Origin of the sequence: Microbacterium sp. ZXX196, assembly GCF_009709595.1 — a bacterium.
Lineage (GTDB): Bacteria > Actinomycetota > Actinomycetes > Actinomycetales > Microbacteriaceae > Microbacterium > Microbacterium excoecariae.
The window spans coordinates 1-46,345 of the sequence record NZ_WMEE01000015.1 but is presented as its reverse complement, the minus strand read 5'-3'; the positions used below and the strand labels follow the sequence as shown (position 1 = coordinate 46,345).

Annotated in this window: 42 protein-coding genes, 1 tRNA gene and 1 pseudogene; 33 read left to right on the top strand and 11 right to left on the bottom strand. The window is 67.6% G+C overall.

The features are described 5' to 3' along the window. Positions 1–438: integrase core domain-containing protein (locus GJQ66_RS11030; protein ID WP_155049419.1), on the top strand; the 438-nt coding region annotated here is incomplete at its 5' end. Between the two features lie 232 nt (positions 439–670). On the opposite strand, the gene GJQ66_RS11025 is transcribed toward GJQ66_RS11030, so the two are convergent. Further along, positions 671–2,083, bottom strand: coding sequence for a plasmid pRiA4b ORF-3 family protein (locus GJQ66_RS11025; protein WP_155049418.1), 1,413 nt, complete (start codon positions 2,081–2,083; stop codon positions 671–673). A 343-nt stretch (positions 2,084–2,426) separates the two neighbouring features. Here GJQ66_RS11025 and GJQ66_RS11020 point away from each other — a divergent pair, with 343 nt between their 5' ends. The 14 genes from GJQ66_RS11020 to GJQ66_RS14790 all read left to right on the top strand — a co-directional run bounded on the left by GJQ66_RS11020 (position 2,427) and on the right by GJQ66_RS14790 (position 21,595). Then, positions 2,427–3,068, top strand: coding sequence for a Fic family protein (locus GJQ66_RS11020; protein WP_155049417.1), 642 nt, complete (start codon positions 2,427–2,429; stop codon positions 3,066–3,068). A gap of 382 nt (positions 3,069–3,450) precedes the next feature. Further along, positions 3,451–3,642 (top strand): helix-turn-helix domain-containing protein, encoded by a 192-nt coding sequence (locus tag GJQ66_RS11015; protein WP_031289729.1) that lies wholly within the window; start codon positions 3,451–3,453, stop codon positions 3,640–3,642. A gap of 61 nt (positions 3,643–3,703) precedes the next feature. Continuing rightward, a complete protein-coding gene (locus GJQ66_RS11010; protein ID WP_368732900.1) occupies positions 3,704–4,879 on the top strand; it encodes a tyrosine-type recombinase/integrase in 1,176 nt (391 codons plus the stop codon). Positions 4,880–5,440: 561 nt separating this feature from the next. Continuing rightward, positions 5,441–8,881, top strand: coding sequence for a MobF family relaxase (gene mobF / locus GJQ66_RS11005; protein WP_155049415.1), 3,441 nt, complete (start codon positions 5,441–5,443; stop codon positions 8,879–8,881). A gap of 123 nt (positions 8,882–9,004) precedes the next feature. After that, positions 9,005–9,190 (top strand): helix-turn-helix domain-containing protein, encoded by a 186-nt coding sequence (locus GJQ66_RS11000; RefSeq protein WP_368732899.1) that lies wholly within the window; start codon positions 9,005–9,007, stop codon positions 9,188–9,190. Positions 9,191–9,272: 82 nt separating this feature from the next. Then, complete coding sequence (locus GJQ66_RS10995; RefSeq protein WP_155049414.1) at positions 9,273–9,869, top strand: hypothetical protein; 597 nt, start codon at positions 9,273–9,275, stop codon at positions 9,867–9,869. Next, positions 9,866–10,936 carry a hypothetical protein gene (locus GJQ66_RS10990; protein WP_155049413.1) on the top strand — a complete coding sequence of 357 codons (1,071 nt, stop codon included), beginning with the start codon at positions 9,866–9,868 and terminating at the stop codon, positions 10,934–10,936. Before GJQ66_RS10995 ends, GJQ66_RS10990 begins: the two co-directional genes overlap by 4 nt. Positions 10,937–10,955: 19 nt before the next feature. Then, a complete protein-coding gene (locus GJQ66_RS10985) occupies positions 10,956–14,042 on the top strand; it encodes a helicase-related protein (RefSeq protein ID WP_155049412.1) in 3,087 nt (1,028 codons plus the stop codon). Next, entirely contained in the window at positions 14,039–17,458 is a 3,420-nt protein-coding gene (locus tag GJQ66_RS10980) for a type ISP restriction/modification enzyme (RefSeq protein WP_155049411.1), read from the top strand. Before GJQ66_RS10985 ends, GJQ66_RS10980 begins: the two co-directional genes overlap by 4 nt. A gap of 147 nt (positions 17,459–17,605) precedes the next feature. Next, positions 17,606–19,624 (top strand): GNAT family N-acetyltransferase, encoded by a 2,019-nt coding sequence (locus GJQ66_RS10975; RefSeq protein WP_155049410.1) that lies wholly within the window; start codon positions 17,606–17,608, stop codon positions 19,622–19,624. Then, positions 19,621–20,109: an ASCH domain-containing protein gene (locus tag GJQ66_RS10970; protein ID WP_155049409.1), complete on the top strand. Its 489-nt coding sequence runs from the start codon at positions 19,621–19,623 to the stop codon at positions 20,107–20,109. The genes GJQ66_RS10975 and GJQ66_RS10970 overlap by 4 nt, the downstream gene beginning before the upstream one ends. A 73-nt stretch (positions 20,110–20,182) precedes the next feature. Further along, positions 20,183–20,716 carry a type IV toxin-antitoxin system AbiEi family antitoxin domain-containing protein gene (locus GJQ66_RS10965; RefSeq protein WP_368732898.1) on the top strand — a complete coding sequence of 178 codons (534 nt, stop codon included), beginning with the start codon at positions 20,183–20,185 and terminating at the stop codon, positions 20,714–20,716. Further along, on the top strand, positions 20,713–21,360 hold the full coding sequence (locus GJQ66_RS10960) for a hypothetical protein (protein ID WP_230379535.1): 648 nt from the start codon (positions 20,713–20,715) through the stop codon (positions 21,358–21,360). Before GJQ66_RS10965 ends, GJQ66_RS10960 begins: the two co-directional genes overlap by 4 nt. 31 nt (positions 21,361–21,391) lie before the next feature. Then, complete coding sequence (locus GJQ66_RS14790) at positions 21,392–21,595, top strand: hypothetical protein (protein WP_230379534.1); 204 nt, start codon at positions 21,392–21,394, stop codon at positions 21,593–21,595. Between the two features lie 151 nt (positions 21,596–21,746). Here GJQ66_RS14790 and GJQ66_RS10955 read toward each other — a convergent pair whose 3' ends face one another. From GJQ66_RS10955 to GJQ66_RS10935, 5 genes are all read right to left on the bottom strand, one after another. Then, positions 21,747–23,027 (bottom strand): hypothetical protein, encoded by a 1,281-nt coding sequence (locus GJQ66_RS10955; RefSeq protein WP_368732897.1) that lies wholly within the window; start codon positions 23,025–23,027, stop codon positions 21,747–21,749. Between the two features lie 49 nt (positions 23,028–23,076). Beyond that, entirely contained in the window at positions 23,077–23,658 is a 582-nt protein-coding gene (locus GJQ66_RS10950) for a hypothetical protein (protein ID WP_155049407.1), read from the bottom strand. 45 nt (positions 23,659–23,703) lie between these two features. Further along, entirely contained in the window at positions 23,704–24,063 is a 360-nt protein-coding gene (locus GJQ66_RS10945; protein WP_155049406.1) for a hypothetical protein, read from the bottom strand. A 294-nt stretch (positions 24,064–24,357) separates the two neighbouring features. Then, positions 24,358–24,621, bottom strand: a complete 264-nt coding sequence (locus GJQ66_RS10940; RefSeq protein WP_155049405.1) for a hypothetical protein — start codon at positions 24,619–24,621, stop codon at positions 24,358–24,360. Between the two features lie 3 nt (positions 24,622–24,624). Continuing rightward, positions 24,625–25,566: a GlxA family transcriptional regulator gene (locus GJQ66_RS10935; RefSeq protein WP_155049404.1), complete on the bottom strand. Its 942-nt coding sequence runs from the start codon at positions 25,564–25,566 to the stop codon at positions 24,625–24,627. Between the two features lie 108 nt (positions 25,567–25,674). On the opposite strand from GJQ66_RS10935, the gene GJQ66_RS10930 reads away from it, so the two are divergent. Next, positions 25,675–25,986: a putative quinol monooxygenase gene (locus tag GJQ66_RS10930; protein WP_155049403.1), complete on the top strand. Its 312-nt coding sequence runs from the start codon at positions 25,675–25,677 to the stop codon at positions 25,984–25,986. A 399-nt stretch (positions 25,987–26,385) separates the two neighbouring features. Beyond that, positions 26,386–27,318, top strand: coding sequence for a diacylglycerol kinase family protein (locus GJQ66_RS10925; RefSeq protein ID WP_155049402.1), 933 nt, complete (start codon positions 26,386–26,388; stop codon positions 27,316–27,318). Positions 27,319–27,370: 52 nt separating this feature from the next. On the opposite strand, the pseudogene GJQ66_RS14785 reads toward GJQ66_RS10925, so the two are convergent. Together GJQ66_RS14785 and GJQ66_RS10915 are read right to left on the bottom strand one after the other, a co-directional pair. After that, a pseudogene (locus GJQ66_RS14785) lies at positions 27,371–27,604 on the bottom strand (CoA transferase); the annotation flags it as partial. Positions 27,605–27,865: 261 nt separating this feature from the next. Next, the gene (locus GJQ66_RS10915) at positions 27,866–28,501 is read right to left on the bottom strand and encodes an MBL fold metallo-hydrolase (RefSeq protein WP_155049401.1); all 636 of its coding nucleotides are present in this window, start codon (positions 28,499–28,501) and stop codon (positions 27,866–27,868) included. Between the two features lie 175 nt (positions 28,502–28,676). On the opposite strand from GJQ66_RS10915, the gene GJQ66_RS10910 reads away from it, so the two are divergent. The 8 genes from GJQ66_RS10910 (at position 28,677) to GJQ66_RS10875 (ending at position 36,505) form a co-directional block, all read left to right on the top strand. Continuing rightward, positions 28,677–28,749, top strand: a tRNA-Glu gene (locus GJQ66_RS10910). Between the two features lie 207 nt (positions 28,750–28,956). Further along, a complete protein-coding gene (locus GJQ66_RS10905) occupies positions 28,957–29,964 on the top strand; it encodes a TerC family protein (RefSeq protein WP_368732896.1) in 1,008 nt (335 codons plus the stop codon). A gap of 202 nt (positions 29,965–30,166) precedes the next feature. Next, complete coding sequence (leuC, locus tag GJQ66_RS10900; protein WP_155049422.1) at positions 30,167–31,633, top strand: 3-isopropylmalate dehydratase large subunit; 1,467 nt, start codon at positions 30,167–30,169, stop codon at positions 31,631–31,633. 1 nt (position 31,634) lies between these two features. Further along, on the top strand, positions 31,635–32,231 hold the full coding sequence (leuD, locus tag GJQ66_RS10895) for a 3-isopropylmalate dehydratase small subunit (RefSeq protein WP_155049399.1): 597 nt from the start codon (positions 31,635–31,637) through the stop codon (positions 32,229–32,231). A gap of 63 nt (positions 32,232–32,294) precedes the next feature. Then, complete coding sequence (murA, locus tag GJQ66_RS10890) at positions 32,295–33,656, top strand: UDP-N-acetylglucosamine 1-carboxyvinyltransferase (protein WP_155049398.1); 1,362 nt, start codon at positions 32,295–32,297, stop codon at positions 33,654–33,656. Between the two features lie 2 nt (positions 33,657–33,658). Continuing rightward, positions 33,659–34,408, top strand: a complete 750-nt coding sequence (locus GJQ66_RS14780) for a lysophospholipid acyltransferase family protein (RefSeq protein ID WP_368732895.1) — start codon at positions 33,659–33,661, stop codon at positions 34,406–34,408. After that, positions 34,405–35,511, top strand: a complete 1,107-nt coding sequence (locus tag GJQ66_RS10880; protein ID WP_368732894.1) for an NAD(P)H-dependent glycerol-3-phosphate dehydrogenase — start codon at positions 34,405–34,407, stop codon at positions 35,509–35,511. Before GJQ66_RS14780 ends, GJQ66_RS10880 begins: the two co-directional genes overlap by 4 nt. Further along, positions 35,417–36,505: a D-alanine--D-alanine ligase family protein gene (locus GJQ66_RS10875; protein WP_155049396.1), complete on the top strand. Its 1,089-nt coding sequence runs from the start codon at positions 35,417–35,419 to the stop codon at positions 36,503–36,505. Before GJQ66_RS10880 ends, GJQ66_RS10875 begins: the two co-directional genes overlap by 95 nt. A 4-nt stretch (positions 36,506–36,509) precedes the next feature. Here the strand turns inward: GJQ66_RS10875 and GJQ66_RS10870 are convergent, their stop codons facing one another. Further along, entirely contained in the window at positions 36,510–37,007 is a 498-nt protein-coding gene (locus tag GJQ66_RS10870) for a DUF3515 family protein (RefSeq protein ID WP_368732893.1), read from the bottom strand. Positions 37,008–37,038: 31 nt separating this feature from the next. Here GJQ66_RS10870 and thiL point away from each other — a divergent pair, with 31 nt between their 5' ends. Then, positions 37,039–38,022 (top strand): thiamine-phosphate kinase, encoded by a 984-nt coding sequence (gene thiL / locus GJQ66_RS10865; RefSeq protein WP_155049395.1) that lies wholly within the window; start codon positions 37,039–37,041, stop codon positions 38,020–38,022. Here the strand turns inward: thiL and GJQ66_RS10860 are convergent. Continuing rightward, entirely contained in the window at positions 37,992–38,585 is a 594-nt protein-coding gene (locus GJQ66_RS10860) for an RsmD family RNA methyltransferase (protein WP_368732892.1), read from the bottom strand. The two genes, thiL and GJQ66_RS10860, sit on opposite strands and share 31 nt — an antisense overlap. Positions 38,586–38,642: 57 nt before the next feature. On the opposite strand from GJQ66_RS10860, the gene GJQ66_RS10855 reads away from it, so the two are divergent. From GJQ66_RS10855 to mutM, 6 genes are all read left to right on the top strand, one after another. Beyond that, positions 38,643–40,820 (top strand): ATP-dependent DNA helicase RecG, encoded by a 2,178-nt coding sequence (locus GJQ66_RS10855; RefSeq protein ID WP_155049394.1) that lies wholly within the window; start codon positions 38,643–38,645, stop codon positions 40,818–40,820. Positions 40,821–40,853: 33 nt separating this feature from the next. After that, complete coding sequence (gene coaD, locus GJQ66_RS10850) at positions 40,854–41,354, top strand: pantetheine-phosphate adenylyltransferase (protein WP_155049393.1); 501 nt, start codon at positions 40,854–40,856, stop codon at positions 41,352–41,354. A gap of 112 nt (positions 41,355–41,466) precedes the next feature. Further along, on the top strand, positions 41,467–41,955 hold the full coding sequence (locus GJQ66_RS10845; protein WP_155049420.1) for a DUF177 domain-containing protein: 489 nt from the start codon (positions 41,467–41,469) through the stop codon (positions 41,953–41,955). Positions 41,956–41,957: 2 nt separating this feature from the next. After that, positions 41,958–42,167: a 50S ribosomal protein L32 gene (gene rpmF, locus GJQ66_RS10840; RefSeq protein WP_155049392.1), complete on the top strand. Its 210-nt coding sequence runs from the start codon at positions 41,958–41,960 to the stop codon at positions 42,165–42,167. Positions 42,168–42,174: 7 nt separating this feature from the next. Continuing rightward, the gene (gene rnc / locus GJQ66_RS10835; RefSeq protein ID WP_155049391.1) at positions 42,175–42,879 is read left to right on the top strand and encodes a ribonuclease III; all 705 of its coding nucleotides are present in this window, start codon (positions 42,175–42,177) and stop codon (positions 42,877–42,879) included. Beyond that, a complete protein-coding gene (gene mutM, locus GJQ66_RS10830) occupies positions 42,872–43,789 on the top strand; it encodes a bifunctional DNA-formamidopyrimidine glycosylase/DNA-(apurinic or apyrimidinic site) lyase (RefSeq protein WP_368732891.1) in 918 nt (305 codons plus the stop codon). The genes rnc and mutM overlap by 8 nt, the downstream gene beginning before the upstream one ends. A 9-nt stretch (positions 43,790–43,798) precedes the next feature. On the opposite strand, the gene cofD is transcribed toward mutM, so the two are convergent. Further along, entirely contained in the window at positions 43,799–44,767 is a 969-nt protein-coding gene (gene cofD, locus GJQ66_RS10825; RefSeq protein WP_155049390.1) for a 2-phospho-L-lactate transferase, read from the bottom strand. A gap of 266 nt (positions 44,768–45,033) precedes the next feature. Between cofD and GJQ66_RS10820 the strand changes: the two genes are divergently transcribed. Then, positions 45,034–46,345 (top strand): chromosome segregation SMC family protein (locus tag GJQ66_RS10820; RefSeq protein ID WP_155049389.1); only part of this gene is annotated, 1,312 nt, incomplete at its 3' end.

Below are 46,345 nucleotides of genomic sequence, written 5' to 3'. Positions count from 1 at the left end.
GACGAGCACACTCGGGAGTGCATCGGCGGGCTCACCGAACGGTCGATCACCGCTGACCGGCTCACCGCCCACCTCGAAGACCTCGTCGCCGTGCGCGGCGCCCCGGCCGTGCTCAGATCGGACAACGGGCCCGAGTTCATCAGCGAGGCGATGGCCGACTGGGCCGGCACCCGCACCGGCCTGTCCTACATCCCGCCGGGATCGCCGTGGCGCAACGGGTACGTCGAGTTGTTCAACACCAGGATCCGCGACGAGTGCCTGGGCATCAACAGCTTCTACTCGCTGCTGCACGCGCAGGTCGTGATCGGAGACTGGAAGGACGAGTACAACCACCACCGCCGGCACTCCTCGCTCGGCTACCTACCCCCAGCCGAGTACGCTCGACAGTGCAACCATCAAATGGAAACCGACGACTCACAGAACGTCCGGACCGAATGAAGGGGGCGGCTCAAGTCTGCCGGAGAGGTTCTCCGACACCGTCGCTGTCGTTGCTGACTTCGTCGACCCGGTGCTCGACGGGCTCGACGCCAAGGCCCTGTGGAGCCCCGTCGAACGGAACTGGCACACGGCATCCGGCGCACCGTCTGAGTCGACCGAATCGGCTACAGGTAGGGCGGAACTGTGACGGTTTCGGCCGGACCTCGCGGCACCTGATCTGGTGACCAGACGGTCAAGCCCGTATGACGGTCCGGGCGATGGCTGCGACGGCCGTGTTCAGGCTCTTGGGTCGCCGGTTCACGCGCATCGCCCCGGTGAGCAGGTTGAGTGCGTCGAGCGTGGGGCTGTCGGGGGATGGGGCGCGGTAGGGGTCTTCGCGGTCGCGCCAGCCGAGTTCGAACAAGAGTTCACTGATGCGTGACTCCCAGAGTTCAGCGGGTGTCTCATTCGCGGCGACGACGAGCGCCATCCATCCGGCGTGTCGCTCGGCGGGGGTCGTTCCGAGTGGGAGCCGGCCGGTGATGTGGCGCAGGATCGCCTGCGGATCGCCCCGCCGTGCCGCGATTGCCCGAGTCGGAGCGATGCGTCCTTTGCGCACCGACACCAGCCCCAGCGCTCGCGCGGTGGCGCGGAGTTCCCAGACGGGCCAGGTGAGGTCTTCGCGGTTGGCCTTGCCGATCCACCATTCGGTGATGCCCGTGCGATGTGCTATCTGCTCGACGACGGCGGGTTTCAGATAGCCGGCGCCGGTGAGCGTCACGCCGTCCCCGACGACGTCGAGGAGCACTCGGAACGGCTCGGTGAGATCAGCGGCCTCGTCTGCGCCGACGTCGGTCGCACCGGAGGCAGCCGGCTTAGCGAGCGCGTTGCGCAGGCCGCGTGCGCCACGGTTCTGCGCCAGCTCAAGCAGCGACTCGAGTTCCTCGACGACCGGGATCGGCTCCGCGGTGACGGAGGTGATCAGCTCGTTCGTCTCATCGATGTCGCAGGCGTCGGGATGCCAGCCGTGGGGCAGCCACGCGCGTCCTTCCGCCGCGTTCTCGAACACCTCGGGGCGGAGGGCATCGTCGTAGTCGCTGCGCACCCAGTCGGCGAGTTCGGCGTAACCCCAGACGCCACCGCAGTCCTCGGGCGGGCAGGCGAGCTTCCCGCCGACGCACACCGGGGTCGGCGGAGGGCTGTCGAGCACCTTCTCGACGCGCAGGAGGTGCTTCCAGTCATCTCCGAAGTCGTAGTCGTACCAGAGCCGGTCGCCCTCGGCAGACAGGACCTCGTCGAGACGCACGTCGTCTTCGAGCATCCCCTCGTCGCCCTCGTCGAGGTCGAACTGGGTGAGGAACTCGGGAGCGTTGCGGTCGTTGCTCGTGCGGAAGCGGTGCAGGTGGCTGTCGGTCCATCCCATCGCCGCCTGGATCACGTCGTGCAGCCGCGGGAGGAGGATGTCGCCGGGCACCTCGATACGTCGCCACACCGGCGGTTTCGTGCGCTGCAGGTCGATACGGATGCGGAAACCCCTCACCACCGAGGGGACGGGGAGCAGTTGCGGCTCGGGTCGGCGCCAGAGATCGTCCAGATGATCGTCGTCGGGGCGCAGCGCGGCGATGAACTTTTGAAGATCCGGTGCATCGAACTTCTCGGATGCCATCTTCCTCCTTCCGACTCGGGCGCATCACGTCGGGATACGCCATCGCGATCAATTCTCGCGGAGCACGTCGGTTTCCGCCCAACTGCTGGTCAGGGAAGTGCCTGGGGGTGGGGCGTGCACCGCGGCCCCACCAGGAGGGAGTCGGCACGATAGAATGAACTCGATCCTGTTCTCCCGGAGGTGAGCATATGAAGCGCAAGGACGTCACTCGTGAGGCGCTTCATCGTGCCGCTCTGCGTTCCACGCGGGCGTCGGCAGCGTTGGAGAACAGGTCGGTGCCGGTCGGTGTCACTCGCTCTGAACGGGTCGAGCGCTTCCTCGCCGCGCGCAAGCAGCGCGTTTGATGGGTGTCGATCCCGGCTACGGCGAAACGCCGGTGGACCCGGAAGAAGCAGACGCCCTCACCCCACAGGCTCGTGAGATCCTCGGCGATGCGCCGAAGAAGATCGACCTCTACGAGGCCGAGCAGACGATCAACGATGAGGTCAGCATCGCGTTGCTCGATGACATCGCGGACGGGCGACTTGTGCTCACCGATATCCTGACGGACTCGTTCCTCCGTGACCTGCACCAGAAGCTCTACGGAGACCTATGGACGTGGGCAGGCCGGTACCGAACGCGCGATCTCAACATCGGCGTCGAACCCGAGCACATCGCCGTCGAGCTCCGCGGATCGCTCGACAACATCCGGTACCGGTGGGAGCACACCGACGACTGGACAGCACGCGAACTCGGCATCGCCGTGCATGCCGAGACCGTCCGCATCCACGGCTTCGTCGACGGGAACGGGCGAACGACCCGCCTGCTCGCCGACCTGGTGTTCCTCGCCGCGCAAGACGCGGAGGCGATCGCAGAGACGTATGACTGGGACATCGACAAGCGCCAATACATCGCCTTGCTGCGTCAGTACGACCTCACCAGGAACCCCAAACCGCTCGCCGCATTCGTGCCCGTCCGGCGGCTCGATGACGGTGAGAACCGGTGACCAGATTGGTGACCAGAAACCCTCCCGAGAGGCGCGAATCAGCACGAATCACTGCGTAGCTGTCGGTAGTCCGCGGTAGACTCAATCCCATGAGATCCCTGAAATTACGGGGAGCTCCACCGATTCGGGGGTTCGTCCGGGCGGGCCAGGCGACTCTCAGTTGTTCTTGGTTCGAGTCCAGGTACCCCAGCGCAAACTCCTCAGATTCCGCGGGAATCGGAGGAGTTTCATGGTTCCTGGTCCCTCGAGAACCGGCCGCGGGGTCCTAAACGGGGTCCAAAACCCCTTTCGGAGGGTGCTCGCCGAGGCCCGGCACGGGTTGTTCCGTATCGCCCGCGCACTGGCCGCAACGGCTGTGGTGTGGCGTGCGCACCTACTGGGTATGGATACCCGAGACGAGCCCCTGATTATGACCGGCGAGCAGGTCGCCGAGCTGCTGCAGGTCTCGCCGCGCACGATCGAGGAATGGCGGCAGACGCACAGCGGCCCACCCTTCCGTCGCGTCGGACGCCACGTGCGCTATCTGCGCTCCGAGGTGCTCGCCTGGTTCCAGGAGTTGGTGCGCCATGGCTAGGCCGAGACTGGAACCAGGCGAGATCGGTGCGATCCAGATTCGCACCCTCGCATCTGGCCGGGTGCAGGCCACCGCGAAGATGCGCGACGAGGTCGGCGAGCTACGCCGCCTGAAAGCGACTGGCGACACCGAGGATGAGGCGCGAACCGGCCTCACGAAGCAGGCCGAAGACATCCGCTACCGCACCGTCGGCCCCGTGCTCGCCCTGGACGCCACGATCGCCCAGGCGTGCGAGGTGTTTGTCTACGAGAAGGAGCAGTCGCAGACCGTGGAGGACACCACGATGGAGTCCTACCGCTCGACGATCAGGCACGTCGTGAACCCCGCCTGCGGCAACCTTCCGCTGAAGGATCTCAGTGTGCTGCGCTGCAACCGCATCCTCCAGTCGATCCGCGAACAGAAGTCGCTCTCCGCCGCGAGGCGCGCGAGGAGTGTGCTCTCACAGGTGTGCCAGACCGGCATCGAGCACGAGGTGCTCATGGCGAACCCGATCCGCGACGCGAGACGGCTGCCGCTGCCGGAGAAGAAAGAATCGGTGCTGAACCCCGCGCAGGTGATGGTGGTGCAGAACCTCATCCACGGCTGGCGCAAAGACGGGGGCGGCTACGGCCCGCGCCCGAACGTCGCGGTGCTGGAGCACGTGATGTGGATCATGATCGGCACCAGTGCCCGCATCGGCGAAGTGCTCGGCCTGCGCCGCTGCGATGTGGATGTGACCTCTCGCCCCGCGACGGTGCTGATCGCCGGCACCATCAAGCAGAGCAAAGCGAACGGGCTGTATCGGAAGAACACCCCGAAACGGTCGCGGCAGAAGCGCCGCGTTGCGCTTCCGAGCTTCTCCGCCGCGGCGATCCGCCGCCAGCTTGCGACAGCGGATCGTGACCCGGAGGCGTTCCTGTTCTCGACCAAGACGGGCCGACCGCTCAGCGTCAGCAACTACGAGCGACTGCTGCGCACCTTCGTCGACGACAACGCGGACGCTCTGCAGCGGGCGGGCATCGATCCGACCGAGTTCTCGACGCACATCTTCCGTCGCACCACCGCGACGGTCATCGATGCGGCGGCAGGCATCACCCTCGCCTCTCGCCTGCTCGGCCACGCGAACGAGCAGGTCACCCGCAGCAACTACGTCGTCACCGCCGAGATGGTTGACCCGGTCACCGCCGACATCATGGACGACGCGTTCACGGCGATGCTCGGCACCGCGGGCAGCAGCCTCGAAAGCGATCTGCTGTGAAGGCTGGGAGTGCGCCCGGATGTGCTGGCCGATCGCTTGCCGTACCGGTCAGAGTGAGCTACGGTACTTGCACCGCGGTCACGTCCGCGCGGGATAGCGATCAGTTTTTCTGCTCGCCGCAACGTCGAAAACCACGGTGGTGTCGATTCGGCACCACCGCAAAAGGCCCCGGCGTGGGCGTGCCGAATCGGCACCCCCACGGTTCCGGCAAATTGCCGCCACTGTGGTTCCTGCGCTGGAAGTATCCGCTGCTGGACTCCCAATAGTTGGGAGGCCGCGGAACCCCTGACGGTGGTGGAAATTTTCCCGGACCGTGAAGCTCCTCTCTTGGAGCTGACCCTCTGCTTCGTCTCATCCTGACCAACGCTCAGCGTCGTCAACCGCAGAAGCTGCTGCGATGCCAGTGTGATCCTCACCACGCTCTGTCGCTCTCCGAAGCTCACGCCGCTGAGGCATCACCTCTCAACGCTCCTGCTGCCCGACAACTGATTCATGGACGTATGCCACCGATGGTGGGGCGTGCGCACCTCCCTCATGAGACGACTCGTGAGGAGGCCCGAGATGAAGGGCGGCGTGATCCTGTTCCGCGGCACCGGTGCCGCAGCGCGCCGCTACCTGGAGTCGGACAGGTCAACGGCCGACGAGTACTACCTGGAGGGCGGGACCGCGCTCGCCGAGTTGGCCGTGAGCGGTCACGACGGCGAAGTCATCGAGACGAGGACGCTCGATCCGGAAGGCTATTCGGCCTGGGTCGACTGGATAGACCCGATCACGGGCACCACGATGGGAACGCCCCGAGTCGCAAGCGACAGATCGAAGGAGTCGCCACGCTTCGCCGAGATGGTGATCAACGCATCGAAGTCGCTCTCAATCGCCGCCGCCCTGCACCCGGAAGTCTCCGACGCGCTCGATGCGGCGCAGCAGGACGCGGCATCCGAGATTCGCCGCTGGCTCGCCGAGCACTCTGTCACGCGGGTCGGCTCGAGGAACGCCCGCGAGATCGTGCCGGTGCAGCAGTTGCAGACCGTCACCGTCGCGCACAAGACCAGCCGAGCCGGCGACCCGCACCGGCACATTCACTTCCAGATCGGCACCCGCGTCTACGCCGCAGGCAAGTGGCGGGCTCTCGACACCGCGGCGCTATTCAAGCAGCAGGGTACGATTCGCGCGCTCGGCACCGCGATCATCGCCGCGCACCCGCAGCTTGCCTCCGTGCTCGACCAGCACGGCCTCACCCTCGACTCGGCGACCGGTGAGGTGGCAGAGCTGGAGCCGTTCAACGTGGTCATGTCGAAGCGGGGCGCTCAGGTCGAACGTAACCTTGCCCGCTTCGAAGCCGAGTGGGAAACAGGCCATCCGGGTGAGGAACCCGGCCCCGTCGTGCGGGCGAGATTGAAGGCGAAGGCGTGGGAACACGAGCGGCCGGGAAAGAAACCCGCAGTGCTCGGCAGCGAAGCCGGCTGGCGCGCCGAGCTCGAAGACGCCGGCTACACCCAGAACCTGCCCCGCGCACGGTGCACTGCACCCGTCGCGCTGGACGAGCTGCACATCGAGGAGATCGCATCGCGTGCGCTCGACCGCTGCGCCGCAGGAGCGTCGGCCTGGACGGTGCACACGGTGCGCGAGCACGTCACGAGGATCACGACCGAGTATGGCGTGCAGGCTGCTCCGCGCGAGCTGCGAGACTTCGTGCAACTCGCGACGCAGCTCGCTGCGGAGAATTGCTTCTCCGTGCTCCCGCCCGACACACCGACACCGGAACACGTCGCGCATCTCACATCGCTACGAGTGGTTGCTGCAGAGACGGAGCTGCGCGACCTGCTCACCGCACGCGCGGAACAATCCCGCCATCGCATGCCCGATGTGCACGACCTCGCTGTGCGGGCGGGGCTTGATGACGATCAGGAGCTCGCAGCCTCTACCGTCGCATCCGCCAACCCGCTCGTCGTGATCGAAGGCGCGGCCGGGTCGGGCAAGACCACGATGCTTAAGACTGCCATCGCTGCCGCGACGGCGGAGGGCCGCTCGACGCGAGTCGTGACGCCGACGAAGAAGGCCGCCGACGTGGCAGCCCAAGAACTCGGCATCCCTACCGACTCCGTTGCGGCGCTCGTCTACGCGCACGGAGTCCGGTGGAACAGCGACGGCGTATGGACGCGCCTACGGCCCGGTGACACTGACCCCGAAACCGGCAGAACCTACCGGGGGCCAGTGACGGAGGCACGGCTCGCGAAGGGTGAGCGAGTCGTCGTCGACGAAGCAGGCATGCTCGATCAAGACAGCGCCCTCGCACTGCTGCGCATCGCCGACGAAGCTGACGCGACCATCGCGCTCATCGGCGACCGTGCGCAACTCCCTGCGGTCGGGCGCGGTGGTGTGCTCGACTTCGCCGCCCGCCTCACTCCCGCAGTCGTGGACATGACCAGCCTGCACCGCTTCACTGATGACGCTTATGCGGTTCTCACTCTCGACCTGCGGCGCGGCCACAACCCCGCCGCGATCTTCGACCAGCTCAACGCGATCGGGCTCATCGAGCTGCACGAGAGCGACGACGGCATGCAGGAGGCCATCGCGAAGTTTGCGTGCCCGGAGGACGCGATCACCGCCGCCACGAACGATGAAGCGCGGGCGTTGAACGAACGCATCCGTGCCGAGCGCGTCGAACGCGGTGAGGTCGACGACGTGCGAACAGTGTTCGGTAACGACGAACTCCCCATCGGCGCCGGAGATGTGATCCAGACCCGTCGCAACGAGTCCACGCTCGTCGTCGCCAGCCGGCAGACCTGGACCGTGCAGCACGTGGGCGACGACGGCGCGCTGAGCGTCGTGGAGACCGTCAACGGCCGGAGGTACCAGCGCACCATGACACTGCCCGCAGAGTACGTGACCAAGGATGCGCACCTGGCTTATGCCGTCACCGCCTATGGCGTCCAAGGGACGACCGTGAACGCTTCGCACACGGTGCTCACCGACGCGCTCGATGCCGCTGGCATCTACGTCGGCATGACGCGCGGCCGCGAGACGAACACCTTGCACGTCGTCGCCACTGACTGCGACGACGCGAAGCAGCAGTTCGTCGACGCACTCGTCCGAGACCGCGCCGACCGCGGCCTGGGAGACGCAACCGAACGTGCCCGTGAGGCCGTTGCGAACCTCGTCGAGGACGGACCTATGTCCATCGTGAACGCAGAGCGCGACCGGATCGTCGAGCAGATCGCGCAGGCTGATGCGGAACGAGGGCACTGGGTGTCGGCAGCCGCCAGATTGCGGGACCAGTCCGAGCGGCACCAGGCCGAGTACCAGCCGCTGCGTGAGCTGGCGGAGGCCGCCGATGCGAAGGTTGCCGCGCTTCTCGCGGACGTTACGGAATCGCTGGCCCAGGAAGCCGCTACGGACGGTTCAGAGTTCCTGGCCGCGCAGCGGGCCGCCTACACCGCGCACCGTGCCAAGGCGAACGCACTCCGTTTCCGCAGGCGCGCTGCTACACGAACCGCGAAGGACGCAGACACTCGCCGCGAGGCGGTAGAGCGGAATGTGCACAGCAGGTGGCAGAGCATTCCGCACAGTGAGAGTGGCCTTCCCGCGTGGGCCGAAGCAGTCGCCCGGCGTCAAGCCGACCACGCACCCGCGATCATCGAAGCACGCGCGGAAGCCGCGCAGGCCCATCAGCTCGTCGGCGCGATCGCCGAGAGGCAGTCGCGTGAGCACACGGCGCTGTACGAGCGGGTACTCGGCCGCCGCCGCCCAAGCGCGCTCGCCGCGCGGATCAAGAATCTGCGCGAACGGGTGACACGTGATCGACGTTACCTGGCCCAGCTCGATGCGCTCCCACCAGATGAAGCGGTCAGACTTATCCACGAGCGCGCTGCTCAGGCAGAGGCTCAGCGCCTCGCCGCCGAGGAAGCCCGTGGAGCAGCGGAAGCGCTCGCGAAGCGGCTCAGCGCCCCAGGGCATGAACGGGACCGAGGTCGCTCTCCACACCGTGACGGGCCGTCGTTGTAGTCCGCATCGCGGGTATCGGAACGAGTCGAACGAGAGCAAACCGGGAGAAACCGGCTAAAACAGCGGTTTCGCCGATAAGCTCTGGGCTATGACCCCGCTCGAACTTGTCAAGACGGTGCCCTCGTGAGTGAGCCCTGGCTGTCTGCCGACGACATCGCCGCTCACCTGGGCGTCACCAAGGAGACGGTCTACGTCTGGATCGCCGACAAGGGGATGCCAGCACACAAAGTGGGTCGTCTCTGGAAGTTCCAGGTCAGCGAAGTCGATGAATGGGTGCGTTCGGGCGGAGCCTCTTCAGAGGTCAGCTAACGAATGTCGGAGCTCGGGCATAGCCTGAAAAACTTTCGCGCGACAGACCGAGCAGCGAAGCAACGAAGGGAGGAGAGCACGAATGAGCAGCTTCATTCTTGGACCGGTGAGCGTCGAGGTGCTCGATGGTGAGCACTCGATTGCGGTCGTCCCGCCGAGCCAGTGGCACGGCGATAGGCAGGCGCGTCCCGCGCACGCCGTGCTCGCCAATCTCAAGGCCGACGACGGTCTCCGCGCCCAGGTCTCGCTGGTCCGCTGGGATGATGACAGCGACGAGATCTCGCTCGGCTTCGCCGAGCTGCTCGCTGGCCCGTCGGACTACGAGCGGTTGGAGGATGCAGGGACGATCTCGCCGAAGCTCGTCGACGACAAGCTGGTCGCGCGGATTCGTGCGCTGCGCTACGGGAAGGCTGGGCGAGCCACCGGCGCGGCGGTCGAGTGGGCGCAGATCAGCGAGTGGGCTGGCGGCGACGCGCAGGCGTTGCTCGCCGACCTCGGTGCGACGCGCACGGGCGCGTATGGCGTGCTGCTGCCGAGCGCGACGCGCTTCAAGACCGAGCCGGCCATCGAGGTGCCGATCGCCGACCCGGCGGCGTTGTTCGCCGTCTACGCGCTCACGCGCGTCGTGCCGATCATGACTGGCTACGGCAAGGAATCGGTGGAAGGCCCGAACGCATGAGCGGCGTCGACGTCTCCATCGCGCTGCCCGAGGACGAGACGCCTGGCGAACTCATCAAGGGCTACTTCACCCTCATGCGCGCATTCGGGTGGGATCTCTACGTCACAAGCCACTTCACCCTGCGAGATTCGTTGGGGTCGCAGTGGTTCGCGGCCCGGATCAGCGAGCTGAAGGACTCGGACCCGAAGAACTGGCGACCCAACCACCGCTTCGAGCCGCAGGACCCCGGTGTGATCCTCCGCGACTACATCCACGAGCAGGACTCGCCGTATCTGAGCGTGTTCGGCGGACAGTTCCAGAAGCAGACCGCCGCGAAGAAGATCCTCGCCACGAGGAATACGTGGTTCCACTTCGGCGACGATCCGACGACTGCCCAGCTCGAAGAGGCGGCGAAGGTCGTGCGCGGATTCGTGCAGTCCAGCGACATGCACATCGCGGGACGTATCGACGCGCTGATCGAGCGCCTGAGTGACCTGCGAACCGGACGCTATCCCGCGGATGCCGTACCGAGCTCGCCTGCGCCGGTTCCGGCCGTCGTAGAGCCCGCGCCGCTCGATGCGCCAGAGGACTTGCCGCGCCCGAGCATCGGCGGCACCTGGGTCGGCCCTATCCCGGAGCTGCGCTACCGCATGACTCGCGCGGGCGACGTCGTGCACCCCGAAACGATGGAGTCGGTAGGTCCCAGGGTCACTGGTGACTTCGCTGACAAGGTGCGCGCCTGGACTGCGGTCGAACCGCGTGGCCGCGAGCTGTGGATCGACACCGACGGAGCCGTTGGCGGTTTCATCGGCGCAACGCCGCGACTGCTCGGCTATCTCGGCCCCGACCCGGCTGGCGACATCGCCCGTGGGTTCTTCACCCCGCACTTCTATGCCGTCGACGGGGACGAGGTCGCCGACCTCGACTCGGGAGAACACCGAAAGACGCCGTTCGCCCAGGGGCTCGCGGACGGCGCGATGCTTCGGGTGACGACGTATGGCGATGTTCTGGCTGTCGGGGATGCCGACGGCGTAGAGCGCGTGGCGACGGTGACGGCCGTCGAGTGGTTTCCGGGACACCTGGGCTGAGAACGAAAGAGACACAAACATGGCGACCCCCGACAGCTTCATCGTCGACAACACCAGCGACGACTGGAAGGCGCTCCAGTACGTTCGTGAGTGGTGCGACCTGAGCGAGGCGATCGATATCGCCACCGGACACTTCGAGATCGGCGCGTTCCTCGCCCTCGACGGCGCCTGGCAGAGAGTCGACCGTATCCGGCTGCTCATCGGCGGCGAGACCAGCCGCACCACTGCCGATGCGATCGCTGCCGCGCTCGACACGTCGATCAAAGTCGAGCGGCAGGCTGGCGACGCGTTCCTCACCGGTGTTGAAGGTGTGGTTGACGGCATCCGCTCGGGCAAGATCGAGATCCGCGTCTACAAGCCCAAGAAGTTCCACGCGAAGGCTTACATCACCCACGGTCGGCACCGAGTTATCGGCTCGGCAGCACTTGTCGGCTCATCGAACTTTACGCGCCCAGGGCTCACACAGAACGTCGAGCTTAACGTGCGCTTCCAGGGCCCCGAAGTCGTCGAGCTGCAGGAGTGGTATGAGGAACACTGGCAGACGGCTGCCCCAGTCAACCCGGAGTTGCTCGCCGTGCTCGACAACAACGTTCGCGAGTTCACCCCTTTCGAGGTGTACGCGAAAGCTCTGCACGCTCTGACCGCGGACGCCGACCCGACCGACAAGACGTGGGAGGAGTCGGAGTCGGTGATCTACCCGATGCTCGCCCCGTACCAGCGTGAGGCATTCCACTCCCTCGTGGAGATGTCGAAACTGTGGAACGGCGGGTTTCTTACCGACGGCGTCGGCCTCGGCAAGACGTTCGTCGGCCTCATGCTCACCGAGTATTACGCTGTGCGCCAGCGCAAGAACGTGCTCATCATGGCGACCAAGACCGGCCAGGATGCCGTGTGGAACCCCGAGATCAAAGACAAACTGCCCGATCTGTACGGCGGTCAATTCTCGAACGTGATCGTCAAGGCCCACACCGATCTCACGTCCAAGGCGGGCGCCGCGGAGATCGAGCACCTCGCGAAGCGCGCGGATGTCGTGATCATCGACGAAGCTCACAACTTCCGGAACCATGGCAAGTCCCCAACCGAGGAGAACCCGTGGGGGTCGCGGTGGTGGCGTATGCACGAGATCTGCAAAGGCAAGACGGTGTTTCTGCTTACGGCCACGCCGATCAACAACACGTTCTTCGACCTCGTGCACCAGGCCGAGCTGTTCACCGGCGTGGAGGAGGACGGACACTTCGCAAGCATCGGCGTCAACAGCTTGCGCAAGTACATCGTGAATCTCGAGCGCCCATTCAAGCAGCTCGTGCCCGACCACGCGACGATCGACCAGATCATGGCCGACGACAAGCTCTTCCAGTCGATCATCCACCAGAACTCCCGCCGGTACGCCGTCGACAGCGCGAAGGTGGCCGGCGGCGCCGAGGTCGTCTTCCCCGACCCGCAGATCCCCCGTGCCGTGCCGTACTCCTTCGGCCTGCTGTACTCGCCGCTGTTCGCCGAGATCCAGGTTGCGTTCAGCCGCGCCAACCCGCTGTTCGTACTGCCGATGTACTACCCGCTGGCGTTCTCCACTGACCCGAACGTCGACACCCGCCTGGAGAACAGGCAGAGGCAGGTGGTCGCCCTCATCCGCACCATCTTCCTCAAACGGTTCGAGTCGAGCCTCGCCGCGTTCGCCGGATCGTGCCTCGACCTGTCGGCGAAGGTGGTCAAATGGCTCGACGTCAACGTCAAGGATGACGCGGCCAACGAGGCACGCCTGTCCGCGTGGCGCACGGTGAACGAGCCGACGCTCCAGACGATCCACGACACCTACCGCTCAAACATGGACGAGAACTGGCACGAGGAAGACCTCACCGAGGAGGAACTGGAGGAGCTCGACTACAACCTCGTCGGCGGCAGCTACCGGCTCGGTGACATGATCGACGCCGCATTCGACGACCTCGATCAGCTCACGCGGTTCATGGACCTCGTGCTCACCGGCGCCGGGCTCGACGACAAGTTCGCGAAGCTGCGAACCCTGCTGATGGGGCCGTCGAAGTCGGAGAAGGCCGCCTTAGACACCGAGGTATTCACGCAAGAGTTCCAGACCCAGCCAGTGATCGTGTTCACCGAGTTCGCCGATACCGCCCGTTACCTGCACGAGGAACTCATCAAGGCCGGGATGTCGGATGTTGACCGCATCGATGGCGGCCGTAAGGGTGACCGCTACGCGATGATCAAGCGGTTCGCGCCCTTCTACAACAAGGTCGGCAAGGGGGAACGGGCAGCCCAGGAACCCCTGCGCGTGCTGATCTCTACCGATGTTCTCAGCGAGGGTGTGAACCTGCAGGACGGCACCTTGCTGGTCAACTATGACATCCACTGGAACCCGGTGCGCCTCATGCAACGAATCGGACGCGTCGACCGCCGCATGAATCCCGCAATCGAGGCCGAACTCGTCAAGGAACGTCCAAAGGCGAAAGCCACGCGCGGCAAGATCCAGATCCGCAACTTCCTGCCGCCGGATGAGATCAACACGCTCCTGCAGCTCGTAGGTCGTGTGGAGGGCAAGACGCTGATGATTTCCAAGACCCTTGGTATCCCTGGGGGCAAGCTGCTCGACGCTACCGACATCTTCGACGACGTGAAAGTGTTCCAAGCGTTCAAGAACGAGTACATCGGCGACATCTCGCCACTGGAGGAGCTGCGCCTGAAGTGGCTTGAACTCGCCAAGGCAGACCCCGGTCAGGAGGCGCGCACCGAGCGGCTGCCCGACGGCATTTCGGTAGCAAAGCATGGCGGCCCGAGGGGCATCTTCATCTGCCGCCGCGTGCCCACGCTCACGAAGACCGATGACGGCAGCGAGCCGAAATGGAGCCTCACGCCCGGGCGGGTCGAATGGGCACTCAAGACTGATGACAAGGTCGAACGCGGCATCCTTGCAATCAACCGCGCGATCGAGGCGAGTCCAGCTTGTCCGCGGGCGTCGTTCACCAATCGGAGCACTGTTCACGCGGCGCTGCGCGACTTCGAACGTGCCGAGACGAAGCAGCTCCGTAAGGATGTGCAACTGCCGCTGGATGCCCCAACCCCTGAGACCCTGTGCTGGATGGAGATCGCATGACTATCGATGAGACGCAGCTTCGCGGTCTCCTGAAATCAGCCCCGACCTCGCTGGTGGGGCTGATGTCATTGCTCATTGACGGCCTTGGCTGGCCGCATTACGACCTCGCCATCGAACCGCAGGACTACCTGCTTGACTGGTCACCGGAGGAACTCCATCTCGACCCGAAGCAGGTCGCGAAGCTAAAGGGCATCTCGCAGATCCCGGCGGCGACAGCCAAGCAGAAGGTTGGCACCTTTGTCCTCCAATTCGAGGGCGGTCAACTGCCGATCGGAGCGATCCGCCGTCTCGTACAGCGGCTGGTAACGAACAGGCGCGGCAAGGGCGGGGCCAAGCACCCGACTTGGGGGCTCGATGATCTGCTCTTCTTCTGCCTCGCTGATGGCGACTCCCATGTCATCCATATCGTGAACTTCCACGAGCAGGATGGGAAGAAGCTCCTTAAGGTGCTGTCGTGGGACAGCAAGGCGAAGGACACCAAGCTCGACCACGTCGCTCGGCGCGCCGTCAACGAACTCGTCTGGATCGGCGGCGAGGGTCCGCGCCTTTCGGTCGTGCCGAACCTGATCCAAGGGGCAACCGGCTACCGCGAAGGGATCAAGAGCGCCAAACTGCTTTCTCGTCGCATGGCGGAGGTTGCTCAGGACGTCCGAGACGAGGTTCGCTCGCTGCTTGCTGTCGAGACCGAATCCGGCCCGATGAAGTCGCTGTATCAGGATGTCCGTGAGCGGCTGATCGGCGACATCACCGAGGAGCGCTTCGCCGACGTCTATGCACAAACGATGGTCTATGGTCTGCTCACCGCCCGCATTGCACACCCCGAGCAGTTCAAGGCAGAGCGCTCGCTTGCAGTGATCAAGTTCGACAACGAGTTCCTCGACGCGATCTACGCGCGCTTCCGTGACGAGGCTGATGGCGTGATCGACGTTGACGAACTGGGTCTCGCGGACCTCGCCGAGCAGTTGGCCGAGACGAACGTCGATGCGCTACTCGCTGAGTTCGGTAGCGACAACCAGCGCGACGACCCGGTCGTCTACTTCTATGAGGAGTTTCTCGCCCAGTACGACCCGCAGCAGCGCAAAGACCTCGGCGCCTTCTACACGCCGAAGCCTGTCGTCCGATACATCGTGAAGACCGTAGACGATGCACTGAAGTCTTTCGGCCTGCCCCTCGGCGTTGCCGACCCGACTACTTGGGCAGACTACGTGAAGACCCACAAAAACATTGATATCCCGGCTAATGTGAAATCGACGGATCCCGTCGTGTCCATGTTCGACCCGGCGAATGGCACGGGCACTTTCATCATCGAGTGGCTGGAGCAAGCGAAGAAGAACGCTGGCGACGCCGGGCGCGAGACTGCGTTGAAACACGCCTCGGCGCTTGAGATTTCGCTTGCTTCCTACGCGGTAAGCCACCTGAAAGTCTCGCTCGATCTGCCTGACGGGCTCCGCCAGAAGGCGCGCCTCCCGATCTTCCTCGGCGACACGCTCGGCCCGCGCCGAGTGGCCAAGCTAAAGGGCATGGACGACCCCATCGGCATCGAAGGTGTCCTCGCGAATGAGGTAAAGTACGACCGACATCACAACGTGCTGATTGGGAATCCGCCGTATGATCGTGATGCCAGCGCGAAGGCTGGGATGATCTCGGCGCCTACGCTGCCAGGCAGCCGATCACTGTTCGACGACATCTTGGATGACGCGAAGAAGCATGTCATCTTCAGCCATACGAAGAGCCTCAACGACCTGTACGTGTATTTCTGGCGCTGGGCGATTTGGAAGGTCTTCGAGCAGAACGACGGGCCTGCCGTTGTCTCGATGATCACGTCGTCCTCGTGGCTCACCGGTCCCGGTTTCCTCGGACTGCGGAGGCTTGCGCGCGAGGTTGCGGATGAGATCACCGTGGTCGATCTCGGCGGTGCCGGACGAGGTGCCCGGACCGAAGACAATGTGTTCGATATTCAGACGCCTGTCGCGATCGTGACGCTGGTGCGCAAGGGAAAAATCGACCGAGCTAAGGCGGCGAACGCGCGCTACTCACGGATAATTGGCACAAGAGCCGAAAAGCTCGCGCGGCTCGGCGAACTTGCCGCTGGGTTCCCCGCCGAGTGGACCGCGTTGAGCTCAGAGTGGTTCGCCGGCCTTGCCCCCGCGAGTGGTGGGGCGGACTGGCAGGAGTTCCCCGCACTTGCCGATGTGTTCCCCTGGCAGCAGCCTGGCTGCCAGTTCGGAAGGACCTCTCCCGTCTCCCCTGACCGTGGGGCACTGGAACGTCGCTGGGAGCGTTTCGTATCGACCACTGACTCGGACGATCGCGCGAAGTGCTTCAATGCCTCCAGCACTGGCCGCAACATCTTTACCAAGGTCGCCGGGCTCGAGAGGCTCGCCGATGAGAAGAAGGGGGCGTCGCATCGGCCGATCGTGCGCTACGGTTACCGTTCCTTCGATCGGCAATGGGCCTTCGACGACCCCCGCTGGGCGAAGACGGAAAGCCCATCGCTCTGGTGGTCAGTAACGCCGAAGCAGATGTTCATGACTGCGATGATGACTAACCCGCCGGGTCCCGGACCTGCTGCGACGCTGTCTACTGGGGTCCCAGATTTCCACTACTTCGCGGGCCGTGGCGGCAAGGATGTCATTCCGCTTTATCGCGATGCGAAAGGGACGCCGAACGTCGACCCCAGGTTGCTCGACGCCATTACTGCGGCCCATCGGCAAGCCGATGAGGGCGTGCCCCGGATCACAGTGGAACGGCTATTCGCATACGTCTTCGGTGTGCTGGCGGGTGCGAACTATACTCAGCGCTTCCACGATGCGCTGGAGACCCCCGGGCCGAGAGTCCCGCTGTCCTCCGACCCGGCGCTCTTCGAGTCGATGGCGGCTCACGGCGAGCAGTTGCTCTGGCTCCAGACCTTCGGCGAGCGATTCACCGACGGTAGGGGCAAGCTCCCACTGGATGGAGTGAATTGGAAGTCAGAGCCGACCCGGCTGCCGGACGGCAAGGCCGACCTCTCCTACGACGCCGACACACAAACATTGCGTGTCGCAGACGGTACCCTCGTCGGTGTCTCCGATGAGGTCTGGCGCTTCAGCGTGAGTGGCATGCCAGTCATCTCCAAGTGGCTCGGGTATCGCATGGCGAAGCCAGCTGGTCGTGCTGCCTCCAGCAGCTCGCCGCTCGACCATATCCGACCCACCGCATGGTTGTCAGAGTGGAGCACCGAGCTGGTCGAAATCGTCGCCGTGCTCAAGGAGACCCTCGCGATGCTTCCGGCGGGCGTCGCGCTGCTCGATGAGATCGTTGCAGGCCCTCTTGTATCCACGGACGAACTGCCGACACCGCCTGCGACGCTGCGGCAGCCGCCGACGAAGCGCGGTGACGACAATGACGCGCTGTTCTCCGAGGAGGGACTTGCGTGAGCCACTTCCAGCGAGCGAATCGGCAACGACGCATGAACGTTATGTCTGCGGGCTTCGCAATGACGAGGACTGAGGGCGATGTGATCTGCTTCAGTGACTCGACCGATAACGGCGTCGGACTTATCTGCATGGAAGGTGAGGTCGGAGATGAGCGTTGACGTGGTCATCTGGGACCCCACCCGCTCCGATGCTGAGGCGCAGTTTTCCGCTGTTCTTGCGCTCCACAAGGCGAACCGCGCCACGCTTGGGCCGATGCCTGACACCGCGTTCCGGGATCGGGCAAAGCACTCGGGACTTCTTCTCGGGCGTCGTGATGGGGCAACGGTCGCCTACTTGCTATACGACATTCCAAGGCACAATCTGATCAAGCTCATCCACCTTTGTGTAGATCCGGACGCCAGAGGCAGCGGGGTCGCAAAGTCGCTGGTCGGGCAGGCGATCAGCCTGCACCCGAGCAGGTCTATGCTCACTGCTACCTGTCGCACTGACTACGGAATCGACGGCTTCTGGCAGTCACTTGGGATGCACGCCGCGTCCGAGCGCAAAGGACGCGCGCTCAGCGGATCGATCCTGACCAACTGGGTCAAGCGTATCAACCTCGAAAGCGGTCTCGATCTGCTCGAGACCGCGTCGCTGGAGTCCGGCCTGCCGCTTGCCGCACTTGATACGAACATCGTGGGTGACCTCTTCTCGCCAGAAACCGTCCGTCGCGATCATCGAGAGGAAAGCTCCGAGCTGAAGGCGGACTGGCTGCAGCCGCTCGTCACCTTCGCTGTTTCTGGCGAGGTGAACAACGAGATCAATAAGATCGCCGACCCAGCGTACAAGAAGCACCTGCGAGAGTCGACGACCCACCTCACACGACTCAGTACTCGCCGCCCAACGGATCGAACACTCGAAGACGAGTTGCTCGATGCTGTAGATGCCGCCCTCCTTGCCAAAGATCCCAGCCTGAAGGCAGACGTCCTGCAAGTTGCTGACGCCATTCACGCGGGTGCCGACTACTTCGTGACGAACGACAGCAATATCCATCTCGCAGCTGCTGGCTGGAAACTCGATGAGCGTGGCATCAATGTCGTTCGTCCACACGAACTGATCCGCGCACTCACCCCGGCTTCCTTCATGTCTGACTTCCGCTCACGACTCATCGATGACAGCGACTTAGAATGGAAGGTTGTCACCGACGCTGACCCAGCGCTCGAATCGCTGTTCCGTGTGTACAGCGACGAGCCGAAGCCAGCGGTGTTCAATCAGCGGCTTCGAGACGTCCTGGCCAAGCCAAAGTCGATCACTGTCCAACAACTTCACGATGGTAACGGGCGTCCGTGGGCGCTCGCGGCGTTTGAGGTCAATTCCGGGGTACTCCGACTCCCGCTCCTCCGAGTATTCCGTGGCGAGCGCGGTGGAACAGTGGCATTTCAGCTGATTCGTTACTTCCGGAAGGTCGCGTGGGGTTTCGGTGCGACGCGGATCGAGATCACTGATCCAGCGATCTCCCAGACGCTCGATGGCGCCCTTCGCGCTGACGGGTTCAGCGACGGTGGACTGCGAGGAGCCGACCTCGGTCCAGCGACCATGAGCTGTGATGACCTCGGGGTCAACACAACCGCAGAGGTCGTGAGTGCTGAGAGAAGCAGGTGGCCGCTCGTGGTTACTGGTGCGAGTCTCCCCACCTACCTCATCCCGATCCAGCCGAAGTGGGCATCGAGGCTGTTTGGTCTCGACGACGGCTTGTTCCCGGCACGTCGTCGCGGACTGGGGCTCTCGCGTGAACTCGTGTACTTCTCGGGCTCGCGCCTCGTGCCGCGGGAGCTGCCGGCGAGGGTGCTGTGGTACGCGAGTAGCGATAAGACGATGCAGCTCAGCCAGATCGTCGCGCGGTCTGTGATGGTCGACACCACGAGGGTGCCGGTTGACGAGGCGATCGAAAGATTCGCAAAGCTCGGCGTATTCCGGAAGTCGGATATCAAGGGCTCTGCGGATAAGGAAGGAAGTGTCAGCGTCATACGTTTCCAAGACACTGAACGTCTCCAACGCACAGTCTCTCGGCACGACGAGATATTCAAGCAACGCGTGAAAGGGCAGGTACAGAGCATGAGGTCAGTTGCTCCCCAGTTCTTCGACGAAGTGCTCGCGCTCCAGACAGACAAGGTCCAGGCTGCATGAATCGGGCCCTTCTGCTTTCTGTCCGCCCGCGTTTTGCGCAGGCGTTACTTGACGGGACGAAGACTGCGGAGATTCGCCGCCGTTTCCCTGATGTTCCTGCGGGAACGACCGTTGTGCTCTACTCATCGTCGCCGGACAAGGCTGTGCTAGGGACCATGTGCGTCGAGTCGCTCGTTCGCAGCACAGCGGTCGAGATATGGCGCGACTACTCCGAAGAGATCGGAATAGAGGAGGCGGAGCTCGCGGAGTACCTCAAAGGCGCTTCGGAATGCTCGGTACTCAAGCTCATTGAACCGAACCGTTGGGCGAACGCCGTTCCCCTTCACGAGCTTCGTCGACTGCTGCATCTCCAGCCAGCGCAGAGCTTCCGGTACCTGAACAGTCGAGAAGTAGCGAAGCTCACTGCGTTGGGCGCCAACGAGGAGGTCAAGGTGGTCGAGTTTCCGGGGGTGACGCGCACTGACGCGATCCCCGTGATGGCGTAGCGAGGGACAGGTCGACGCGGATTGTGTCGATAGCGTACCGTTTTTGGTACTATATTGCCACGGAGGTGAATCGGTGGGATATCGACAGGATCTCTGGGAGATCGCTGCGTCCCGGAACGGTGTCCTGACCGTCGCCGAGGCGGAGGATGCGGGCGTGCCTGCTGTCGAGGTGCGGAAGCTTGCCGCCCGTGGCGCGCTTCGCGCGTTCAGGCAAGGCGTCTACACGCACCGCGACGTGCCGACGACCCCATTCACTGAGCCGACAATTGCCGTGGCTCTTGCAGGGGAGGGAGCGTTCTTGCACCGCGAATCCGTGCTCGATCTGCTGAGGCTAGGGCAGTTCAACCCGCCGAAGGTGCGTGTGGGCACGCGTCGCCGCGTGCGGCGCAGGCTGCCAGAGTGGATGGAGCTGGAGAACCGGCTTGACGTTCCCGATGAGGATCTTACTCACTACGAGGGCGTCCCCGCGACGACCGTTCGAAGGGCGCTGGAGGATATGCGGGATCGGATGCCGCCGGACCGATGGGAGGCCGTGGTCGATGAGGCGCTCAGGCGAGACTTGATTGGCGAGCAGGATGCGGCTGTGTGGAAGACGGTGTCGGCGTGAGTGAAGTGACTCCGCCGCTGAACGTGACGCAGCTCAATGCCCGGCTCGCGCAGGTCGCCGTCGAACTGGGCATCCCGGTCGCGCGTGCGCGGGTGATGCTCTGCACGCTGATCGTGTCGCAGATGCTCCCTGATGCTGTCGCTGTCAAGGGTGGCATGGGGGTGAAGCTGCGCTTCGGGGAGCGTGGCACGCGCGCCACCTCCGACCTCGATGTCTCCGCTCGCGTCCGCGGTGAGGAGTTCGAGCAGGTGTTCCGTACGCGTCTGGCAGAGGGATGGGGAACAGTGCCGGCGTCGAAAGGCGAGTTGAGACGCAACCCGGATGCGCCCGAACGCGTCGCGTTCACCGCGACCGTACGAGCGGTGAAGCTTCATGATCCGGGGCTCGCTCGACCCGAGTACGTGATGCACCCGTACCGGGTGTCGATCGCGTTTCTCGGTGCAGCCTGGGGTGCGCTTGATGTCGAGGTCTCCGATCCTGAGATCGATGCGTATGCGCATTCACTAAAGGAGATCGACGGCGAGCTCGTGCAGTTCGGTGCCTATTTCGGTTTCGGTGATCTGCAGCCCGTCGAGCTTGTCGATCTGGAGTATCAGATTGCGCAGAAGCTCCACGCCGTCACTACAACTGCTGTGGAACGCTGACCCCGATCTGCCGGCTTTGCGGGAACTGTGCGTGCGCACCTTCGACTGGCGACGCCAGCAGTCCTGGCCGCCGCTCCCACTGCGTCCGATGGGCGGCTGGGAACTCGCGTACGCAGACGCGCGAGCGGAAACTGAGGTCGACGGCACCACGCCGGTACTGCCCGACGTCACTGCGGCGCGTGAATGGCTGACGCACGTCATCGAGGTCATAGCTTCCTCGTCTGTTCTCGATTGAAGGCGTCGCCCTGCCAGTGGCTCGCGTCCCGGGTGAGGTGCGAAAGGCAAGGGTCGGAGTATCAGGCTGCTTGCTCGGCCATCGCACCCCGTTACTTTGTTCTTAGTTCCTGGAGCACTCCAGCGACGGAAACCGTTGTGGCTGCTGAGCCTCAGTGCTCTTGTTGTTGAGCGCCGTCCTCGTCAGCTTCAGGCGCGTTTTTCTGTGAGCGCGGTAGCCGCTCAGTGACTCGCTGCGAGAGTCCTTCTCCGGCTAACTTCGCGTTCGCGAATGCCTCGGCGCTGAAGCGGTAGGTCGCGGTGGCGCCGGCCTCAACGACATGCGCGACCGTGTCTCTCGCATCCCCGACGGCTTCGCCCCACCGTTTAGCCTCCAGCGTCGCGCGTTCCTGCTGGATGCCAAGCTGCTTGTTGAAGTTCGCGACATCCGCACCGACCTCGTTACCGGAGTGCACGACCGCTTTCGCCTTGACCGGGTGCACCAGCACTTGTGTGTTCGCGATAACCGCGGCCGCATCCATCCTCTCCAACAGGCGTCGCGTCGTGGTGGCGATGAGATCGCGCCGTCGCGCTCGCCCTGCGCGGATGGCCCCGCGGTGGCGGTCGAGATCGTCGGGGGAGGAGTCCAGGACCCGATCGAGTTCCAGGATGGCGAGACCGTCTTGGAGTTGGAAGCAGCGCGCCAGTACCGCGAGCCATTCCTCGACGTCCTTCTCAGCGTCCGCTGTGAGCTTGGCGAGGTCGCCGACCTTGCGCTTCTTCTCCAGCTTTTCTGCCGAGGCGTCGAGGCGGCGCAGTGCGTAGGACTGGGTGGTGGCGATCGTCTGCGCGGCGCCGTGCAGGCTCGACCAGGTCACCTCGGAGACGCGGCCGACGTGCTCGCGCTTGAGTATCGCATCGTCGATCACCAGGCCGACGCCAATCATCTCAGCCAGCGCGGCATCCTTCTGTGCACGGAGCACGTCATCAACCTTCTCGTCTATGACCTTGAGGTACTGCGTGATTTCTTCCATCGTCTGCTGCATAGCCAGCTGCGCCATGATCCCCGCAGCGCCCGCAAGCATCGCCGGGTTCGTCAGCATCGAGCCGACAGACCCCGGCTTCACGAACTCCAGGATCTTCGTGACCTTGCCCTTGCTCGTGGTGGCGATGGCCCGGCTGACGCCATCTGTCGAGCCCTCCATCGCCTTGCCGAGCTTGAGCGCTTTCGCCGATTCTTCGGTCAGCTTCACCCAGCGCCCCGAGTTCGCAGCAATCTGAGAGCCTGCCCGCGCCACACTGGAGCCTGCATTCAGGGCAGAGCCAAGGGGCGGGCGGAGCGCGATCTCCTTCGAGGGCACGCCTGCAGTGGAGAGGAAGAGCTCGACCTCGCGAGGGTCGCCGAAGATAGCGACGCCGTCGCCGTCGCTGAACAGCTCGATCTCGTTGCTCACGTTGCCTCTCTCTGAGGCGGTGTCACCTCATAAGAACCACGGTAGGGGCTCACAGCAGAACCTCCAATGCATGTTGGATCGCGGGGCGTGCCTTCGGAAAGTCGTCGGCCATCGTGAGCAGCGAACCGGGGCTGTTGCCGCGCCTGCGCAACCACTGCTTGAGCGCGCCGAGAGGGAGGTCGCTACCCCATGCGTGACGCAGGCGAAACAGATCGATGAGGGTTCGCTCGGCGGAGTAGAGGCCGATGGATGATCCATCCGGCAGCGCGTGCTCGGTGCGCCCGATGCCGAACGTTTCGGCGTCGAAGCGGTGCCAGGCGATCGGTGCATGGTGAACGGTGACCGTTTGTGTGCCGCGGGGGATGGCAATGTCGCTCCGAGCGGGGATCTCGTCGGTCAGCTCGTGCAGCGACAGTGCAGTCAGGAGACACAGCGTCGCGTCGGGTCTCTTGGCGGCGACGGCGATCCACGCTGCCGTTGTGTCGTCCGCAAGTCCGGATCTGAGGAAGAGGCCAGGGGCGATGCGCTCGAACTCGCCGGACTCGAGTAATCGGTCGAGGCCATACCGAGTGAGACCCTGTGGGCCCAGCTCGTCGTAGCTCAGCAGATCGGGCAGCGTCGCGATGTCCATCACCACCTCCGAACAGCAGAATCTGTTACAGATACAGCGTACCTGTTATGGTTTCTGTTGAACAGGATCGGTGTAATCCTCCTCCGGATGACTGCCGGTGCCGGAGAAGATGACCTCCAGTCGGTCGGTTTGGATAAGAACCGCACACAACCGCGATAAATGTGATCGGATTGTATCCATGAATGATCGGCTGAGAATGCTCGGGGTCGTCGTTCGGATCGAACGATGAGTCACGCTACCTGCGTCGGCGTTCACGATGCTCCTCGAAGAAGTACCACCGCCATGACGAGCGAGCCCAGGTGCCAGTGCCGAGTCGAGGGCTGCCATTGTGACGGCATCGCCGATCTTGCCGAGCACGGGCTCAACCGATGCGCCTGCTGCCTCGCCGACTGCCCTGACGTTCATGACGCGCCTTCCCGCGGGGTCCGAAACGGGGTCCGAAACCCCTCTGCGGGGTCCGAATGAGCTCGTATCAACCCGCGACAACCCGTAGACTAGCGCTGTAAGAACCGCATGAATACGCGGATCGAGCAGTTTTGTACGGAGCAGCCCGCAGAGCCAGAGCCCCTCAGTTGTTCTTGGTTCGAGTCCAGGTACCCCAGCCAGAGTGTCCTTGTTAAAACCAACGAACGAAAGAACTGAATTTTCGGAGTTCAACGACAAGCTCCCCGCTGAATCGCGGGGAGCTTTGTCGTTTGTTCACGCAGCGAGGACTGCGTTACCAAGGCTCTGGAATACCTCGTTCGCGTCAGGGAGCTCGACGTCGAGCATGACTCCTTCAGGTACTCGGTAGACGCGCGTGCGGGTGTAGAAGGCGGCCAGCAACTCTCGGCGTACGTCGTCCTTGGCGCTTGTGAACAACTCAGCAGGGTCACTCAGCAGATCGAGGTAGGCGAGCGCAGTCTCAGCGCCGTAGTGCAGTCGCTCGACAGACTGTTCGAGCTTCTCCGCGGTGACGCCCATAGGTCAGGAACGGCGTCGCTCCCTACGCAGGAGGGAGCGCAGAGTCTCGGCGTTCGCGTAGCCGACCCGTAGCGCGATCTCGGCGGAGGTGAGGTCCGTGGTTGCCGAGAGGTGCCGAGCTCGTTCGATGCGAAGCCGTTGGACGAAGCCGAGCGGAGTGAGGTTGAGCGCCGCACGGACTCGTCGTTCGAGGGTGCGCCGGCTGGTGCCGAGCGACTGCGCGACGAAGGCGACGTTGAACGGTTCGTCCAGGCGGGCGCGCACGAAGCGCTCGAACTCGACGACGATCGGGTCCTCGTGCCGGAGATGTTCGTAGGCGACGAAGGCCGCCTGCGACGGGCGCTCGTCGATCATCAGGAGCTTGGCGACATGTTGGGCCAGGTCGGGACTGATCGATCGCACGAGTGAGAGCGCGAGGTCGATGTGCGCGAAGGCGGCGCCGGCGGTGACGAGGTTCCCGTCGACCACGACCATGGTGTCGAGATCGAGGGCGACGGTCGGATAGCGCTTCAGGAACTCCGGCCCCAGGAACCAGCTGGTGGTCGCCCGCCGCTGATGCATCCGTCCGGTCTCGGCGACGGCGAACACGCCGGTGCAAGCCGCGGCGATCCGGGTGGTCGCCTCGTCGAGGCGCCCGAGCGAGGCGATGACCGAACGAGCATCTCGGCTCTGGAGGGCGTCGTTGGTAGCGGCGGCCGTAAGGGTTCCAAGCGCAGGGACGACGACCACGTCGAACTCTCCGGACTCCGACAGCGTGTGGTCCACCTTCAGGGTCATCGATGTCGTCGTGGTCACTCGCCGTTTCGGTCCGAGGGTGGCGAGTTCGATCGGGCGGATCCGCGGGTCGACATCGCCGCGGGCACCGTCGGCCACCCGCACGATGTCGATGATCGACGCGATAGCCGAACCGAAGCAGCCGTCGATCGCGATCAGTCCGATACGCATGACGTAAACAATAGCAATACTGCCGTATACGCCACTCCCCACCGGCCCTCGCTCGTCATACGCTGAAGTCGCTTCACCAAGAAACCTCGACACCTAGGAGAGTCCCTCATGTCCGCACCCGCATCGCTTCCGTATGCCTTCGTCGCCAAGATCGTCGCGGCTGATGGACAGCACGACGCGCTCGCCGATCTGCTCGCCGGCGCTGTCGCACTCGCCAATGAAGAAGTAGGAACGATTGTCTGGTTCGCGGTCAGGACCGACGCCGACACCTTCTGGATCTTCGATGCATTCCCCGACGAGGCCGCTCGCGACGCCCACGCCAACGGCGCCATCGTCGCAGCCCTGATGGCCAATCAGCACCTCCTCAGCGCAGCGCCCGAGATCCTGCCGGCCGACGTCCTGGCGTCCAAGCTCCCGTAGTCCGCCAACGCACGAGACGATCGCGCCCCGTCGAGCCGTCTCCAGGTCGCGATGGAACGCCATGCTGCGTTGCCGAGCGGTGCGAGGCCTATCGGCACACGGACAGGATGCCGGCCGCGAGCGCTCAGCCGGCGAGGGGTCCGTCGCAGAGGAGAGCGACGTCGGTGTCGGGCAGAGCCGTGAGGCCAGCGCATCGCGCGACCACCAGAACCGAACCGCCCCTGACCTGCGTTTCCGCAGGCCAGGGGCTGTTCGCCGGAGCCGCCTGTCGGAATCGAACCGACGACCTCATCACGTCGGCTTTGCGTCTATCGCTTGATGCGCCCCGCGGGCTGACACGGGCTGGCGACACGGAGCCGCTGGCGCGAGCCGCGCCGGATCCGTGGCAGGATCCGTGTCATGAGCGCACACCCGCCGATCGGCGTCGTCTTTAACCCTGCGAAGGGCGACCGCGATCGCCTCGAGCACGCGCTCGCGAGCGCCCCCGACGGGACGGTCGTGAGCTGGCACGAGACCACGGTGGAGGACCCGGGTCGGTTGGCCTGCCGCGACGCGATCGCGGCCGGCGCGGAGCTCGTCATCGCCGCGGGAGGGGACGGCACCATCCGCGCGGTGGCCGAGGAGCTCGCGGACTCCGGCGCGCAGGTCGACCTCGCGATTGTGCCGTTCGGCACGGGCAATCTCCTCGCCCGAAACCTCGGCGTGCCGTTGACGGGCGCCGCGGCCGCGATCCGCCACGCGCTGCGCGCACAGGCCCGCGCGGTCGACGTCGGCTGGGCCGAACTCGAGGGCGAGGGCGGATCCGCGCGGTACGCCTTTACCGTCATGGCAGGGTTCGGCATCGACGCCCACATGATCACGGAGACGGACGAGGACCTCAAAAAGCGCGCGGGGTGGCTCGCCTACGTCGAGTCGCTCGGGCGGGCCGTCTCGGCCAGCGAGGTCACTGGGTTCACGGCGCGCATAGACGGGCAGGAGGCCCGCGAGGCCCGGGCGCACACGCTGATCGTCGGAAACTGCGGCACGCTGCAGGGCGGGATCGCCCTGCTCCCGGACGCCGACTTCGGCGACGGTCGACTCGACCTCGTCGCCGTCGACGCGAACGGCGTGGTCGGCTGGCTCGATGCCTTCCGCAATCTCGTCTGGAACAGCGGGATCGGGCGTTTCCTGCCGGGCGAGGCCCGCAACAGCGAGACCCTGTCCTACGGGTCGTTCGAGTCGCTGGACCTGGAGCTGACCGAACCACGCCACTTCGAGGTCGACGGGGATGAGGTCGGTGAGGTGTCCCGCGTCCGGCTGACCGTGCAGCCCGGCGCCCTGCGCGTGCGCTAGCTCGCCCAGGACGGTTCGGTGGCGCCGTATCCGCCCACGGGGCGCTCGGTCGAGAGCCGGTCGAGTCGAACCCGGCGCGGTCGCCCCACGGCCCGCGGTCGCCCCACGCGCTGAGCGTCGCGACGACGAGGTGGGGGAAGTCCTCCCGGAGCGCGTCGACCCCAAATCCGTGGCGCTCGAGCGAGCCCGGCCGGTACCCGAGCAGGACGACGCCCGCGCCCGCCGCGAGCTCGAGGGCCTCGGCCCCCGCGGTACGGAGGTCGAGGAGGGTGGAACGCTTTCCCATGCCGGTCGCGAGGTGCTGATCGAGGATCTCCGGCATTCCGGGGCGATCGACGCGCAGGTGCTCCATCGCGGCGAACGACGCCGCGACGAGCTCGGACGTCGTCTCCGCGTGCACGCGGCCACCCGCGGCGGCGGCCGCGTCCATGGCCGCGGCGCCGGCGTCCTCGATCGCGAAGCCCTCGACGTCGAACGGCCCGCGCCACCACCCGCGCACCCTCACGCTCATGGCGCCAGGGTATGCCCGCGCCGCGCCGCCGTGGGGTCAGAACTCGAAGGCGTCGCCCGCGCCGAGCCGGGCGAATTCGCCGCCGCCCTGGCGCGTGGCCCACTCCAGGCGATCGCGGTGCATCGCCAGGCCGGGCGCGGACAGCGTCGCATCGTGCGTGCCGAACGCGCGCCGGGGTGCGATGGCGAGCACGAAGTCCATAGCCTCGCCGATCTTCAGCCACGGCGCGCCGATCGGCGCCGCGAGGACCTCGACGTCGAGCCCGCCCGGCACCGCGTAAGAGTCGCCCGGGTAGTAGAGGGCGTCGTTGACGAGGACACCCACGTTGTCGATGAGCGGAATCGACGAGTGGATCTCGCTGTGGGTGCCGCCGAAGAATCGCAACCGGAAGGCGCCCGCGCGGACCTCGTCGCCCGGGGCGACGACCGTCATCGCGACCGGTGCGGCTCCGGCCGTCGCGGCCGTCGTGAACAGGGGCGCGCCGGGGAAGCGGGCCTGCACGGCGCGGAGGTGATCGGGGGACCAGTGGTCGGGGTGTTCGTGCGTGACGACGACGGCGGTGACGTTCGCGAGTTCGCCCAGGGAGGGCGCGAAGCTGCCCGGGTCGATGACGAGCGTCTCGCCCGCGTGTTCGACCGTGAGGAAGGCATGTTCGTGTTTCGTGACGCGCATGCCTCTGACAATGCCACGGCTTTGGGGTTCCGCGGGCCGCGCGCGACGGCTATCGTGTGCGGCAGGAGACACGCCCGGGCGACGCGCCGAGGGCGCCTCGATTTTGTCGTGCGCGCGGCGTCGGGTTATGGTTGTCTAGTTGCCGCGAGCGGGAACAACACAACAACACAGATGCGGCCCCATCGTATAGCGGCCTAGTACGCTGGCCTCTCACGCCGGTAACGCGGGTTCGAATCCCGCTGGGGTCACCGCACAGAACGCCCGGATCTTCGGATCCGGGCGTTCTGCTTTTGTTCGCCCGCGCGGCCGCCGCGTACGATGAAAGGCGCGAGAGGGAGTATCCCGTTCTTGCGCGCATCGTCAGTACGGGCCCCGTTCGTGAGCGGCCCCGGGCGCGCACCGCCTGCGGGCGGGGGAGAGACTTTCGTCCTCCGTCGCACCCGAAAGGACCCCGCGTGGGCATTCCCGTCTGGTTCGAGGTCGGCTCGCTCGCCGTCCTCGTCGTCATCCTCGTCGCCGATCTGCTGCTGATCCTCAAGCGCCCGCACGTTCCCTCGACGCGCGAGTCGTCGCTGTGGGTCGCGTTCTACGTCGCCCTGGCGCTCGTGTTTGCGGTCGTCCTGTGGCTCATCGGCGACGCGGATCACGCGGTCGAGTTCGTGAGCGGCTGGCTGACCGAGTACAGCCTGTCGATCGACAACCTCTTTGTCTTCGTGCTGATCATGGCGCAGTTCGGGGTGCCGCGTCGGTATCAGCAGGAGGTGCTGATGGTCGGCATCCTCATCGCGCTCGTGCTGCGCGCCGCGTTCATCCTCGCGGGCGCCGCGCTCATCGAGAACTTCAGCTGGATCTTCTACATCTTCGGCGCCTTCCTCGTCTACACGGCGGCCCGCCAGGCGTTCGAGCGCGAGGCAGAGGAGAGCGACGCCCAGACCGAGACGTTCATCGTCCGGGTGCTGCGCCGCTTCATCCCGATTCACGACAGCTACGACGGCGCCAAGGTCCGCACGGTCGTCGACGGCAAGAAGGTCCTGACGCCCATGATCGTCGTGTTCGTGTCGATCGGCGTGACGGACCTCGTCTTCGCGATCGACTCGATCCCGGCGATCTTCGGGATCACGCAGGATCCGTTCCTCGTGTTCGCGGCGAACTTGTTCGCGCTGATGGGGCTGCGACAGCTCTACTTCCTGCTGGGCGACCTCCTCGAGAAGCTGCGTTTCCTGAAGTACGGCGTCGCGTTCATCCTCGCCTTCATCGGCGCGAAGCTGTTCCTCCACGCGCTGCACGTCAACGAGCTGCCATTCATCAACGGGGGCGAGCACGTCGAGTGGGCGCCCGAGATCAGCAACTGGGTCTCTCTCGGCGTGATTCTCGGGTCCCTCCTCGTGGCGACCCTGGCGAGCCTCGTACCGTCGCGGGACGTCCCCGGGGCCACCTCGGAGGCGTCCGCTCGACAGAAGTGACGATGCGCACCCCGCCGGGGTGCGCATTGTGCCCAGGCCCGGCCGCTCGAGCGCGGCCGGGCCTGGGCATTCTGCTACTGTCGTGTCGTGCGGTGCTTCCGGCTTCTCCTTAGCTGCCGCGACGGGCTCTCCTCGTAGGCCTTTCCCGTCGCGGAGTTTGTCGATGGCCGACACCGACGACGTGAAGGAGCACGAAACGAGCATGACCGCCGATATCCGGATCCCGGACCACCCCCGCACCCTGGCCGAGAAGCTGTGGGACGACCACGTCGTCGTCCGCGGCGAGGACGGCCAGCCCGACCTGATCTACATCGACCTGCACCTCGTGCACGAGGTCACGAGCCCGCAGGCGTTCGATGGCCTCCGCGCCGAGGGCCGTACCCCCCGGCGGCTGGACCTCACGATCGGCACCGAGGACCACAACACCCCGACGCTCGACATCGATAAGCCGATCGCCGACCTCACGAGCCGCACGCAGGTGGACACGCTGCGCCGGAACGCCGAGGAGTTTGGCCTGCGCCTGCACTCGCTGGGCGATGCGGAGCAGGGCATCGTGCACGTCGTCGGGCCGCAGCTGGGCCTCACGATGCCGGGCCTGACGGTCGTGTGCGGCGACAGCCACACCTCGACGCACGGCGCCTTCGGCGCGCTCGCGTTCGGGATTGGGACGAGCGAGGTCGAGCACGTCATGGCGACCCAGACGTTGCCGCTCAAGCCGTTCAAGACCATGGCGATCACGGTGGAGGGCGACTTGAAGCCCGGCGTCACGGCGAAGGACATCATCCTCGCCGTCATCGCGAAGATCGGCACGGGCGGCGGGCAGGGGTACGTGCTCGAGTACCGCGGCAGCGCGATCCGCGCCCTCTCGATGGAGGGCCGGATGACGATCTGCAACATGTCGATCGAGGCGGGCGCGCGCGCCGGCATGGTCGCGCCCGACGAGACGACGTTCGACTACGTGAAGGGGCGCCCGCACGCGCCGCAGGGCGAGGACTGGGACGCCGCGGTGGCGTACTGGAAGACGCTGCCGACCGACGAGGGGGCCGCGTTCGACGCCGAGGTCTTCATCGACGCGAACGAGCTCGAGCCGTTCGTGACGTGGGGCACGAACCCGGGCCAGGGGGTGTCGCTCAGCGACGCCGTGCCGCGCCCGGAGTCCTTCGCCGACCCCAACGAGCGGGCCGCTGCGGAGCGCGCGTGCGAGTACATGGACCTGGCCCCCGGGACCCCCATGAAGGAGATCCCGGTCGACGCGGTGTTCATGGGGTCGTGCACGAACAGCCGGATCGAGGACCTGCGCGCCTTCGCGTCGATCATCGCCGGACGGACCAAGGCCGAAGGCGTCCGCGTCATGGTGGTGCCCGGGTCCGCCCGCGTGCGTCTCGAGGCCGAGGCCGAGGGCATCGACAAGATCGTCGAGGCGTTCGGCGCGGAATGGCGTTTCGCGGGGTGCTCGATGTGCCTCGGCATGAACCCGGACCAGCTCGAGCCGGGGGAGCGCTGCGCTTCGACGAGCAACCGCAACTTCGAGGGGCGCCAGGGCAAGGGCGGTCGCACGCACCTCGTGTCGCCGCTGGTGGCCGCAGCGACCGCCGTGCGCGGGACGCTGTCGAGCCCGTCCGACCTGGAACCGATCGATGAGCCCGCGATGACGGGAGCGGAGGCCTGACATGGAAAAGTTCACGACCCACACGGGCGTTGCCGCGCCGCTGAAGCGCTCGAATGTCGACACCGACCAGATCATCCCCGCCGCGTTCCTCAAGCGCGTGACGAAGACGGGCTTCGACGACGCCCTCTTCTACAGTTGGCGCCAGGACGAGGACTTCGTGCTGAACCAGCCGTCCTTCGCGGGCGCGTCGATCCTCGTGGCGGGATCCGACTTCGGCACGGGATCCAGCCGCGAGCACGCCGTGTGGGCGCTGCGCGACTTCGGCTTCCGGGTGGTGCTCTCGCCGCGCTTCGCGGACATCTTCCGGGGCAACTCGGGCAAGCAGGGCCTCGTCGCGGGCGTGATTTCCGAGGACGACCTGGCGAAGATCTGGGCCGCGATCGACGCGCAGCCGGGCACCTCCATGACCGTCGATCTCGTGGCGCGAACCGCCACGATCGGCGACTTCACGGCCGCGTTCGAGATCGACGATTACACTAGGTGGCGGCTCCTCGAAGGGCTCGACGACATCGGTTTGACCCTGCGTCATCAGGACGAGATCGCGCAGTTCGAGGCCCGCCGCGAGGCGTGGCGGCCACGGACCCTCCCGGTTCCGTGAGCTGAGGATCCGCCCCATCCCGGGAGCGGACGGTTCGCCGGAAGTAAGTGAGGCTCCACACGCATGACTCTCGTAGGTAACGCTCAGTCGACGACTCCCGCGGTGTCGGGCGACGTGCTCGAGATCCGGGGCGGCCGCCCGCTCACGGGCCAGGTGGACGTCAAGGGTGCGAAGAACCTCGCGACGAAGGCCATGGTCGCCTCGCTCCTGGGCGAGACGCCGTCGACCCTGCGCGACGTCCCCGAGATCCGCGACGTGGAGGTCGTGCGTTCGCTCCTCGAGGTGCACGGCGTGGCCGTGTCCGAGGGGGAGGAACCCGGCTCGCTCATCCTCGACCCGGCCGGGGCGAAGTCGGCCGGGTTCGAGGAGATCGACGCGCACGCCGGATCGAGCCGGATCCCGATCCTCTTCTGCGGCCCGCTCCTGCACCTGCTCGGTCAGGCGTTCATCCCGGACCTCGGCGGGTGCCGGATCGGCGATCGCCCCATCGACTTCCACCTCGAGGCGCTGCGGAAGTTCGGCGCCATCGTCGACAAGCAGCCGAACGGGATTCGCCTGTCGGCACCGGAGGGCCTCCACGGCGCAAACATCGAGCTGCCCTACCCGAGCGTCGGCGCGACGGAGCAGGTCCTGCTCACGGCCGTGCGCGCGAAGGGCGTCACGGAGCTGCGCAACGCGGCCATCGAGCCCGAGATCATGGACCTGATCGGCGTGCTCCAGAAGATGGGCGCGATCATCTCCTACGAGCCGAACCGCGTCATCTTCATCGAGGGCGTCGACGAGCTCCACGGCTACGACCACCGCAGCCTCTTCGACCGCAACGAGGCCGCGTCCTGGGCGTGCGCCGCCCTCGCGACCGACGGCGAGATCTTCGTCAAGGGCGCGCGCCAGTACGAGATGCTCACCTTCCTCAACGTGTTCCGGAAGGTCGGCGGATCGTTCGACATCACCGACGACGGAATCTACTTCCGCCGCGCGGCGACCCCGCTCAAGCCGGTGACGGTCGAGACCGACGTGCACCCCGGCTTCATGACCGACTGGCAGCAGCCGCTCATCGTCGCGCTCACGCAGGCGCAGGGCACCTCGGTCGTCCACGAGACGGTGTACGAGAACCGCCTCGGCTTCACCCACGCCCTCAACCAGATGGGCGCCGACATCGTCGTGCACCCCGAGGGGCTGGACGGGGAGTACCGCCGCGTTCCGCGCCGCGAGCTCGAGCAGGCCGCCGTGATCACGGGGCCGACGCCGCTCACCGGCGCCGAGATCGTCGTGCCCGACCTGCGCGGCGGCTATGCGTACGTGATCGCCGCCCTCGCGGCCGAGGGCACCTCCCGCGTGTCGAACGTCGGCATCATCCGCCGCGGCTACGAGAAGTTCTTCGACAAGCTCGAGGCTCTCGGCGCCGACTTCGACGTCGTGGGCTGAGCGTGGCGAAGGCCTCGCGGGAGAAGTCCCGTCCGAGCATCTTCTGGCCGCTCGCCGCGGTCATCGTGCCCGTCGTGGGCGCGCTCGCGCGAATCGAGATCCGAGGCGCGGAGAACCTCCCGCGCGAGGGAGCCTACGTCCTGGCGCCGAATCACCACAGCGAGATCGACCCCCTGACGGTTGCGGTCGCCGTGTGGAAGATGGGGCGCGCGCCGCGCTTCATGGCGAAGGAGAGCCTCTTCCGCGTGCCCGTGCTCGGATCCGCCCTGCGCGCGACCGGCATGGTGCCCGTCGCCCGGTCGGGCCGCGGGCCGGGCGGGGCCTCGCAGTCGATCGAGCAGGCGCGCGGTCTCGTCGACCGCGCCAGCGGCGTCATCGTCTACCCCGAGGGCACGCTCACACGCGACCCCGACCTATGGCCGATGCGCGGCAAGTTCGGCGCGGCGCGGCTCGCGCTCGCGGGCGACATCCCCGTCATCCCCCTCGCGCATTGGGGCGAGCAGCAGATCATGCCGCGCTACGGCAGGCTCCGCCTCTTCCCGCCGCGCCGCCGCGTCACGGTCGTCGTCGGCGAGCCCGTCGACCTGGCCGACCTCGCAGGCCGCGAGCACGAGCGCGGCGTGCTCGCCGAGGCGACGGCGCGCATCATGAGCGAGATCGCCCGGCTCCTCGGCGGCATTCGCGGCGAGCAGCCCCCGGCCGAGCTGTGGGACCCGGCGAAGAACGGCCAGGCCGAGACGGGGCGCCTGTGAGCGCGCGCGTCGCGGTCCTCGGGGCCGGGAGCTGGGGCACGACCTTCGGCAAGATCCTCGCGGACGGCGGATCCGATGTCGTGATGTGGGCGCGCCGGCCGGAGCTCGCGCGCGAGATCACCGAGGCGCGGCGCAACTCGCGCTACCTGCCGGGCATCAACCTCCCGCGCGGCATGCGGGCGACGCCGGACCTCACCGCGGCCCTCGACGGGGCCGACCAGGTGTTCGTCTCGGTGCCGAGCTCGTCCGCGCGGGACACGCTGAAGTCCGCGCGCCGGGTGCTCTCGGGATCCGAGGTGCCCGTCGTGAGCCTTATGAAGGGCGTCGAGAAGCGCTCGGGGCTGCGCATGAGCGAGGTCATCCGGGAGGCGCTCGCGTGCGATCCCGCGCGCATCGCGGTCGCGAGCGGCCCGAACCTCGCGCTCGAGATCGCGCGCGAGCAGCCCACGGCCGCCGTCGTGTCGTCCGCGAACGGCGACACCGCCGCGGCCATCGCGCGCACGGCGTCGACCCGGTACTTCCGCACCTTCGTGAACAGCGACGTCGCCGGCACGGAGTTCGGCGGCGTCCTGAAGAACCTCATCGCCGTCGCGATCGGCATCGTGGATGGGGTTGGGTACGGCGAGAACACGAAGGCGTCGATCATCACCCGCGGCCTCGTGGAGATGACGGACTTCGCGGTCGCCTACGGGGCGCAGTCGGAGACGATGCAGGGGCTCGCGGGCCTCGGCGACCTCATCGCGACCTGCCAGTCGCCGCTGAGCCGTAACAACACGGCCGGGCGCCTCCTGGGGCAGGGGTATTCGCTCCCCGACGTCGTCTCCCACATGGAGCAGACGGCCGAGGGGCTCAGCTCGGTGGCGCCGATCCTCGAGCTCGCCAGGGCTCGTGGCGTGGACATGCCGATCGTGGAGCAGGTGCGGATGGTGCTGGATGGCACGATGGATCCTCGGGACATCGCCCCGCACCTCACAACGGACGACGACACTCCCCAGGAGGAGACGCAGTATGGCACAGGCGACCGTGGCGGTCCTCTTCGGAGGGCGCTCGAGCGAGCACGCGATCTCTTCCGCGACGGCGGGCGGGGTTCTCGGGGCGATTGATCGCGACCGTTTCCGCGTGATCCCCGTGGGGATCACGCGCGACGGGGTGTTCGTCCTCGAGGACGACGACCCGGAGCGCTTCCGGCTCGACGCGGCGCGGCTCCCGGAGGTCACGGACAACGGCACGCGCGTGCTGTGGCCGATGCCCGGCGGCCCGCGCGAGCTGCAGGTCCGGCACGCGGACGGCCGGGTGGACAGCCTCGGCGAGGTCGACGTCGTGCTGCCGATCCTGCACGGGATCCACGGCGAGGACGGCACGATGCAGGGGTTCCTCGACGTGCTCGAGATCCCGTACGCCGGCGGGCGCGTGCTGGATTCCGCCGTCTGCATGGACAAACACTTCATGAAGGTCGCGCTCCAGTCGGCGGGCATCGCCGTGGCGCCCTGGGTCACGGTGCGGGCGCGGCAGTGGGCCGCGGACGAGGCCGCCGTGCGGTCCGCCGTCGACGGCCTCGGCTACCCCGTCTTCGTCAAGCCGTCGCGCGCCGGCTCGAGCGTGGGCGTGTCGAAGGCGCACGACGCGTCACAGCTCGCCGGGGCGATGCGCGTGGCGTTCGCGGAGGACGACAAGGTGCTCGTCGAGACCGCGATCGTCGGGCGCGAGATCGAGGTCGCGGTGCTCGAGGGTCGTGCCGCGGGCGACACCCGCGCGTCGCTTCCGGGAGAGATCGTCCTGACGACGCGCGAGTTTTACGACTTCGAGGGTAAATACCTCGGGGGCGACGGCGCCGACATCGTGTGCCCCGCCGAGCTGTCGGACGAGGAGACCGCGCGGATCCGCGAGATCGGCGCGCGCGCCTTCGACGCCGTGGACGGCCGCGGGCTCGCCCGCGTCGACGTCTTCCTCACCGCCGCGGGCGAGATCGTCGTGAACGAGCTCAACACGATGCCGGGCTTCACGCCGATCTCGATGTACCCGAAGTGCTGGATCGCGACGGGCCTGAGCTACGCCGACCTGATCACGGAGCTCGTGGAGCTCGGGCGCGCGGCGTAGCGGCTCAGCCCGCGACCGTGGCGTCGTCGGGGGCGGGCTCGGCTTCGTCCGCGGACACGCACTCGGACTCCTTCGGGAGCGAGCCGGCGGCGCTGGAGAGGGCAGCGAGCACGTCGTTGCTGCTGACCTCCTCCGTGTCGACGTACACCTGCGCGGCGGGCGTGCGACCGTAGGTCGTCATGCGGAGGCTCGGGAAGTCGGTCTCGTCGACGATCCAGTCCACGCCGGAGACGGTCACGCACTGGAGGGTGGTCGGCGCCGGCGGCTCGAGGCCGCACGTGAACAGTACGACCGTGGGGTCGCCCCACGCGGCGGTGGCCTGCGCATCCGTCCAGACGCGCGCCAGGTCGCCGATCTGCTCGGGCACGCGCACGCTCACGTCCGCGCACACGGGCTCGTTCGCCCGCGGGGCCGGCTCCAGGTGGATGGTGGGCGTGCAACCGGAGAGGGCGACGCCGGCGGCGAGCGCGGCGGCGGCGGCGGCGGCGAGGCGGCGTATCACCCGACCAGCCTAGGCGCCCTACGCTGAAGGGATGCAGCAACGGACCCTCGTGCGCGAGCTCACCGAATCCGACATCCTGGCGCGGATCCTTGCCCGCACGGGGCGAGCGAGCGCGGCCCGCGTCGGTCCCGGCGACGACGCCGCGGTTCTTGAGACCTCCGGCTCGGTCGTGGTGACCACGGACACGCTCATCGAGGGGCCGGACTTTCGGCGGGCATGGTCCTCCGGATACGACCTCGGCTGGAAGGCGTGCGCGGTCAACCTCGCCGACGTGGCAGCCATGGGCGCCCGGCCCACCGCGCTCGTCGTGGCGCTCGGCCTCCCCGGGGACCTGCCGATCGCCGACGTCGAGGCAATGGCGGACGGGTTCCGCGAGGCCTGTGAGGCGCTGGCCCCCGGGTGCGCCGTCGTCGGGGGAGATCTCACGCAGTCGGCCGCGCTCACGATCGCCGTCACGGCGCTCGGCGACACGGAGGGGCGCGAGCCCGTGCTCCGCTCGGGGGCCGCCGCGGGGGAGATCGTCGCGCTCGCGGGCGAGATGGGCCAGGCCGCCGCGGGGCTGCGCGTCCTCTTCTCCCGCTTCTGCGATGAGGCCGGCCGCGCGACGCCCCTCGACCGGGCGGAGCTTGCCGCCGACGAGGATCGTCTCGTCGCGGCCCAGCTGCGACCGCAGCCGCCCGTCGGGCTCGGGCCCTTCGCGGCGCGCGCCGGCGCGACCGCGATGATGGACGTCTCCGACGGACTGGCGCGCGATGCGGGCCGTCTCGCGCGCGCGTCGGGCGTCGGGCTCGACTTCGACGCCGGCGCGCTCGGGCCGGATCCGCAGGCCGCGCTCGCGGGTGGCGAGGACCACGCGCTGCTGGCGACGTTCCCGGAGGGGCCGCTCCCGCCCGGGTTCCGCGCGATCGGGCGGGTCGTGGCTGCGGGCGCGAGCGACGTGCTCCTCGACGGCCAGCCGCACGCGGGCGGATCCGGGTGGGATCCCTATCGAGACTGGACGTCGGCCTCGGCCTGATCGGCTTGCCGCGGCTCGCCCCACCAAACGGTGGTGTCGCCGTAGGCGCGATCCCGGAACGCCGCGAGCCCCGCGGCGGCCCAGTCGGGGGCACCCGACCGCGTCGCGCGCTCGACCACCACGAGCGCGTCCGGCGCGAGGAGTGGGGCGAGGGCGTGGAGATCGGCCTGCAGCGTGTCGGCGCCGAGGTCGTAGGGCGGGTCGATGAAGACGAGGTCGTACGGGCCGCGGGCGGAGCGGAGGAACGCCTGCACACCGCTCGTGTGCACGCGCGCCGCGGCGCCGGCCGCCTCGGCGACGCGCCGGGCGTTGCGCTCGGCGATCCGCGCGGCCGGCGCCGCCCGCTCGACGAGATCGCACCGCGCCGCGCCGCGGCTGATCGCCTCGAGCCCGAGCGCGCCGGATCCGGCGTAGAGGTCGAGCACCGCTGTTCCGTCGAGAAGGCCCGTGGGCTCGAGGGCCCCGAAGAGCGACTCGCGCACCCGCTCGCTCGTCGGGCGCGTCCCGGAGGACGGGACGTCGAGCCGGATGCCCCCGGCGCGGCCCGCGATGATCCTCGTCACCGCTCCACCCTAACGGCCGGCGCGGGGGATGTCGGGGGCCGAACCTATGATCGAGGGATGAGCTTCACGCTGGATACCCCGCTCGCGGAGGCCGTGGGGGTCACGCCCGCCAAGGCCCTCGGGCGCGCGTTCGGCATGGAGTCAGTCGGCGACCTCGTCACGCACTACCCGCGCCGCTATGCCAAGCGCGGGGACCTCACCCCGATCCTCGAGCTGCCGGTGGGGCAGCCCGCCACGATCGTCGCGGAGGTGCGCAAAACTCAGGTGCGGCCCATGCGGCAGCGCCGCGGCAAGCTCGTCGAGGTCGTCATCGGCGACGGCATCGGGGAGATGTCGCTGACCTTCTTCGGTCAGGAGTGGCGGGCCAACGAGCTTGTGCCCGGCGCCCGCGGAATCTTCTCGGGCAAGGTCGGCGTGTACCGCGAGCAGCTGCAGTTCGCCCACCCGGAGTACCGGCTCTTCGCGGACGAGGCGGAGGCGCGCGAGAACGCGGAACGGTTCGCCGAGATCCCGCTCCCGATCTACGCCGCCACCTCGACCCTGCCGACGTGGAAAATCGAGGACCTCGTGACGATCGCGCTCGACGGGCTGGGCGAGGTTCCGGATCCGCTCACGCCCGAGGCGCGCCAGGCGCAGAAGGCGCTGCCCGCCCGCGAGGCGCTCCAGCGGATCCACCGGCCGGAGACCGACGCCGACGTGCACCGCGCCCGGCACACGCTGCGCCTGCACGAGGCCTTCGTGATGCAGACCGCCCTCGTGCAGCAGCGGGTGGCGGTGCGCGCGCTCGAGGCGACGCCTCGCCCCGCGCGGGCCGGCGGCCTCGTCGGCCGATTCGATGCCGCGCTCGGATTCACGCTGACCCCGGATCAGGAGACCGTGGGCATCGACATCGCGGCGGAGCTCGCTGAGACGCACCCCATGAACCGCCTGGTGCAGGGCGAGGTGGGGTCGGGGAAGACCCTCGTGGCGTTGCGGGCCATGCTGCAGGTCGCCGAGTCGGGCGGGCAGAGCGCGCTCATCGCGCCGACGGAGGTGCTCGCGGCCCAGCACCTCCGGTCGATCACGCGCATGCTGGGGCCGGAGCTTGCGGCCGAGCTCGTCCCGACGCTCGTCACGGGGAGTCTGGGCGCGGGGGAGCGCCGCCGGGCGGCGCTCCGCGTCGCGGCCGGGCAGGCCCGGATCGTCGTCGGCACGCACGCGCTGCTGAGCGACACGACGACCTTCGCCGACCTCGGCCTCGTCGTCGTCGACGAGCAGCACCGGTTCGGCGTCGATCAGCGCGAGGCCCTCCGCGCGAAGGGTCAGAACCCGCACGTTCTCGTCCTCACGGCCACGCCGATCCCGCGCACGGTGGCGATGACCGTGTTCGGCGACCTCGACGTGTCCACGATCCGCACGATGCCGGCGGGGCGCGCGGGCATCCAGACCTTCGTGGCGCCGATCGCGGAGAAGCCGGGGTGGTTCGCCCGGGTCTGGCAGCGCGCGGCGGAGGAGGTCGCGAAGGGGCACCAGGTGTTCGTCGTGTGCGCCGCGATCGACACGGAGGCGACGACCGTCGCGGCGCGCCTCGACGACGTGGACGACGCCCCGGCACCCGAGGCGGAAGACGGCGCGAAGGGTCCGCGCTTCGGCGTGCGCCAGGTGGCTGACACGCTCTCCCGGCAGCCCGATACTCAGGCGCTCCGGATCCGCGCCCTCCACGGCAAGCTTCCCGCCGACGACAAGGACGCGGTGATGCGCGCGTTCGCCGCTGGGGAGATCGACGTGGTCGTCGCGACGACCGTCATCGAGGTGGGCGTCGACGTGCCGAACGCGTCGACGATGATCATCCTCGACGCCGACCGATTCGGCGTTTCGCAGTTGCATCAGCTGCGCGGGCGGGTGGGCCGCGGCGGCGTTCCCGGTCTGTGCCTCCTCGTGACCGAGGCGCTCGAGGGTACGCCCGCCCGCGAGCGCGTGGAGGCGGTCGCCGCGACGCTCGACGGCTTCGAGCTCGCGGAGGCCGACCTTGGGCTCCGGGGTGAGGGCGATGTCCTGGGAGACGCGCAGTCCGGCACGCGCTCCTCGCTGAAGCTCCTGCGTGTGATCAAGGACGCGGGGCTCATCGACCGCGCGCGCACGATGGCGATCGACGTGCTGCGCGACGATCCCCAGCTCGAGCGACACGCGGGGCTGCGCGCGATGGTCGCGGCGCAGGTCGGCGAGGTCGAGCGCGCCGCGATGCGGAAGAACTGACGGTTTCCGCGGCGCGCTCGCTACTCTTTCCCCATGAGCAATCGCGTCGCCGTCGTTCCGGGATCGTTCGACCCGCCCACGCTGGGGCACCTCGACATCGTGCGCCGCGCTGCGGCGTTGTACGACGAGACGCACGTCCTCGTCGTCCACAATCCCGACAAGGAGGGGATGCTCCCCATCGCGCTCAGGATGCAGCTGCTCGAACAGGCGATCGCTGAGGCGGGGATCGCCGGGCGCGTCGTCGTCGGCTCGTGGAGCGTCGGGCTGCTCGTCGATTACGCGCAGGAGGTCGGGGCGGGGGTCCTCGTCAAGGGGATCCGCTCGCAGCAGGACGTGGCCTACGAGACGCCCATGGCGGTCGTGAACAATCACCTCGCGGGTGTGGAGACCGTCTTCCTGCTCGCGGATCCGGCGAACTCCGTCGTGTCGAGCTCGCTCGTGCGCCAGGTCGCGAGCCTCGGCGGCGACGTCTCGCCCTATGTCCCGAGCGCGGTATCGGAGTACCTCAAGGGCGCGACGCCGAGCGAATTCTGAGCCGCACCTCGTCCCGCGGGTCGGCGGTGGCACGTACGCTGGAGGGGTGAAGAACCGACTCTCCGGACCCTTCGTCCTCCCGGCGCGCGACATCGTGCGCAAGCCGGGCGAGATGCGCGAACATTCCCTCACGATCCCCGCGCCCGAGCGGTGGGGGGAGGGGATCGTCTCCGTCGAGGAGGGGCGCGATCTCGAGCTTGAGGTGCGCCTCGAATCCGTGCACGAGGGGATCCTCGCCTCCGGCACGGTGGACACGATCTACGACGGCGTCTGCGGGCGGTGCCTGCGAGACATCTCCCAGCCTGTCGAAGTCGAGTTCCAGGAGCTTTTCGAGTACCCTGGTCAGGAAACGTCTGACTTTGAGCTTCAAGACGACCACGTGGATCTTGAAACTCTGGTCAGGGACGCGATCGTTCTGTCGCTTCCGTTTCAGCCGGTTTGTTCGCCGGATTGCCCGGGTCTTGATCCCGCCACGGGTGATCGTCGGTCCGAATCCTCCGGCGAGGCGCCGGCCCCCGTTGACCCGCGATGGGCCGCGCTCCAGGAACTCACACACACCGAGTCGGCGCCCAGCGCCGTCCAGAGCAGAGAAGAGAGTTAGCCATGGCAGGTAACCCCCCGAAGCGCCGGGTATCCCGCTCCAACACGCGTTCGCGTCGTTCGCAGTGGAAGGCGGAGGCCCCGGCCCTCGTCAAGACGGTGGAGAACGGCAAGGTCGTGTACAGCCGTCCCCACCAGGCGAAGGTTGTCACGGACTCGCAGGGCACCGAGCTGTTCCTCGAGTACAAGGGCCGCAAGGTCGCCGACGTCTGACGTCGACATGACCCTGCGCTCTGACGAAAGTGCGCAGCCCACACTTCCCGAGAAGCTCGGCGTCGAGATCGACGCCGAGCTTCTCGCTTTGGCGCTGACGCACCGTTCGTTCGCCTACGAAAACGGCGGCATTCCCCACAACGAACGCCTGGAGTTCCTCGGCGACTCCGTCCTCGGCCTGGCCGTGACCGCGATGCTCTACGACCGGTTCCCGGACGTCTCGGAGGGCGAGCTCGCCAAGCGCCGTGCCGGCCTCGTGTCGACGGTCGCGCTCGCGGGCGTCGCGCGCGGCATCGGCCTCGGCGCGCACCTGCGGCTGGGGCGCGGCGAGGAGCAGACCGGCGGGCGCGACAAGGACTCGCTCCTCGCGGACGCGACGGAGGCTGTCCTGGGCGCGGCCTTCCTCTCGGCGGGGCGCGCCGAGGCCGACGCGCTCGTGCTGCGGTTGATCACGCCGCTGCTCGACGACCCGTCGCGCTTCGGCGCGGCGACGGATCCGAAGACCGCGATCCAGGAGCTCGCTTCGCGGCTCGGCGTGGCCGCGCCGACCTACGAGGTCTCGAGCACGGGGCCGGATCACGACCGCCGTTTCCGCGCCGTCGTGCGCGTCGGCCCGCACACCGCGAGCGGCGAGGGCACGAGCAAGAAGCAGGCCGAGATGGCGGCCGCGCTGACGCTGTGGCGCGCGGCGGGCGAGAGCGCGGGTGCCTGAGCTCCCCGAGGTCGAGGTCGTGCGGGCCGGTCTCGCGCCGGCGCTGGTCGGGTCGCGCGTCGCGGACGTCGAGGTGCTCGACGCGCGCGCCCTCACCCGGCACGCGGCGTTCGGCCCGGACCCCGCGGGCGACTTCGCCGCGCGCCTCGCCGGCCAGGACATCCTGTCGGCGGTGCGGCGCGGCAAGTTCCTCTGGTTTCCGCTGTCGTCGCCCGCGGGCGAGTGCGTCGTGGGCCACCTCGGCATGAGCGGGCAGATGCTCCTGCGCGCCCCCGGCGCCCCGCGCGAGCGGCACGAGCGGATCCGGATCCACGTCGAGCACCCGTCCCACGGCCTCGTCGCGTGGGTCTTCGCCGACCAGCGCACGTTCGGCTCGCTCGCGATCGATCCGCTCGTCGCGACGGGGGATGGGGCCCCGGGAGGATTCGGCGACGACCGAGCCCTCGTCGCGTCGCAGGCGGCGCACATCGCGCGGGATCCGCTCGACCCCGCCTTCGACGACCTCGCGTTTCGCCGCGCACTGGCGCGCACGTCCTCGGCGGTCAAGCGGGTGCTCCTCGACCAGAGCGTCGTCAGCGGAGTCGGCAACATCTACGCGGACGAGGCGCTCTGGGCCGCGCGGGTTCATCCGGAGACGCCGGCGCGCGCCCTGTCCACGCGCGCCGCAAACCGGATCCTCGCCGAGGTGCGCGCCGTGCTGACCCGCGCGCTAGCGGAGGGCGGGACGAGCTTCGACGCGCAGTACGTCAACGTGAACGGGCAGGCGGGCTACTTCGCGCACTCCCTGCAGGCCTACGGGCGAAGCGGCCAGCCATGCCCGCGGTGCGGGCGGCCGATCCGCCGCGCGGCGTTCGCGAACCGGTCGAGCCACTTCTGCCCCGCGTGTCAGCGGGCGCCCGGCGTGGCCTGACCGCGGCAGCTATCCGGCGATCGTGCGCGCGAGGTCGAGCGCGTCGCGGGCGACCTGCGCCCGCGTGTCGTTGTCCGTGAGCCACAGCGGGACCGCGCGGGCGGCGATGCCCGCCTCCGCCAGCGCGGGCACGGCGTCGGCGTCGACGTCGTCGACGAGCCACCCGTCCAGGAGGCCGCCCGCCGCGCGGGCGCCGTAGTGCTGGGCGACGGCGCGCGCGGAGGTTTCCACGCCGACCGCGGCGAGGCAGGCGTCGGCCATGCCGCGCACGACGGATCCGCCAATGATGCCGGACACGCCCACGACGGGGGCGGCGGATCCGCGGATGAGCTCGCGCATGCCGGGGACCGCGAGCACGGGTCCGATCGAGACGACGGGGTTGGACGGGGCGAGGAGGACGACGTCCGCCTCGCGGATCGCGGCGGCGGCGCCCCCGGAGGGACGGGCGTGCGCGATCGCGCTCTGGCGGAACCCGCGCGCGGGGCGCGCGGCGCGGTGGCGGACCCACCACTCCTGGAAGTGCATGTCGCCCTGGTCGGTCTCGACGATCGTATCGATCTCTGCGTCGGTCGCGGGGTGGAGGCGAACCCCCAGCGGCCATCGCGAGCCGAGCCGCGCGTACACCTCGCTCACGCTCGCGCCGCCGCGTAACCAAGCGGTCCGCGCGATGTGGGTGCCGAGATCCAGGTCGCCGAGGGTGAACCACTCCGGGGCGGTGCCCCACGCGGCGAGCTCCGCCGACACCCGCTCCGACTCGCCCGCCCGGCCCCAGCCGCGCTCGGCGTCGTTCACCCCGGCGAGCGCGTAGAGGAGGCTGTCGTGGTCGGGGGCGATCCGGAGGCCGGAGAGCCACCAGTCGTCGCCGGTATTGACGACGACGTCGATCCGGTCGCCCGCACCCGCCCGACGCACGTGTTCACGAAGGCCCAGAACAAAACGCGCGCAGCCCACGCCGCCGCCGATCACCACAATGCGCATACAGACGAGAGTATGGGCTCGAGGCGACGGGCCAGCGCCGTAGGCGATGTGCGCGAGGCCGATGCGCATGACGAGACGGTCGAGCGCGTGCGCGCGCTCCGCCGCTCCGACGGCGCGGGAAACCGCTGCATACCCCGGGCGTGTCGTCAAGGATCCCGGCGTTTCGTCGGCGTGTCCCGCGTCGTCACGGGGATCGCGGGGGCGCCGCGCGTAGGGTTGACGGAGCGTTTTCGGCCGTGCGAGGAGAGCGAAGGAGGCCCCGTTCGATGCACCTGAAGAGCCTCACCGTCAAGGGCTTCAAGTCCTTCGCACAGCCGACGACCTTCGCGCTCGAGCCCGGCGTGACCGCGATCGTCGGCCCGAACGGATCCGGCAAGTCCAACGTCGTGGATGCGCTCGCGTGGGTCATGGGGGAGCAGGGCGCCAAGAGCCTGCGCGGCGGGAAGATGGAGGACGTCATCTTCGCCGGGACGGCCACGCGCGGACCGCTGGGCCGCGCGGAGGTCCAGCTGACGATCGACAACGCCGACGGCGCGCTCCCGATCGACTACAGCGAGGTGTCGATCCGGCGCACGCTGTTCCGGAGCGGCCAGAGCGAGTACGCGATCAACGGCGAATCCTGCCGCCTCCTCGACGTGCAGGAGCTGCTGAGCGATTCCGGACTCGGCCGGGAGATGCACGTGATCGTCGGCCAGGGGCGGCTCGACACAGTGCTGCGGGCGACGCCCGAGGAACGGCGCGGCTTCGTCGAGGAGGCCGCGGGGATCCTGAAGCACCGCCGCCGCAAGGAGAAGACGCTCCGCAAGCTCGAGGCGATGGAGCAGAACCTCGCTCGGCTCAGCGATCTCGCCGGCGAGCTGCGGCGCCAGCTGAAGCCGCTCGGCCGCCAGGCCGAGATCGCGCGCCAGGCCCAGTCGATCGCCGCGATCGTGCGCGACGCCAAGGCCCGCCTGTACGCGGACGACCTCGTGCAGCTGCGCGAGGCGCTGGCCGAGCACGCGCGCGGCGAGCGCGAGCGACACACCGAGCGCCTCGCGCTCGAGGAACAGGCTTCGGGCGCCAGGGCCCGGATCTCCGAGCTCGAGCGCGCCCACACCGCGCAGGCGGTCGACGCGGCGCAGAAGACGCTCTTCGGCCTGGAACAGGCGCAGGAGCGCCTGCGCGGGCTGTTCACGCTCGCCGGTCAGCGGCTGACGCTCCTGGCCGCCGACGACGCGCCCGCCGCGGCGGTCACCGTGTCGCAGCAGGTGATCGACGCCGCCGCGGAGGAGGTCGAACGCCTGTCTGACGCCGTCGGGGACGCGGAGGACCAGGTGCAAGTGGCCGCGCGCGCCCTGCTCGAGGCGCGCGGGGACCTGGACGCGCTCGATGCCGACATCGCGGCGCAGAGCGCGCTCGTCTCCGAATACGACATGCGCCTGAACACCCTCTCGGGGCGGAGCACCGCGGCCCAGCAGACGCGGGAGGCGGTGCGGGCGGCCGTCGCGCGGCAGCGCGAGGCCCTCGAGGCCGCCGAGGAGCGGCGCGCGGAGGCGCGCGCGGCGGTGGAGGCGACCGAGCCCGCGGCGGCCGTGGAGG

Coding starts and splice junctions, on each gene's coding strand:
- GJQ66_RS10930 (WP_155049403.1), top strand. CDS start 25,675: ATGTCCGCACCCGCATCGCTTCCGTATGCCTTCGTCGCCAAGATCGTC.
- murA (WP_155049398.1), top strand. CDS start 32,295: ATGACTCTCGTAGGTAACGCTCAGTCGACGACTCCCGCGGTGTCGGGC.
- GJQ66_RS11015 (WP_031289729.1), top strand. CDS start 3,451: ATGGATACCCGAGACGAGCCCCTGATTATGACCGGCGAGCAGGTCGCC.
- GJQ66_RS10875 (WP_155049396.1), top strand. CDS start 35,417: ATGGCACAGGCGACCGTGGCGGTCCTCTTCGGAGGGCGCTCGAGCGAG.
- GJQ66_RS10975 (WP_155049410.1), top strand. CDS start 17,606: ATGAGCGTTGACGTGGTCATCTGGGACCCCACCCGCTCCGATGCTGAG.
- cofD (WP_155049390.1), bottom strand. CDS start 44,767: ATGCGCATTGTGGTGATCGGCGGCGGCGTGGGCTGCGCGCGTTTTGTT.
- GJQ66_RS10985 (WP_155049412.1), top strand. CDS start 10,956: ATGGCGACCCCCGACAGCTTCATCGTCGACAACACCAGCGACGACTGG.
- GJQ66_RS10995 (WP_155049414.1), top strand. CDS start 9,273: ATGAGCAGCTTCATTCTTGGACCGGTGAGCGTCGAGGTGCTCGATGGT.
- GJQ66_RS11025 (WP_155049418.1), bottom strand. CDS start 2,083: ATGGCATCCGAGAAGTTCGATGCACCGGATCTTCAAAAGTTCATCGCC.
- GJQ66_RS10915 (WP_155049401.1), bottom strand. CDS start 28,501: ATGCGCGTCACGAAACACGAACATGCCTTCCTCACGGTCGAACACGCG.
- GJQ66_RS10990 (WP_155049413.1), top strand. CDS start 9,866: ATGAGCGGCGTCGACGTCTCCATCGCGCTGCCCGAGGACGAGACGCCT.
- GJQ66_RS10980 (WP_155049411.1), top strand. CDS start 14,039: ATGACTATCGATGAGACGCAGCTTCGCGGTCTCCTGAAATCAGCCCCG.
- rpmF (WP_155049392.1), top strand. CDS start 41,958: ATGGCAGGTAACCCCCCGAAGCGCCGGGTATCCCGCTCCAACACGCGT.
- thiL (WP_155049395.1), top strand. CDS start 37,039: ATGCAGCAACGGACCCTCGTGCGCGAGCTCACCGAATCCGACATCCTG.
- leuC (WP_155049422.1), top strand. CDS start 30,167: ATGACCGCCGATATCCGGATCCCGGACCACCCCCGCACCCTGGCCGAG.
- GJQ66_RS10935 (WP_155049404.1), bottom strand. CDS start 25,566: ATGCGTATCGGACTGATCGCGATCGACGGCTGCTTCGGTTCGGCTATC.
- GJQ66_RS10945 (WP_155049406.1), bottom strand. CDS start 24,063: ATGAACGTCAGGGCAGTCGGCGAGGCAGCAGGCGCATCGGTTGAGCCC.
- coaD (WP_155049393.1), top strand. CDS start 40,854: ATGAGCAATCGCGTCGCCGTCGTTCCGGGATCGTTCGACCCGCCCACG.
- GJQ66_RS10925 (WP_155049402.1), top strand. CDS start 26,386: ATGAGCGCACACCCGCCGATCGGCGTCGTCTTTAACCCTGCGAAGGGC.
- GJQ66_RS11020 (WP_155049417.1), top strand. CDS start 2,427: ATGGGTGTCGATCCCGGCTACGGCGAAACGCCGGTGGACCCGGAAGAA.
- GJQ66_RS10970 (WP_155049409.1), top strand. CDS start 19,621: ATGAATCGGGCCCTTCTGCTTTCTGTCCGCCCGCGTTTTGCGCAGGCG.
- GJQ66_RS10940 (WP_155049405.1), bottom strand. CDS start 24,621: ATGGGCGTCACCGCGGAGAAGCTCGAACAGTCTGTCGAGCGACTGCAC.
- GJQ66_RS10855 (WP_155049394.1), top strand. CDS start 38,643: ATGAGCTTCACGCTGGATACCCCGCTCGCGGAGGCCGTGGGGGTCACG.
- rnc (WP_155049391.1), top strand. CDS start 42,175: ATGACCCTGCGCTCTGACGAAAGTGCGCAGCCCACACTTCCCGAGAAG.
- GJQ66_RS10845 (WP_155049420.1), top strand. CDS start 41,467: ATGCGCGAACATTCCCTCACGATCCCCGCGCCCGAGCGGTGGGGGGAG.
- leuD (WP_155049399.1), top strand. CDS start 31,635: ATGGAAAAGTTCACGACCCACACGGGCGTTGCCGCGCCGCTGAAGCGC.
- mobF (WP_155049415.1), top strand. CDS start 5,441: ATGAAGGGCGGCGTGATCCTGTTCCGCGGCACCGGTGCCGCAGCGCGC.
- GJQ66_RS10950 (WP_155049407.1), bottom strand. CDS start 23,658: ATGGACATCGCGACGCTGCCCGATCTGCTGAGCTACGACGAGCTGGGC.